Here is a 56085-nt window from a genome sequence, read left to right on the forward strand (position 1 = left end):
TGGGGGGTATTGGTTACTTTTCGGGCTGCCTGGGTCGGGTTATTTCGTCGTGGGGGGGTCTTAAAGCCGTGGACTTTCACGTGTTTGGAGGGGGGCGGCGCTACCGATCGGTAGCGCCGCCCACGTCGTTTTCGTCGCCAGGATCAGGGGAATCGCTTCGCGATCGCGGTTGCGATCTCGTCCGGTGCGTGTTCCTGGATGAACTGCTGGGCGCGGGGCAGTTCGACCACCTCCAGGTCGGTGAATATCGCTCGCATGCGGGGGATGTGGCCCTTCGGGCGATAGACCATGTCTCGCATGCCCCACACCAGCAGGGTCGGCTTGTCCGCGAGGATGGCGGGGACGTCGCGGGAAAGCTGCTCCAGGAGCGGGCGGGCGTCGCGAATCTGTTTGGCTATCACGCCGAGTCCGCGTCGGGCTTCGGTCCCGGGCTGCACCGAGCGGTAGTGATCGATCTCCGCGGGGGTGAGCTTCCGGCCCAGCTCTCCGAGGAGGACACGCTCGACCAGGAAGTTCTTTTCGAGGACTTGGCGCTGCATCATCGGGGTGCGGATGAGCCTGCTGAAAATCTGGTTCGCCGTGGCTTCGGGTGGCCAGAAGGTGGTGTTGCCCAGCACGATGCCGCGCAGTCGATCCGCGCGGGTGGTGACGGCGCCCAGCCCGATGGGTCCGCCCCAGTCGTGTCCCATCACGATGAAGTCGTCGAGCTCGAGGTGATCGATCAGCTCGCCGAGGATCGCGGTGTGTTCGGCGACCGTGTAGCCGAAATCGTCCGGGCGCTCGGACAATCCGAAGCCCAGGTAGTCGATGACGACGCAGCGGTACCGGCTCCGCAGTTCCTTCACGACGTGGCGGTAGAGGAAGCTCCACGTCGGAACGCCATGGCAGAACAGGATTGTCGGTCCGGAGCCCTCGTCGATGTAGTGCACCCGGCCGGCGGACGAGTCGAACCAGCGGGACTCGAAGGGGTACAGATTCTTGTCGGGAACGAAGTCGATCAGCATTGCAACCTCTCTGCGTGACGAGACACTGTCTGATATACCCCGCCCGCGGGTAATCACGTGAATGCCCACGGTTTTGGTTGTACAAAAGCCTGTGCAACTGACGAAGGCAGCGGTTGAACACCCTTGGGCTACACCGGATTTCGTTGTAGGCTCGCAGCACTGGAATCGCGATACGCCGTATAAGATCGATGGGGTGTGCTATTTCGATACCGACACTTGACGAATTTCTGGGCAAGCCGGCAGAAGAGAGACTCGATTGGGTAAATGAGTCCGAGGGGCTGACGGCAGGAATTCGAGCACGGCTCGAACTGTTTCTTTCATTCGCCCGCCCGCGCACCTGCTTGCCGGGAATGCTGGCGTTCTGCCTTTCTTGCAAAATGCTGGGCTTGTCGATCGACGTGGACGTTCTGATCGGCTTCGTAATCACCTTCCTGTACAGCGCGGTCGCCAATCTGTTCAACGGCTACTCGGACGTCGCGGAAGACAACGAGAACCTTCCGGCCCGCCTGTACCTGCTCGGTCTCTACGGCCGTCGGCGGCTGCTGCGCAGCGCCTATGCCGTATGCCTGATCATGCTGGCCCTGGCGGCGCTGGTGAGCCCGATTTTCGTTGTGCTGACCGCGATGTGCGTGGTCATCGCACACCAGTACTCCTTGCGGCCGTTCCGGGTGAAGGCGCGGCCGGTGTCGTCGATCGCTCTGTTCGCGCTGGATGTCGCCTTGCCGTTCTTGATGGCTCCCGCGGTGGCGAAGCATGGCCCGGCGGTGCTCGGGAATTGGCCGTTCATCCTCATGGCCGCGTATCTGTTCCTCTGGTTCGCGGCCAAGGGATTGGTGAAGAACCTGCCCGACTACTACGGCGACAAGAGCGCCGGACTGAAGACCTCGGCGACACTCAGTCCAACGCGGAAGCAGGCGGCGATCGTGGCCGCGGCAGGCACGATCGCCGTCTACGTGGGCCCGGTATTCCTGGTGGCCGGTGGACAATTCGCGGCGAAATACCTGCTGACCCTGGTGTGGCTCCCGATTGTCTGCGTTCAATGCGCGCGGATGATCCTGCGCGATGACGCCCACTCGGCGAACAACATGCTGCGTGCCGACATGGTGGTATCAACGGGATATCTGTCGACCTGGATTCTGCTGGTGGACCCGTCCATTTCCTCGATCAGCATCGTGCTGGGCTCGCTGATCATCATTTTCCTGATGGATGCGCTGAAGCTCGATACCCGCAGAAAGAAGGATGTTGTCTGATGTGGAGCGAGTATCGCTCGAACGAAGAGACCGAGTATTCTGCTGTCGCCCTGGACCTTTCGAACAATGCACTGCCTTTCGCTCCATTGCCGAGCGTCCGCAAGGCAATTGAGGCCGAAGTGGATCGCGCGGCCGACTACCCTGCGGCCGCCTACGGATCGCTGCGGAATGCCATCGCCGACTTCGCGGGCTTCGGCCCCGACCAGGTCATCGTCGGCCCGGGCAGTGTGGGCGTGCTCGGATACATCCTGCGACGGGTCGCCGGTGCTGGCGGCCGGGTTGTCTTCGCGGTTCCGGCCTTCGATGCCTACGAGCGCGTTGTGGTGGACGCCGGTGGAACGGCAGTTCCGGTGCGGGGCACCGAGAGCCGGTGGCAGCCGGTCGAAGCGATGGTGGCGGCGGCCGGGGACGATGCGGCCGCGATCCTGATCTGCTCGCCCCACAACCCGACGGGTGAGCGAGTGTCGCTCGACGAGATCGGGATGGTCCTGAGCGCGGTTCCGCGGCACACGGTCGTCGTGGTGGATGAGGCCTATATCGACTTCGATCGCACCGTCGATGCCTCGGCGACCTTCCGGCTGACTTCCGCACACCCGAATCTTGTTGTTCTGCGTACCTTCTCGAAGGCGTACGGTCTGGCGGGTCTGCGCGTGGGATACGCGGTCGGAGACGCGGGATTGATCGGCGCCTGCCGAACCGTCGCCATGCCTTTCGGGGTGAATCGACTGGCGGTGGCGGCGGCCATCGCCTCCCTGGATGTCGGTGATGAGCTGGCCGATCAGGTCGATCGGGTCGTTCATTGCCGATCACAATTCAGCGAATCGGTTCGCGCGCACGGACTTTCCGTCCCCGAATCGCACGGCAATTTCCTGTGGGTGCCGATGCGGCATCCGGCCCCGCTCGTCGACTGCTTCTCCCGCTCAGGGATCGCGGTACGTGAATATCCGGACCTCGGCGTCCGAATCACCGTGCCCGCACCGGAACACATGGATCACGTTGTCGAAGTCCTCGCGGATGGATACAGCCGAATGGAGGCAAGCGCATGCCACAGATGAATCCGCACCTCGGGGCCGACCTCATGGGCCGGCCACGGTTCGCCGACGCACTGGTGGATCGATTGGTCCGAAACGATGTGCGCTACATCTTCGGAATGCCCGCGGAATCGGTGAATTGCCTTGTCGACGCGGTTGGTCGGCGAGAGGAGATCGGGCTGATCGCGGTTCGTCATGAGAGCGCGGCCTCGTGGATGGCCGTCGGCTACGCCCGCCGGTCGGGCACCGTCGGGGTGTGCTTCGGCACGGCCGGTCCCGGTGCGACGCATCTGCTGCCCGGCGTCTATGACGGGCGCTACGACCGCGTGCCGGTGCTGGCGATCTCCGGACAGGTGCACCTGGGTGATATCGGGACGCAGTCGTTCCAGGAGATCGATTCCTCGCGACTGTTCGCGGACGGGACGTGGCGATCGGCGGACATCATGTCGGCCGACCAGATCGGCGTCTTCGACCAGATCATGCTCGGTATCCGGCTCGAGCAGACCTCCGCGCACGTCGCCATCCCCTCGGACCTGCTGATCGCACCGGTCGGCGAGCGGGAACAGCCGAGCCCGTATCGGCTGGACCGGCGCAGCCCGACGAGGGTCGACAAGAAGCGCATCGACGACCTCGCCGACCACCTCTGCGCGAACCCGACGCCGATCGTCTTGGGTTCCGGCAGCGGGAAATCCGTCGAGCAGGCCCGGTTGCTCGCACAGGCACTGGATGTTCCGCTGCGGGCGCTGCCCGAATCCGGAATCCCGGAGGCGCTGGTATCTCCCGTCGACGATGAGCGAACCGGGGCAGCAGACGACAGCGTTGTGCTGATCGGCCGGCCGACCGTCGGTGTGGAGCGCTACTACCCCTCGGCGCAGATCCTGATCGAAATCACCGATCTCGCGACGTCCGGGTTCGACACCGGATGCCGGAGGATCGGCATCGCCGGCGATATTCCGGCGATTCTGGAGTCCCTGACCGAGGCGGTATCGAGCCGCAGGGGAGCACCGGCAGCATCGGAGCGGCCGTCGGGAATCCCGCAGAACGCGGATGCGCCCGCGGGATGGGCAGTGCTCGCGCGACTGCTGGCGGGAGCGGCTGTCGCCGTCGATCCCGGTCCGATACAACGACTTTCGCGCCGATACCTGAGTGAGCACGCGGACATCCACAGTGCGTGGAATCTGGCAGCCGAGGGTTCGGCGCTGCCGATGTCGATGGGCCTGGCGCTGGCGGTCGGCGATCGCGCCTACGCGCTGACCGAACTCGCGTCGCTGGACCAGTACATCGCGGAGCTGTCCACCGCCGCGCGATACACGGTTCCCGTCACGGTGATCTGCGCCGCGGAATCCGGCGCGACGATCAGCGATCTGGCGCGAGCCTTCGGAATCCCGGTGTCCTGGGCGGGCAACCCGAGCGAGCTGGCGTCGCGATTGGCAGCGGCCGGGCAGGCCGAGGGACCCGCGGTGATCCTCACCTCGGCGCTGGACATGGAAGCGGCGCTCACCGATACGACGCCCCGCACCGACGCCGTCGAGTTCGCGAGCGATCTGCTCGGCGCGATAGCCGACCGCGGCATCGACTCGGTGTATCTGACGCGAACCAGCTGCGCGCGACTCGGTCTGACGAGTGCCGCGCGTCCGGACCTGGACCTGCGGACCGTCGCCGACACGCAGGCGGCGGCCATGCGGGCGACCGCCGCGTTCAAGGCCGCCGGCACGACAGCCTGCGCCCTGGTGACCTCTCCCGCGGAACTGCTCGCGCAACTGAACGGGCTCTACGACGCCTCGTTCGACAGCGCCTCGGTGCTGCTGATCTCCTTCGAGATCGACCGCTGGTTCCTGGATCCGGTCGACGTGCTGGGGGAGATCTCGGCGATATCGGTGGTGCTGGACGGCACCGAGCAGGATTCGACGCGCCTTCGAGACGCGTTGCTGACCGTCGCCGGTGGCGGCAAGGGCGTGACGCATATTCACGTTTCCCATGCGGCGCTGTCGGCAGGCAACAGTGCGGCGCTCGTGAACAGCGCCGGCGCACTGAGCATTCCGACGTCATTGATCGGACTTCCCGGCAGCACGATGGCCGCACCCGAAGAGATCGCCCGAGCGGCGGAACTTCTCGCGGCGGCCGAGAACGTCTCGATCATCGTCGGCCGCGGTGCGGCGGGCGCACGACGTGAACTCCTCGAATTGGCCGCCCGCACCCGAGCCCCGCTCTACTGCACGATGGGCGCGCTGGCCGCGGATGTCGTCGGGGATCATTGCGACGGACTGGTCGGCACGTCCGGCCACGACGTGGCAATGCAGAACATTCGTCAGAGCCAGGTCGTGATTCTGGTGGGTGTGTCCTGGCGAGGCTCCGCCTTCGAGCTCGCCGGAGACGGCCCGGTGATCTCCATCAATGCCGACGCGCTGACCTTCCTCCGCCTCCCGCCGGAATCGATCGGCTTGCTCGGCGACGCGCGCGAGGTGCTGGAGGCGTTGATCGGGACCGCGAATGATCCTGTCGACGTGGACACTGTCGTCCGTATCGGCAAGCCCCCATCGAAGGGGCCGCGGGAGAGTTCGCGTCAGCTGCTCGCGGTGACAGCGTCCCAGATCATCGATCATGAGCTCGCGCAAGCGGATCGGGCTTCCACCCTGAGCGTCGATGTCGGCATCAACACCCTGTGGGCGTACCGCCACATCCGGTCGGCGACCAGATATCTGTGGACCGCGTCGTTCGCCACCATGGGCTTCGCGGTGCCGGCGGCGGTGGATGTCGCGGTGCGCAATCCGAAGGACATCTCGGTGGCGATCGTCGGCGACGGCGGGATCGGCATCACGCTGGCCGAGCTCCGCAATGTCGCGAAGGCCGAATCGACCACGGTCATCGTCGTTTTCAATAACGGCGCGCTCGCGGCCATCAAGTTCGAGAGCTGGATCATGGGCTGGCCGGACACCTCCTCGGAGTTCGCGCCCTTCGATTTCGCGAGCTTCGCGCGGCATTGTGGGCTCACCGGGGTGACGGCGCGGACGTCCGAGGAATTCGGGGCCTCGTTCCGAGCCGCGCTGCGCGCCGACGGCCCGACGCTCATCGACGCGCGCATCCCCGCGGTGGAGGCCCCCGCGCTGGCCGGGCGCATCCATGTTCGTCAGGTCGTGGGTCTGCTGTCGGGCTGGATCCGGGACGGCAAATCCGCGAGATCCGGGGCCTGGTCGATGGTGAAGGCCGTCGGCGCCGACGCGGCTGTTCAAGCCATGCGCCGGGTCGGGCGAAGCGAATGAAGTGCCCAGTCGATCGGAGAGGAGGGACTTGAATGGTTGGGACACGTCCTGCCACGCCTCAGGCAATGTTCACGAAAATAGCCCCGCGCTATGACCTGGTCAACTCATTGATGACATTGGGTGGCGACAAGAGGCTGCGCCGCGCGGCGGTCCGCATGCTCGGGCTCGAGGCTGGTGCGAGGGTGCTCGATGTCGCCGCGGGGACGGCCGAGATCGCGTCCGCGCTGGTCGCGGAGTATCGATTCCCGATCTCCTACAGCGCTGTCGATCTCAATGAGCAGATGCTGGAGGTCGCCGAACGCAAGCTGGCGCGGCTGCGGCGGGAGCACCCCCGCAGCGAGTTCGACCAGATGTGCGGCAGCGCGGAGGCTTTGAGCTTCGAGTCGTCGACCTTCGACGCCGTCGTCATGTGCTTCGCACTCGACGATATGGATGACCCGGCGGCCGCGCTCGCGGAGACGACCCGGGTGCTCCGCGCCGGCGGACGCTTTCTCCTGATCGAGCTCGCACTGCCGGACAACAAGCTGCTGCTCGAGCTCATGAAGCTGCGCTTGCTCGTGATCCGCAGGGTCGCAGGACTATTCGGTCTGGATCCCGTCGCCCACATGACCGAGGAAGTGGAATCGGATCGCGGCGCGGAGTACACGATCTCCCGCTGCGAGAGCGCCGGGCTGACGTTGGACAACCGAGCGCGGTACCACGGCGGCCTGGTCCGTGCGTACGTCTTCCGCAAGTAGAAGGATTCTCCATGGCCAATCAATGCCCGCATGTCGAGGCACCGAAGGTGCACTCCGTCACCAGCATCACCAGCCGTCGTCTCTCGAATGGGCATCTGCCTGGCCCGCCGGGCCACCGCATCATGGGCTCGTACCCGGAGTTCTCGAAGGATCGCAACAAGTTCCTGCGCGAGGCGGTCCGGCAGTACGGCGACGTCGTCCGGATCAAGCTCCCACTGCGCGACCTCGTCGTACTTGGCAATCCGGAAGACGTGCACAAGGCGATGGACGACACGTCCGGCGACTACAGCAAGTTCGGAAATTATCATCCGGCGCTGGCGAAGCGGCAGAACGGGCTGTCGTTCATCGAGGGCGAGATCTTCCGAGAGCGTCGCCGCATCGTCAGTCCGCTGGTCACGCGGGACGGCCTGAAGAATACGTTTCAGGCCAACGTCGATGCCTATCTGCAGACCCTGGATGCGAATATCGCCGCGGCGACCGACGCCCAAGGCGTCACCGATCTGCAAGAAGTGATCTTTCAGACGCTGCTGCGAGGTGTGCTCGCGCAGACGTATACCGAGCCCTTCACCCCCAAGGAGATGAAGGAGCTGCACGAGGGCATGGCGACCTTCACCAAGTTCCTCGGATCGACGCTGAAGATCGCCGATCCGCCGAATCTGGTGCGGCCGTGGGGCCCGTACAAGATCCGGCCGTGGACGGTGTACTCCGCGGCGATGATCGTCAAGAATCGCGTTGTCGAGCGCCAGAATTCACCGGCCCTGGGTACCTATGGCGATGTCCTGGACGGCATGATCCTCGGGTACAAGAAGCTGAAGACCCCCATGACGTTCTGGGACCTCTGCTTCGACGTGGCGACCATGACCAGCGCCTCGTATGGCACCACCGCCGGTGCGATCACCCAAACGGTTGTGCGCACCCTCCTCGACCCCGAGGCGACCGATCGCCTGGTAGAGGAGTGCGGCACGGTCGATCTGTCACAAGCGACCATCGAGTCGGTGCGCAGCCTGCGTTGGGCGAAAGCCTGTTTCGAGGAATCGATCCGGATGCAGGGGTTTCCGCTCCTGCTGCGCTTCACCGCCACCGGGGCGAATTTCCAAGGGCTCGATATCGCGCCGAACACGATGCTGGGAGCCCCCATCTCGACGATCCACCGGGATCCGCGCTGGTGGACCGATCCCGACACTTTCGATCCCAATCGGTTCTACGACCACAGCAAACGGGTCGATCAACCACGTCTGCTGCACTTCCTCGCGTGGGGCGCGGGCCCGCACCGATGCACCGGCGCCCAACTCGGATACCTGATCGCGCCCTACCTCGTCGCCCTGATCCTGAGCCAATACAAGGTCGATATCCCGCCGAACTTCGTGATGCGCGAGGACACCGGTCTGGCACCGACATTCAAGGGCGGCTTCCGCGTTCGATTGACGCGACGTTAAAAGCCTTCAGCTGGAAAGAATCTGAGAGAGGACTAGATCAAAGTGGCAGAGCGGTACGATATTGCGGCGCCCATCTACGACCGGACCGCGTGGGTCCTGTCGCTCGGCGGCATCGACAAGCTGCACCCGGCCCTGGTCGCCGGACTGGACCTGTCCGGTAAGACGGTGGCCGATCTCGGATGCGGTACCGGACTTGCCTTCCCGGCGCTGATCGAGGCGATCGGCCCGTCGGGCCGGGTCGTCGGGCTGGACAACAACGCGGCCATTCTCGCCAAGGCGGAGAAGCGAGTCGTGGCGAACGGGTGGAACAACGTCAAGCTCGTGGTCGACGACATCGCGACCACGCCGCTGCTGCGTGACGTCGATGTGGTCTTCAGCTGCATCGCGATGAGCTGTGTGCCGGACCCGTCGCAGAAGCTGGCGGAACTGCTCGCGAACCTGAAGCCGGGCACCACTGTTCGCATCATCGACGCGCTGCCGCGGACCGGTGGATTCGGGTACCCCGCCATCAATGGCTACAACTTCCTGAAGTCCTTCATCGTGGGCTCGCACTACAAGAAGCTCGAGCCGTTCGAGCGAGTCTTCCGTGACGGGCTCAGCGACGTCGTCGTCGACAGCGTGCACGGCGGCATGTATACGCGGCTCACCGGCGTGAAACGTGCCTGAAGTCCGGGAACTGACCGTCGAACACGGAACGAAGAAGTTCGGCGACCATCTCGTGCTGGACAGCGTGGACATCGAGGTCGAGCGCGGTGAGTTTCTCGCCGTGCTCGGCCCGAGCGGCAGCGGAAAGTCCACGCTCCTGCGGGTTGTGGCAGGGCTGGAGAGTTTGACCTCGGGGTCTGTGAGCTGGAGCGCGGACGGCGGTCGTCCGCGCACCGGGGTGGTGTTTCAGCAATCCCTGTTGCTGCCGTGGCTCACCGTCATCGAGAACATCTCGCTGGCAAAAAGATTCACCGCTCATCGCGACGAGTTCGACGATGCGTATCCGATGACGCTGCTGCGGCGATTCGGGTTGGACGGCCTGGCCGGCCGCCATCCGGACGAGTTGTCGGGCGGCCAGGCGCAGCGCGTGGCGGTGCTGCGGGCGGCCGCGACCCGGCCGCGGCTGCTCCTGCTCGACGAGCCGTTCAGCGCCCTGGACCCGGCGACTCGAATCGATCTGCAGCAGTGGCTTTCCGAGCTCGTCGCCGAACTCGCGGCCACGGTCGTGCTCATCACGCACGACGTGGAGGAGGCGATCGCGCTGTCGGATCGGATCGTGCTGCTCGATCACGGCCGGATCCGCCGGGAATGGCGGGACGTGCGGACCGGCGGCGATACTCCGGCGCTGCGTGACGACATCCTCCAGCAGTACCACCCGGACGAGGTTGCGGTTCCTTGACAGATATTTCGAGACGGTACCTGCTGGCCGGGGCGACGGGACTCACCGTCGCCGCCGGGCTGTTCGGTACGGCGGACCTCGCCCGCAGCGCGGCGACCGCGGGGCGGCGGCACGAGGATGCGCTGCGCATCGGTTATCTGCCGATCACCGATGCGGCACCCCTACTGATCGCGCACTCGGCGGGCCTCTACTCCTCCGGGGTGAGCGGTGGTAAGCCCGTGTTGTTCCGAAGCTGGGCCGGGCTGGCGGAGGCGTTCGTCTCCCGACAGATCGACGTCGCCCATCTGCTGATGCCGATGGCCCTGCAACTCCAGCGCGTGCTGGGGGCCGGGGTGCGAGTGCTGGGCTGGAATCACACCAACGGCTCGGCACTCACTGTCGCACCGGACATCACGGATCTCGAACAGCTGGTGGGAAGCCAGGTCGCGATCCCGTTCTGGTGGTCGATTCACAATATCGTCCTCCAGCAACTGCTGCGGGCGCACGACATCACGCCGGTGGTCCGGCGCAGTGCCTCGCGAGCCGAACGCACCGTCGAACTCATCGTCATGAGTCCGTCGGACATGGTTCCCGCCCTGGCGAACCGGTCGATCGCGGGATACGCGGTGGCCGACCCGTTCAACGCTATCGCGCAGATCAAGAAGATCGGGCGAATCCACACCTTCCTGGGCGACGTGTGGCGTGACCACGCCTGCTGTGTCCTGGTCACCAGGGACGACGTGATCGCCGAGCGGCGGGCCGCGGTGCAGGCGGTGACGGATGCGGTGGTTTCCGCGCAAGCGCAGATCAGTGCGGACCGGAATCGGGCTGCCGGAGCGTTGACCTCCGGCGGCTACCTTCCCCAGCCCCTACCGGCGGTGCGCACCGCGCTCACCTACCCCGCGCCGCCCTACCCATTGCGGCATCCCGACTGGTCACCGCACCTGGTGGGATTCCAGCCGTACCCCTATCCCAGCTTCACCCGGAAGCTCGTCGAGGCCATGCACGACACGGTGGTCGACGGGGACCGCCGCTTTCTGGACGATCTGGATCCGAACACGGTGCACCGGGCGCTGGTGGACGACACCTTCGTGCTGAATTCGATTGCCGCGCACGGAGGAACACAGGCCTTGGGGCTGCCCGCCGACCTCGTGAGAGCTGAACAGGTGCAACTGCTGTGACTTCGACCCTCGTTCCCTCGACTACCACCGTCCGCGTGGCATCCCGATCGGCCCTCGCCAAGGCGTGGCCCGCGGTGGCGGCGATCATCGTCACGGTCTTGCTCTGGTGGCTGGCGACATCGGTGCTGTCGGCGGAGCATTCGCTGCTGCGTCAGACGGCCCCGCAACGGGTGTTGCCTGCGATCGTCGATCTGTATCGGCGCGGCGTGCTGGTATCGGATGCGGCAATCAGCCTGTGGCGCTTGATCATCGGGTTGGCCATCGCCACGGTGATCGGCGTGCCGATGGGTCTGCTGATCGGACTGAACACCCGGATCGAACAGGCGTCCACGCCGGTGGTGCAGTTCTTGCGCATGATCTCTCCGCTGTCGTGGACGCCGATCGCGGTGGCGCTGTTCGGGATCGGCAATCAGCCGGTCTACTTCCTGGTCGCGGCCGCGGCCGTGTGGCCCATCCTGCTGAACACCGTGTCCGGGGTGCACGCGATCGATCGCGGCTTCCTGGACGTGGCTCGGTCCTTTCACGCGACGCGCGTGGAGCAACTGCGCGTCGTGATCATTCCGGCCGTGCGCGATCACGTCCGCACCGGCCTGCGCCTGGGGCTCGGCACCGCCTGGATCGTGCTGGTTCCCGCGGAGATGCTGGGTGTGCGGTCGGGGCTGGGCTACCAGATCCTCAATGCCCGAGATCAGCTGGCCTACAACCAGGTTGTGGCCATCATTCTCGTGATCGGCGTGCTCGGGTCCGCGGTGGATCTCGTGGCGAGCCGCCTGCCCGGGCGGACCTTCAACAATCGCGCAGTCGCATGAAACCGATGAGTAAAGGGTGATGATGTCCGAAGTACGTGCGGCGTCCGATCGTCGCTGGTGGGCGTTGCTGGTGTTGTCCATCGCGCAATTGCTCGTCGTCCTGGACGCGACGATCGTGACGATCTCGCTGCCCTACGCGCAGGCCGACCTCGGCATCCGGGACGCCGACAAGCAGTGGGTGTTCACTGCCTACACGCTGATGTTCGGTGGCCTGCTGCTGCTGGGCGGTCGCCTGGCGGACTATGTCGGACGCCGGCGAATCTTCCTGATCGGCCTGGTCGGATTCGCGGCGGCCTCGGTGCTGGCCGGTGCGGCGATGAGTCCCGGCATGCTGTTCGCCGGACGGGCGCTGCAGGGTCTGTTCGCGGCCTTGCTGGCGCCCTCGGCGCTGTCGCTGGTGTCGGTGACATTCACCGCGGCACAGGAGCGGGCCAAGGCTTTCGCGGTGTTCGGCGGCGTATCCGGAGCGGGATTCGCGGTCGGGCTCATCGGTGGTGGAGCGTTGACGCAGTACGCGTCCTGGCGCTGGTGCCTGCTGGTGAACATTCCCATCGCACTGGCCACCGCGGCGGCGGCCGCGCTGGTCGTCGTCCGGGACGTGCCCGTGCGGCGGGCGGGCGGTTACGACCTGCCCGGCGTGGTCGTCGTGACCGCGGGACTGGCGAGCGTCGTGTACGGGTTCAACCGTGCGGCGCAAGCCGGTTGGGGCGCGGCCGGCACCGTCGCACTGCTGGTGGTCGGTGTGCTCCTGCTCCTGGCCTTCGTCGCCATCGAGGCCAGGGTCACCAATCCACTACTGCCCCTCCGTATTCCGGGTGAAGCCAACCGGGGCGGGTCATTTCTGGTCGCGCTCCTGGTTCCGGTCGCCATGTACGCGGTCTTCCTGTTCCTGAGCTACTACTTCCAACAGACGCTGGGCTATTCGCCGCTGAAGGCGGGAATCGCGTTCCTGCCCTTCCCGTTCGGCATCGTCCTCTCCGCCGGAGTCGCCAGCAAGCTGCTACCCAAGGTCGGACCCCGGGTCCTGATGCTCGCCGGCGCCCAACTCGGCGCGGGCGGCCTGATCTACCTGGCCCAGCTGCGCGCCGGCCAACCCTACTGGGCGGCGGTGCTTCCCGCCGAGATCATCATCGCGCTCGGCATGGCCCAGATCTTCGTGGCCATGCAGGCCACCGCGCTCTACGCGATCGACGACAGCGACGCCGGCGTGGCCAGCGGCCTGTTGAACGCGGTCCAGCAAATCGGCGCCTCGATCGGAACCGCCCTGCTCACCACGATCGCGGTACAGGTCTCGACCCGCTACGCCCAGAGCCACCCCTTCACCCCGGACCTGCCGGCCCGCGCGGCGATCCACAGCTACGACGTCGGATTCTATTGGGGCGCAGGCTTCTTCGTGATCGCGGCCATCGTGGTTGCGCTGACGATCCGAGTCCGAAAGCTGGACCCGGTCACCGACCCGGACCGGGCGGCGACCATGCCGGCGTAGCTGGTCCACCACCGATGAACCCGGGCGACTTCCCCGACGATGAATTCGGGGGAGTCGCCCGGTCCTGACGCCATCCCCTCGAAGCCCCCGAATCCGCCACCCGCTGACTCCGATTCCGGCAATATTCGCTGGATCTCGCGCGTTGTACCCCCTACCGTGTTCGAGTCCACGGATCAGCACCATTGGGGGGAACCCATGAAGACCGCACCGCCGGGTAAGCCCGCACCGGCCGATGCCGCCGAGCGGGCCGAGCGCCCGGATCTCACTGCCTGGCGGCAGCGCCACGAGCTTCGCAGATCCAATGCGTCCCAGCCGATTCCGAGCGGCCGCCGGTACCGGCGCACCACCAAGCATCGCGATCGTTCCCGTGACGATTAGCTGATCATTTGACGCCGCCGCTCGAGCATGCCGAGAGCGTGCTGCTGCCCGACTGACAGGCGAAGCGCCGCACGGCGTCCTGGTTGCGCCGGATGAACGCCTCGGGCGAGTTGTTGTCGATGATGGGGATGGTGACGGTGTGGGTTCGGCTGCCCTGCGTGACGGTGACCGTGTTCGAGCCCGCCGTATCGGGAATCCACTGGTAGACCAGAAAGCCGAGCCCCGGGGTCCCCCCGCTCGGCGCGGGTAGGGCGGTCACCATGGTCTTGCCGTTGATGACGATCGAGACGGGCGTCGTCACGTCGTTCACCTCGACGTCGATTTCGCATTTCAGTGTGGTCGCCTGGCAGGCGAGCGGGTCGGCGCCGGCGCCGAACCAGATCGGGATGGTGTCCGCGGCCGCCGTGGCCGACCCGGCGGAAAGCTGCACCGCCGCGGCCGCGAGCGCGGCCCCCAGTGCGGCGCGGTGACCGATCTTCGTGATGTTCATGGGCGAGAAGTATTTTTGAATAACCCTTGTTTCACAAGGATTTTCAGGGACCCAGGTTTTCGGGGGATCGCTCATCCGCCCGCGGTGTGATGCCGGGTGTAGTGTCCGCTGCAGCCCGGATGACACACCAGGGGGAGCCATGCGGATACAGACCGATCATCCGATCGTCGATGCCGTGCTCGACCGGCACCGCGACCAGCTCGGCGCGTCGTTCCCCGCCTACCGCAATCACGTGCTGCGCAGCCTGAACTATCAGCGGCTGCTGCTGGGGGAGCCGGTCCCCGATGTCGCCGCCCTGGCGTGGGCCGTGCACGATCTCGGCGTCTGGACCGCGGGGACCTGGGACTATCTCGCGCCGTCGGCCGACCTGGCCGAGGCGCACGCCGCCGAATTCGGCGTCACCGATATCGCCGCGGCGCGCCGGCTGGTGCTCGACCATCACCGGCTCCGCGCTGTCGACGACCGTCTGGTCGAGACCTTCCGCGTCGCCGACCGCATCGACGCCAGCCGGGGTCTGGTCCGTCGTCCGCTGACCCGCGCCGACATCGAATCCGTTGTGGCCCAGCTCCCTTACGAGGGCTTCCACGCCTACCTGGCCCGCCGAGGGGTCGCGTACGCCATCGCCCATCCGCTGCGCCCGTTGCCCATGGTGCGCTGGTAGCCCGCTCAGCAGATGGTGCCGCGGCTGGCGGCCGTCGCCTCCAGGATGGTTCGCAGCAGGTCGAAGTCGACGGCCTCGGGTTTGCGGAAACGCAGGCAGCCTTTGCCCATGTCCTTGGTGTCGAGATGCTCGGCGAACGTCTCGCGCAGATCGCTGCGCATCAGATAGAAGGAGATGTACTGCTTCTGGCTGGCGAAGGCGATCTCCGCGGTGCCGTCGCGCTCGTAGACGGGCATGCCGTAAGCCATGGCCTCCCGGAATCCGGTGAGGGTGTCCCGGCACAGCTCGCGTAGCTGGGTCACGACAGGTCGTCGGTCCTCCGGTAGCTCACCGAGATAGTCGTCGACGGTGCTCGCAGTACTCCGTGGCATGCGCCCAGCGTATGCCGACGGATAGCTGAAGCCGGTTACCGGTACGCGTCCGGCACCGGGAAATCGAACTTCGCGGCCAGGGCCCGGACGTCGTGGAGGTCCTTGGCGGCCGGGGGATAGGCGGTCTTGAACGTGAACATCCACCGTGGGGCGATGCAGTCGACCCGCTCGCCGTCGATAGTGCCGGTGCCGGTGAGGGATTCGGCGGGATAGGCGATGCCGTAGATCACCGCGCCGTCGGCGTCGTGTTCGAAGACGTGTACGTCGACCGAGGTGTCCGGGCCCTTCGTCATGACATGGTTCCACGGGGTGTCGTCGGGTCCGGGGGATGCGAGATAGCCCAGATCCGTGAGGATTTCGTGGACTCGCTCGGCATCGCGGCGGTGGACCGCGATGTCGAGATCATGGTGCGGGCGGGTCTGCTCGCCCAGGAGGGCGTCCACGCACCAGCCGCCGTCGATCCAGACGGTGAGCCCGGATCGAGAGCAGGCGCGGTGCAGGGCCAGGACATCGGCGGCGCGCATGGGATGCAGCGTAAGGGGCGGCGGCTCAGTTGTAGTCGGTGACGAAGCCGAAGGTGAAGTGGTGTCCCTTCGAGGTGCAGGAGATCGCGGCGCGGAAGCCGCTGCCGCTGCAGGTCGCGCCACCGTAGGAGAGGGTGGCGTCGGGGCCGTAGGGGGAATTCGAGCCGGGGGTGGGGCCGCCGCCGGAGAGGGCGGGGCTGCCGGAACGGCCGTGCACGCCGATGGGGCCGATCGCGGGGTGGGCGGGCAGGAAGGCGGCGTCGATGGAGAGGTTGGTGACCGGCAGGCCGTACCAGCGCAGATCGTAACCGGTGGCGTCGCAGCCGACGTCCCCGTTGGGCTTGATGGCGCAACTGGCGAGGTTGCCGTAGCTGAAGTACACCGTGTCGCCCACGAGGTAGGCGTTCGGATCGGCCACCACGGCCTCGGCGGACGCGACCGCGGATCCCGAGATCGACACGGCGGCCGCGGTCAGGGCGGCCCCGGCGAGGGCGGTTCCGATGCGCACGGATGCGGACATGGCACTCCTTCGATAGTGATCTTGGTTGTTCATTCCACTATCGCGCGCAGCGCTTTTCGGGTTACCCCCGCCGCCGCCACCAGAAATGGGGGCCTCAGGCCGGCGGGCGGAAGGCCGCGAACTCGTCGGTCACCCGGATCTCGGAGTCGGTGAAGCGGTAGACCGCGGCCGGACGGCCGCCGGTCCGGCCGGGGGAGGCGGTCTCGCCGGTGGGCGTGATCACCTTGCGGCGGGTCAGAACGCGCTGCAGATTAGTGGTGTCCACATCATATCCCAATGCCGCGCAATAGATTTCGCGCAGCGTGGACATGGTGAAGGTGGCGGGCGCCAGCGCGAAGGCGATATTGGTGTAGGAGAGCTTGGCGGCCAGCCGGTTTCGCGCGTGCCGCACGACCGTGCCGTGGTCGAAGGACATGGTCGGCAGGTTCGAGACCGGATGCCAGCGGGTGTCGGGCGGCAGCACCGGTTCGGCGGTCAGCGGCACCAGCCCCAGGTATGCCGAGGCGATGCGCCGGTCGCCGGGCACCCGGTCGGGATCGCTGAACACCCACACCTGTTCCAGATGGGTCAGCTCGCGCACGTCGACCTTCTCGGCGAGCTGGCGCGCGGCCGAGGCGTCGAGGTCCTCGCCGTCGCGCAAACGGCCGCCGGGAAGTGACCAGGTGTCCTTGGCGGGGTCGAGGGCGCGCTCCCACAACAGCACCGCGAGTTCGGTGCGCTGGCCGGGCGGGCACCGATCCGTGACCGCGCTGCGCCGGTCCCTAGCGCTCTCACCTGCACTGATGGTTTCCGGGAAGCGACGAACCTGGAACACGGCGGTGAGCGTTTCGTGGATGGTGCTACGATGGGCCACGTTTTCGATTCTAAGTCGAAAACCGTGTGGATGCGAATCGGCGAAGTTGCCGGGCGCATGAGAGAAGGAGCCATGCCATGGCTGCAGCAGTGGGCACGCTGACCGAGCGCATCGCCGACGGGCCGTCGGGGTACACCGGTGTGGACGCCACCCCCGACTGGGCGGCGGAGATCAAGCGGCTGGCGCGCGAGCGCAATGCCACCATCCTGGCGCACAACTACCAGCTGCCGGAGATCCAGGACATCGCCGACCATGTGGGCGACTCCCTGGCCCTGTCCCGCATCGCCGCGGAGGCGCCCGAGGACACCATCGTCTTCTGCGGTGTGCACTTCATGGCCGAGACCGCCAAGATCCTCAGCCCGGAGAAGACGGTCCTCATCCCGGACGAGCGGGCTGGCTGCTCGCTGGCCGACTCCATCACCGCCGACGAACTGCGCGCCTGGAAGGCCGAGTACCCGGACGCACTGGTGGTCTCCTACGTGAACACCACCGCCGCGGTGAAGGCCCTGACCGACATCTGCTGCACCTCCTCCAACGCCGTCGACGTGGTCGCCTCCATCGACCCCGACCGCGAGGTGCTGTTCCTGCCGGACCAGTTCCTGGGCGCGCACGTCAAGCGCGTGACCGGCCGCGAGAACATGCACATCTGGATGGGCGAGTGCCACGTGCACGCGGGCATCAACGGCGACGAGCTCAACGAGCAGGCGCGCACCCACCCCGACGCCGAGCTGTTCGTGCACCCCGAATGCGGTTGCGCCACTTCGGCTCTCTATCTGGCGGGCGCGGGTGAGTTCCCGGCCGACCGCGTGCACATCCTGTCCACCGGCGGCATGATCGACGCCGCCAAGGCCGCCAAGTCCAGCCAGGTGCTGGTCGCCACCGAGGTCGGCATGCTGCACCAGCTGCGCAAGGCCGCCCCCGGCATCGACTTCCAGGCCGTCAACGACCGCGCGTCCTGCAAGTACATGAAGATGATCACCCCCGCCGCCCTGCTCCGCTGCCTGGTGGAGAACCGCGACGAGGTCCACGTCGATCCCGAAACCGCCGCCCTGGCCCGCAATTCGGTGCAGCGCATGATCGAGATCGGCAACCCGGGCGGCGGCGAGTAGCCACGCCCGCCCCGTCGGGGGAGGGATGAGCAATGGTGAACACATCGATTTCGGTCACCTGGGAAGCCGAGGCCGACCTCGTGGTGGTGGGTGGTGGCGTGGCCGGGCTGACCGCCGCGCGCACCGCCTCCCGGCACGGGCTGCGGGTACTGACCCTGAGCAAGGGCGGACCCACCGACACCTCGACCCAGTACGCGCAGGGCGGGATCGCGGTGGTCGCGCCGCACGGGGATTCGGTGGAATCCCATGTGCACGACACCGTGGTCGCCGGGGCCGGACTGTGTGACGTCGAGGCGGTGCGGTCCATCGTCGAGGGCGGTCAGCAGGCGGTCGACGCGCTGACCGACCTGGGCGCGGTCTTCGACCTGGGCCGCGACGGCGAGGTGTCGCGCACCCGCGAGGGCGGGCACAGCACACGCCGCATCATCCACGCCGGCGGCGACGCCACCGGCGCGGAGGTGCAGCGGGCCCTGAACGCCGCCGGACTGCCGGTGATCTTCGGGGCCGCCGTCCTCGACATCGTCACCGGACCCGCGGGCGTGCGCGGCGTGATCGCGCTGTCGGACGAGGGCTTCGGCATCGTGCACACACCCGCGGTCCTGCTCGCCACCGGCGGCCTCGGCCAGCTCTACGCGTGCAGCACCAACCCCGCGGGCGCGACCGCCGACGGCATCGCGCTGGCGCTGCGGGCCGGAGCGCTGGTCTCGGATCTGGAGTTCCTGCAGTTCCATCCGACCGTGCTGTTCACCCCCGGCGGTCTCGGCCGCCGCCCGCTGATCAGCGAGGCGGTGCGCGGCGAGGGCGCGATCCTGGTCGATTCCCGGGGCGATTCGGTGACCGCGGGCGTGCACCCGCTCGGCGACCTGGCCCCGCGCGATGTGGTGGCCAAGGCCATCGCGGCCCGCATGCACGAGCTCGGCGACGACCACGTCTACCTCGACGCCCGCGCGCTCGAGGGCTTCCCGCAACGCTTTCCGACCATCACGGCCTCGTGCCGGGCGGCGGGCATCGACCCGACCACCGACCTGATCCCGGTCGCGCCGGCCGCCCACTACCAGTGCGGCGGCATCCTCACCGACACCTCCGGCCGCACCACGGTGCCCGGCCTGTACGCCGCCGGTGAGGTGGCCCGCACCGGGCTGCACGGCGCGAATCGCCTGGCCTCCAATAGCCTGCTCGAGGGCCTGGTGGTCGGCGAGCGCGCGGGTACGGCCGCCGCGGAACGGCAGGGCATGTCGGCCCCGATCTCCGAGGTCGGCCCGCTGCGGTTCCCGCGCGCGGACCGGAAACTGTTGCAGGAGCTGATGACCGAACGCGCCGGGGTGGTTCGCGACGGCGACGGGCTGCGCGCCGCCATCCTCCGTCTGGTCGGCCTCATCGCCGACAATGACGCCCCCGAGTTCACCGTCGGGTGGGCACTGAACCGCCCCACGCCCGCCTCCGCCGACGCAACGGCCGAGTTCATTAGCGAACTCGAGGATTCGGCGCTCACCTTGACGGCGCGGGCCCTGCTCGTCGCGGCGGCGGCACGCACCGAGAGCCGCGGCTGCCACACCCGCTCGGACCATCCTGAACCGCGGGAGGAGTTGCGGCGCAGCACCTCCGTGCGGCTCGGCTCGGACGGGCGGCCGAAGCTGTTCACCGACGGCGCGCCGACCCCGTCGTGGGGTGAGGTCGCCGTCCCGGCCGCGTCATGAACGACACCGCCTGGCCTGCCGTCCCGGGTGACCCTGCCGCCGTGACCACCACTACCACCGCCCCGGGCGACATCGCCCGGGGCGCAGGACAACTCATCGACAAGGAGTGCAGTAATGGCTCTCGACGCCGGACTCGACCGCCACGAAGTGGTCGCGCTCATCCGCACCGCCCTCGATGAGGATCTGCGGTACGGGCCAGACATCACCACGCTCGCCACGGTGCCAGCGGACGCGGTCGCCAAGGCGGGCATGGCTTCCCGGCAGCCGGGGACGGTGGCCGGGCTGGACGTCGGACTGCTGGTGCTCGACGAGGTGCTCGGCGCGGGCAACTACGAGGTGACCGGGCGGGTGCCGGACGGTACCCAGGTGCAGCCCGGCGATACCGTGCTCAGCTTGGTCGCGCCCACCCGCGGACTGCTCACCGCGGAGCGCACGCTGCTGAATCTGGTCTGCCACCTGTCCGGCATCGCCACCGCGACCGCCCAGTGGGTCGACGCCGTCGAGGGCACCGGATGCCGGATTCGCGACAGCCGCAAGACGCTTCCGGGCCTGCGCGCGCTGCAGAAGTACGCGGTGCGGGTCGGCGGCGGCGTGAACCACCGCATGGGTCTCGGCGATGCCGCGCTGATCAAGGACAACCACGTGGTGGCCGCGGGCTCGGTCGTCACCGCGCTGCGCGCCGTGCGGGAGCTGAATCCGGACATTGAGTGCGAGGTCGAGGTGGACAGCCTCGAACAGCTCGACGAGGTGCTCGACGAGGACGTGGAACTGGTGTTGCTGGACAACTTCCCGCTGTGGGCCACGCAGGCGGCGGTGCAGCGCCGCAATACCCGTTCGCCGCGGACCAAACTTGAGTCCTCAGGCGGGCTTTCGCTGGACATGGCCGCCGACTACGCGCGCACCGGTGTCGACTACCTGGCCGTGGGCGCGCTCACCCACTCGGTCCGGGTGCTCGATCTCGGACTGGACATTTGACGTCCACTTCGACCTGAATGAAGGCCGAAGATTCCTGCCAGCGCCCGGGCAGGCGCTCTGGGTGGGTTCCTGTTTCGCCGGGACTTGCTTTCCGTCAGGCGGAAAGACTGACGGTCCCTCCGCAAGCGTTTAGCCTCTCCGCCCGTCCGGCGGCGAGGATGTTACGGGCTGCGTTCAGATCGCGGTCGTGGACGGTGCCGCAGGTACATGTCCAGGCGCGGACGTGCAGGGGCTTGGGGTCCCCGACCACCCCGCACACCGAACACATACGGGTCGACGGAAACCAGCGGTCCACCTTCGAGAAGTGCCGCCCGCACCGGGCGGCTTTCTCCTCCAACATGCGGGTGAACATGCCCCACCCCGCATCGTGCACACTCTTCGCCAGCCGGGTACAGGCGAGACCCTTCACACACAAGTCCTCCACGAACACCGCTTGATTGTCGCGGATGATCATCGTGGACTGCTTGTGCGCCCAATCCCGGCGCGTATCCGACACTTTCGCGTGGGCACGAGCGACCTTGACACGGGCTTTGGCCCGATTCTTCGAGCCTTTCTCCTTGCGGGACAACGCTTTGTGCGCCTTCCGCAACCGGCGCTCGGCCTGTCGCAGAAAACGCGGGGACTCGATTCGTGTCCCGTCCGACAGGACAGCGAAAGTCGACAAGCCCAGGTCGATACCCACCTCGGCGTCCAGGTCCGGGAGCGGCCGGTCGTCGGTCTGCACGACGAACGACGCGAAGTACCGTCCTGCCGCGTCCTTGATGATCGTCACCGATGACGGCTGCGACGGCAGCTTCCGCGACCACGCCACTTTCACGGCGCCGATCTTCGGCAACCGCAGCTTGCCGCCCGGTGTCACGGCGAATCGGGAGTTCTTGGTGAACCGGATGGATTGCCGGTTGTCCTTGCGGGACCGGAACTGGGGCGGACCTACCCGTGTGCCGCGCCGTTTGCCGGTGATCGAGGCGAAGAAGTTGTGGTAGGCGGTGTTCAGATCGGCCAACCCCTGCTGCAACACCACCGACGACACCTCGCGCAGCCATGCCCGTTGCGGGGATTTCTTGGCTTCGGTCAACGCTTTCGACAGTTCCGCATCCGTGATGTACGGCTGCCCGGCGCGGCGTGCGGTCTCCCGTGCCGCCAACGCGTCGTTGTACACCACTCGTGCGCACCCGAACGCCCGCGCCAGCGAAATCCGCTGGCCCGGTGTCGGATAGACGCGGAAGTTGTACCGAAGCTGCACAAGACCGAGGGTAGGTTATGGCGGAGATGAGCGAGGTTAGAAAACGCACTCTCCACACTGGTCAACAGCCTCAACGGCGTGTCGCCTTACCGGATGCGCCAACAGCTCCCCGAGCCGGTGCGGCACCGCCAGCGGGCGCAAAGCTTGTCATTGGGCTCCTACTCTGCTGGATCGGTCGGTGGCGCACCGATCTCGGTACTCCCCATTACATCGAACAGCAAAATCGCCCGGTTCAAGGCATGCTCGGGCCTTGACGGCCCTCCCGCTATCTGCTTTCACCACCGCCCTGAAGGGCGGTGCACCAGCGGACATTCTGGTAGCCCGGGAACCGTTGTGCCGGCGTGGCCCGGGCGCGTCATCCGCCCGGGGCCACGCCGCTGTCCGGAGCCGGTTCAGGCCCGGGGAAGGGGCGGGTCGACGAGCCAGCCGATGCCCCCGCAACCGGTGCACAGGATGGCCGAGCCCGCTTCGGAACAGCCTGCGGCCCCGGTGCCTTCGCACCACGCGCAGTACCGCCAGCCTCGATTCGGGTGGACGGTGTCGAGCAGGATATTGAGAAACCCTTGGATCGCCATGCAGAGTGGATCCCCTCGCTGGGCAGCAAACGCCCCAAGAATGCGGGACGGCTCCGGGCAATGTCCAGCAAAAGCCAGGGGGGCTTTACAGACCGAATTCGCGGGGGTCCATCCGCAGCACCTGACATGCCTCGCGAATCACCGTGGCGGCGTGTGCTCCGAGTTCGCCGTCGGTTCGCCCCACCGTCAATCCGATGCGCAGCACGGCGGCGGCCTGGTCGGGATACTCGGTGGCCTTGGCGATCTGGGCCATCACGTAGGCGTGGCCGAACGCCGGATCCATGATGAGCCGGGCGCAGTTGTCCTCGAAACGGTTTCGCAGGTCCTCGGCGGGCCGGCGGCCGAGAACCTCGTGCTCCCCGGTCATCTGCGCGACGCGCATCCGGGCCGCCGGATCGATGCGGCCGTCGGTCGCGGACAACACCGCGCACATGCCCAGCGCCGCATCGCGGAAGGCATCGCCCCACTCCTCGTCGCGCCCTCCCGGCAGCCCGGTGAGATGCGGTGCGAGCCGTGCGTCCGGGGATCCGGCGGGCGCGGCGGCGGCCGGATCGGTGCGCGGGGCAGCCGGGGAGACCAGCCGATTCGAGAACGCCATGACACACACTCCGAAGAAATGGCCGAACCCGTGGACCTCCCGCGTTCGCGGAGTGAACCGAAGGTTCAGCCGGGCCCGGATCGTGCGAACAACACCGTCGACAGTAACAGTCCACCGCGGCAGCGCCCGCAGAAATTCTCCGAATACTCGCGCACAGCAACCGCGTTCGGCGCGCCTGTGATCATCGGGCGCGCCGCGCGCGGGGGCCGGACGGTCAGGCGGACAGTTCGCGTTCGAGCGGAGTGCGGAAGCGGGGGATCGGGCGGACCTCGCCGTACCAGCCGCGCAGCCGGTCCGCCTCGGCGGCGATGGCGCGCTCAGTGTCGGCGCCGACATCCTCGAGCAGCCGCCAGGCGATGTCGCCGTCCGGTCGCTGCGCCCAGCCGCCGACGATGCGGCCGTCCCACCACACCGACGGGCCGATATTGCCGTTGCGGTCGAACAGGGCGGGCTGATGCGGTCCCAGATACCAGTCGCGCGATTGCCAGCCCATCGGCGTGGGATCCAGCGCGGGCAGCAGGGCCGCCCACGGTTCCGGGGCGGGCGTGGGCTCCAGATCGTCGGCCAGTACCAGGCCGGTCTCACCGCCCAGGTCCACCTCGACGGTGTCCACCGGCGCCAGTGCCTTGCGCACCTCGCCCAGCGTCCAGCCGGTCCACCATTTGAGATCGCTCACCGGCGCGGGACCGAAGGCGCGCAACCACTTCCGGACCAGCTCGGCGCGAGCCTCCTCGACCGGCATGGCCGTGATCCCGTCGGGCAGCCAGGATTCGATGGGCGCCCAGGTGTACTGGCTGCTGGACCAGCTTCCATTGGGCCGCCCGCGCACGATCCGGCCCTCACAGCCGAGTGTGACCAGCACCCAGGTGGTGATATTGGTGGGCTTGGAATACGGCTTGCCCGGCGCGGTGTCCACCTGGGTCCGCAGCTCGGGCACCTCCTTGCTCAACTGCGCCCCGGTCGCCGCGCCGCGGCTCAGCAAGGCGTCGTGCGTCTTCGACTCGACCGCGTTCCACCACTTCACGACATTGCCGGGCACCGCGCCGGACTGTTCGACATAGCGCCCGTAGGTCTTGCGCTGCTTGTGCGCCAGCGCGTCGGCGACCGCGGCCTGCAGCACCGGCACCAGCTCGATGGGCGCGACGAACATGGTGCGCCGCATGGCCAGCATGCGCAGCAGGGTCCGGTCGTCGTAGAGCGCCTTCTCCACGTGGCCGGTCTCCAGGTCCGCCGAGCGCGCCGCGACGGACAGGTACACGGTGGCCGGGTCGGTCGCGTGCAAGACGACCAGGGACCGCACGATCGACTCGACCGTGTCGCCGCGCTCCGCCGACGCCAGCCGGTGCCGCACCCCGAGTCGAGCCCGCCGCTCCGCGGCATCCATCGAACGCATGGTCGAATCCTAGCCGCCGGCAGTCTGATTCGGGCACACCCCGCGACATCCGTGCCGGCGCGCCGACCGGCCCGGCGTGGGTTCCCGACCGGACCGACCGGACGTGCGACGATGCCGGACGTGCGTGCTCATCGGCGAGGGTTGCGGGTAATCGGTGCGGTCGTGGGCGTGGTGGCGGCGGTGATGGTCGGGCTACCGGGAATCGCGGGCGCGGCCGACGGCGGCGTGTCCATGCGGCCGATCAGCCTCACCGTCGACGGCGAGACCGCCACCGGCCGCGTCTACGAACCCGAGGGCGGGGCCCGGGCGCTCATCGTGGCGGTGCACGGCCACGACGGCAGCGCGAGCGACTTCCCCGACTACATGGCCTCGATCGTCGAGAACACCGGCGCCGCCCTGGTCACCATGGACCAGCGCTCCGGCAACAGCACGTGGCGCACGGGCGAGTGGAACGTGTGGGCGGGCTGGCATGACACCGTCGCCGCCACCCAGTGGTATCGCGGCGAACACCCCGGCCTCGGCCCCACCGTGCTGTGGGGCTGGAGTCAGGGCGGCATCACCAGCGGGCTGGCCGCCGCCTACGCCCCGCCCGGCACCTACGACTACTGGGTCGACACCTTCGGCCACGCCGGGGATCTCACCGCCTGGCTGGAAGCCGGCCTGGCCGGCAAGCGACTGCGGCCGGAGATCGAACGCGATGCGGGCGGCTGTATTCCGCTGACCTGCCCGCAGGCCTACATCGATCGCTCCCCGGTACTCATGCCCGGCCGCATCGACGTCCAGCGGGCGGTCCTGGTGCACGGCACCGCGGATACGGTGGTGCCCTACACCAGTTCGGTGGAGATGCGCGCCGCGCTGATGCTCGCGGGCAAGCGGGTGTCCATGTACACCGTCGTCAGCGGCCGCGATCTCGACGGCCGCGTCGTGCCCGGCGAACACGGCATCAATCCGGTGTTCTTCGAATCCGGTTGCGCCGTCATGCGACTGCTGCAGGGCACCGAACCTCTCGGCGGCGATCACGACTACACGATCGACGTCGGCGCGGGAGTCAACACCGCTCCGCCGGCCCCGGCGAACGCCAAATGCGCCGCCTGACAGCCAGTCCCGCGCGCGACCGGTCGCCGTACCCGCCGCCGCGCCCCGCGCGGGCCGACCGCCGTGCCACACGATCGCGCGCCGAACACTAGGCTCGGGCCCGGCATCGGCAGGGCGAGACGGGATGAAGCGCAATGAAAGTCGTGGTGGCGGGAGCGACAGGGGCGATCGGGCGGCCATTGGTGACGGCGCTGCGCGCCCGCGGACACCAGGTGTACGCGCTCACCCGCGACGGCCGCGGCGCGGAGGTCGCGCGGGCCCTGGGGGCCACCCCGCTGGTCGCCAATGTGATGGATCGCTCGGAGCTGTTGCGCGCCACCGAGCGGCTCACCGCCGACGCGGTCATCCACGAGCTCACCGCCTACCGGAACTCGCCGCCCACCCACTACCACTCGCCGGGCCTGCTGCGCACCAACGCCTTACGCGAGACCGGCGGCAAACACCTGGTGGAACTGGCCCAGCGCGCGGGCGCGCGCCGGTACCTGACGCAATCGGTGATCTTCGGCTACGGCATGCGCGACCACGGCCCGCGGCCGGTGACCGAGCAGGACCCCTTCGGCCGCATCCCCGGCGACGTCAACGACGGGCTCATCGGCGCGCTGCACGAGGCCGAATGCCACGCCTGGCGGGCGCCCGGCATCGACGGAATCGCGCTGCGCTACGGCGTCTTCTACGGACCCGGCGCGTCCGCGTCCTTCACCCGCGCCCTGCGGCGGCGATTGTTCCCGCTGCCCAGCACGACCACCGGGCACACCGGCTTCGTGCACGTCGAGGACGCCGCCGCCGCGACCGTGGCCGCCCTCGAACGCGGCGTTCCCGGCCAGGCGTACAACATCGTGGACGACGAGCCCGCCACCTGGGAGGCCATGTTCGCCGCCGCCGCCGAGGCCGTCGGCGCGCGCCCGCCACTGCGGGTGCCCCCGCGCCTGATGCGCATCACCTCCCCGCTGACGGCGGCCCAGATGCTGGACTTCTCCCTCCGCCCGTCCAATGCCAAGGCCCGGGCGGAACTGCGCTGGGCGCCGCGCTATCCGAGTTACCGCGAGGGTCTGCGCACCCTCGCGCGCGTCCACGCCTGACCCGGCGGTCCGATCGCGTCGGAACACAGCCGCGCCCACTACCGTTGATCACCTCGGAAGACGGATGATCCACGCGAATCGGGCGCGAAGGAAGGCAGTGATGAACACACCGGCGGACCCCACCTACACCTGGCTGGGCGCGGAGCTCGACCTCGACGCCTACCTGGACCGGATCGGGTTCACCGGTGCGCGCACGCCCACCCTGGAGACCCTGCGCGCCCTGGTGCGCGCCCACACCACCACGATCCCGTTCGAGAACCTCGAGATCATTCTCGGCCGCGGCATCCCCCTGGACTCGGAAGCGCTGCAGGACAAGCTGATCCGGCGGCGGCGCGGCGGCTACTGCTACGAGAACGTCGGTCTGTTCGCGGCCGCGCTGGAACGGCTCGGCTTCGAATTCACCGCCATGTCCGGCCGGGTCACCCTGGGCGCGACCGGCCTGCGCCCGGCCACCCACGCGCTGCTGCGGGTCGAGGCCGCCGACGACGACCGGCTGTGGCTGTGTGACGTCGGTTTCGGCTGGGGTCCCCTGGAACCGATCGAACTGGCCCCCGGCCGCGGTGAATTCGGTGCGGGCGCATGGCGTTTCCGGCTGGAGCGGAGCACCGACGCCGTCGGCGGCGAGCTGTGGACGCTGTACCAGTTCGGGAAGGACGGCTGGGTGGACCGGCACACCTTCGCCATCACCCCCCAGTACCGCGTCGATTTCGCGGTCGGGAACCACTACGTGTCCACCGCGGCGCGTTCACCGTTCACCATGCGGCCCTTCGTGCAGCGCTTCCTGCCCGATGTGCACCACCAGCTCGACGGCACCACCTGGACCACGCACCATCCCGATGGTTCGGAGGAGGTGCGCGAGCTCGAGGTCGCCGAGCTGCCCAAGGTGCTCGCGGAGGTCTTCGATATCGAGCTCGATGCCGCCGACACCGCCCGGTTGGTTCGCGCGCAGTGGCCCGCGGCGGTGAAAAGTAGCTGAACTCGGTCGGTGTGCGGGAGCAAACACACACCAAACCGATCGGTATATGTCTGGTCATGCATGGGCTGCGACCAGCGCATACGTCAGCGCGGTCACGGGCCGGTCGCTGACGGGCGGCGCAGATCTCATCGAGATCTCCGCCATATCTCACGCTGACGTCGGCGATCCGCGCGTCGCCCGCTACACTCGTGCGGGGAAACGCGCGGGCAACCGCATTGTCACAGTCATCTCGAAGAACCTCGGAGTAGTGCCATCGAAACCGGCCAAGTGATCGCAGGGCATTACCGCCTGGTCGAACGGATTGGTAGCGGCGGCACAGGTGTCGTCTGGCGAGCCGTCGACCAGCGGCTGGAACGATCCGTCGCGATCAAGCAGATCCTGACCCAGCCGAGCCTGTCGGATGCCGACAAGGACATCGTCCGGCAGCGTGCGGCGCGCGAGGCGCGCAACGCGGCCCGCTTCCAGCATCCGAACGCCATCGTCGTCTTCGACATCACCGAGCACGAGGGCGACCCGTGCTTGATCATGGAGTACCTGCCCTCGCAGAGCCTCGCCGTGGTGCTGTCCGCGCAGGGCACGCTGCCGCTGCCGCAGTGCGCGCGCATCGGCGAACAGGTGGCTTCCGCGCTGATCGCCGCGCACCGCGCCGGCATCGTGCACCGTGACGTCAAGCCCGGCAACATCCTGCTCGGCGACAACGGCGCGGTGAAGATCACCGACTTCGGCATCGCCAAGTCCAAGGGCGACGTCACCCTCACCGCCACCGGGCTCATCTCCGGCACCGCCGCCTACCTCGCCCCCGAGGTCGCCCGCGGCGCGGAACCGACCCCGGCCGCCGACGTCTTCGCCTTGGGCGCCACGCTCTTCCACGCGCTGGAAGGTGAACCGCCCTACGGCACCAACCCGAATCCGCTGGCACTGCTCTACGCCGCGGCCAACGGCCAGATCAGCGAGCCGCGCAATGCCGGGCCGCTGTCGGACCTGCTGCTCAGCCTGCTCAGCTTCGAGCCGGAGGACCGGCCGAGCATGCTCGACGTGCGCGACATCATGGCGGAATTCGCCGAGGTCGGCCCGGACGCCGAGGCCGCCCGGGTGTTCGCCGGCCGCCGCTCCGGCCCGGTCACCCCGCAGGGCGGCACCGCGCCGCGCCAGCAGACCCGGCAGATGGAACGCCGTTCGTCGGCCAACGCCGACATCCCGACCGGCGCCATGAGCCAGGCCCAGCTGCTCGAGACCCCGCCGCCGCGGCCGGTGCCCCACGGCGGCCCGCCGACCCGCAATCACCCCGCGCCGGAACCGGATTCGGAGCCGGGCGGCAAGAAGAAGCTGGTGTGGATCCTGCTGGCCGCGGTCGTCGTGGTGGCCGGCGGCATCGTCTACGGCATGATGGGCGACTCCGGCTCGGGCGACTCGCCCGGCGCGGGCGGGACCACCACCTCGGTGAAGGCCTCGACCTCGGCCAGCTCCACCAAGGGCACGCCCTCGGGCCTGGGCCAGACCAAGAGCGCCTCGACCGTGAGCGTGGGCAACGGCGCGGACGCCGTGGACAAGTTCTACGACGCCCTCACCTCCCAGCGGTACCAGGAGGCGTGGACCCGGCTCACCCCGGCCGCGCAGCAGGTGTACGGCAGTGCGTCGGCGTTCCAGACCTACTGGACGAACAACCCGGTCAGCCGCTACTCGACCATCGAGGGCGCGCGCGGGACCGACAGCAACAATCCCGATGGCTCCGTGGACATCTCGCTGGCCAGCCTGAGCACCAAGAACAGCGGCAGCAAGTCGGTGACGCTGCGGGTCGTCGACAGCGGCGGCTCCCTGCTGATCGACAGCGACACCAAGTAGGCCGATCGCTCGAACCACCTGCGCCGCACCGGATCACCGGTGCGGCGCAGTGCTTTTCCGGCTCGTGCCCGGGTCGGCTAGTGACGGGTGGCCGGATCCGCGGCGAGCGAAGCCAGCAGGCGCAGGGCGTCGGCGCTGGGGGAACCCGGCTCGACGTGATGGGCGACCAGGGCCTGATCGGGATCGTCGGGCAGGCGCAGGGTTTCGTAGCCCAGATCGAGGCGGCCCACGATCGGATGCCGATAGATGTGGCGGCCGTGCGTCTTGTCCTTGAGCTCGTGGCGCTCCCACAGGGCGGCGAATTCCGGGCTCGCGGAGTTCATTTCGTCGATCAGCGCGGTGATGCGGGGGTCGCCGGGATTGCGGGCGGCGTCCACCCGCAGATACGCCACCGTATCGGCGGCCTTGTCGTCCCAGTCCTCGTAGAGCTCCTTCGCGCCCTCGTCCAGGAACACCAGGTGCAGGAAATCGCGCTGCTCGGGGGCGATCGCGCCGAAATCGCCGATCAGGGCCGCCGCCAGGCGATTCCACGCCAGCACGCTCACCCCGCGGCCCACGATGTAGGCGGGCACGTCGTGCGCGGCGTCCAGCAGCCGCCGCAGACCCGGGCGCACCCGCTGCGCGGCGGGCGGGTCCTCACCCGACCACGGGCGGGCCAGCAGGTAGAGGTGATCACGCTCGACCTGATTCAAGCGCAGCGCCCGCGCCACCGCGTCCAGCACCGACTCCGAGAACTGCAGACTGCGTCCCTGTTCCAGGCGCACATAATGATCCACGCTGACCCCGGCCAGCAGCGCCAGCTCCTCGCGCCGCAGTCCCGGCACCCGGCGGCGGGCCCCGTGCGAGACCAGGCCCACCTCCTCCGGGCTCAGCCGGGCGCGGCGGGAGCGCAGGAATTCACCGAGTTCGGCGCGACGGTCCAGGGTCATGGAACCAGGTAACCACGCGGACCCCGGGTTTCATCCTGGTCATGCGATGCCCAGGCAGACGCCGCACTGTCTACCCCTCGCGGATCGGACGACTGTAGTGCTCAGCGCCGCACACCACGGCGGACACCGACTCCCGAGGAGCACAGCATGACCTCCCTTCCCACCCGTCAGCTCGGGACCACCGACATGCGCATCAGCCGGATCGGCTTCGGCGCGTGGGCACTCGGCGGCGCGGGCTGGCGCTACACCTGGGGCGCACAGGACGACGCCGGATCGATCGCCACCCTGCACCGCGCCCTCGACGCGGGCGTGAACTGGATCGACACCGCCGCCGTCTACGGGCTCGGCCACTCCGAGGAAGTGGTCGGCAAGGCGATCGGTCAACTGCCCGAAGCCGACCGGCCCTTCGTCTTCACCAAGGCGGGACTGGTCTGGGACGACGACGACCGCGCCGCCGCGCCCCGGCGGATCATGGCCGCGGCCAGCGTGCGTCGCGAGATCGAGGACTCGCTGCGGCGACTGGACGTCGAACGCATCGACCTCTACCAGGTGCACTGGCCCGACACCGGTGCCTCCCTGGACTTCTCGGACCCGGACGGCGTGGCCGACGCCGTGGTCACCCCGCTGCACGAGTACTGGCAGACCATGGCCGACCTGGTCACCGAGGGCAAGGTCCGCGCCATCGGCCTGTCCAACCACGACGTCGGACAGCTCGAAGTCGCCGAATCCATCGCCCACGTCGACGCCATCCAGCCCCAGTTCTCCCTGATCAAACGCGCCGCCGCGGGCGAATTGGCCTGGGCCGCAGCCCATCACACCGGCGGCATCGTCTACCAGCCGCAGCACTCCGGCCTGCTGACCGGCGCCTTCTCCGCCGAACGCGTCGCCGCCCTGCCCGACGACGACTGGCGCAAGGGCTTCCCCGAATTCACCACCGACCTCGACCGCAACCTCGCCCTGGTCGAGGCGCTGCGCCCGATCGCCGCCGCCCACCACACCACCGTCGGCGCCCTCGCCATCGCCTGGACCCTCACCTGGTCCGGCGTCACCGGCGCGATCGTCGGCGCCCGCACCCCCGACCAGGTCGACGGCTGGATCGACGCCGCCACACTGGAACTGACCCCCGCGGACCTGGACGCCATCGCCGCCGCCCTGCGCGCCACCGGCGCGGGCGAAGGCCCGATCACCCACTGACACACCCCACACCGAACCCGAGGAGCACACCATGACCCTGCACGTCGTCGCCGAACTGCGCGTCACCGCCGGAAACGAGGACCGCCTGCGCACCGCCCTGGAAGCCATGATCGAACCGTCCCTGGCCGAACCCGGCTGCCTGTCCTACCAGCCCTTCACCAACCCCAACGACCCCGCCCACATGGTCGTGGTCGAGGAATGGCAGGACGCCGACGCCCTCGAGAAGCACTTCACCACCGAACACTTCCAGCATGTGGCCGGAGTCCTCGAGGGCATCCTCGCCGAGCCCATGATCATCCGCCGCCTCATCGCCGAATAGCGGTTGCCACTGCCGTGTCCCTGTGCTCCCCATCGTCCCGATGTGGTCATCCCCTGCGAAACCGCTGCGGGCCCGGAACACGCGTACACCCTCAGAGGTTGACGTGAACTTCCAGAAGACGATCACGCCCTGAAGTACCGATGCCGGATGGGCACCTCATACCGGACTCGGAGCACCCGAGGCCGAGGTTCTGCCATGTGCCAACCGACAGCCACCCGCCACTTCAGCTTCCCATCCAACAAAGGCACCGCACCACCGCCACGCCACCTGGATTCCGGGCAGTGGGATCCGGATTCACAGTCGAGCACGGCCCACATGGCTGCGGTGCCAGCGGTCGATGGCCTCGGCCACGAGCTGCGGGTTGTCGGCCATCGGAAAGTGCAGCCCCCAGGGGACAGTGACCCTGGTCAGGTACGGGAACAGACGCCGCCAATGGCGGACGAAGAAGAAGTAGTCGCCGAGTCGGCCGAATACCGTCATCATCGGTCGGCCGGCCAGCGCGGTGACCGTGCTTGCTGCGCGTGTGGCGGTGGCGCGGTCGCGGGTCGCGTCGCGAAACATTCGGTGCAAGAACCGGCGACGGTCGCGGTCGCGCAGACCACGTCGCCACGCGGTCTTACGGGTGCGGTTCCATCGTCTGCCGACACCGAACCTTGTCGCACTCACCCAGGCGAGCAACCCGAGCCATGCGTCGACCTCCCGCATCAGCTCCGAGCCGAAGAATCGCAGTGCGAGCCACAGCATGCCGCGGGGCTGCCAGCCGAAGGTGTTCATGGCCACCAGTGCGGCCACGCGGTCGACTCGATCGTGGAGAGCGGCGAGTGCGGCCAGGCCCCCGAGGTCGTGTACGACCAGTGTCACGGCGTCGAGGTCGAGATGGTCGATGAATGATGTGATCGTGTGGGCGGCCGATGCCACCGTGGCCTCGCCGGGATCGGAGAGGCCCGTTCCAGGCAGATCGAGGGTCACGCACCGGTACCGGTCCTCGAGGTGGCTGATCAGATCAGCCCACAGCAGCGACCAGAGTCCGGCGTGGACCATGAGCAGGACCGGACGGTCACCGCCGGTATCGGTGTAGACGACGCGGCGCCCGTCGAAGTCGAACGCGTACAGCGGGTGGGGCCAATCCTGCGTAGTAAGCCAGTCAGGCCGAGCGGGTTTGGTAGTAAGGGTCATATCTCTAAGGACGTGTCGGCGGGGTCGTGTGTGACGGTCACACTTCACCGGGCTCATTCGTCGGAGGTATGTATGAGCGACATCATCGAGCAGGCTTGGCACCTGCACCGGCGGCGGGTGCTCGACGTCTCCTACCGCATGCTCGGTACCCTCGTCGACGCCGAAGACGCCGTGCAAGAGACTTTCGCCAGACTCACCCGGCACGGCTGCGAGGGCATCGACGATGTCGAGGGCTGGCTGGTCACTGTTGCGGGCCGAGTCTGCCTCGACCGGCTGCGCGCCGACCGCACCCGGGCCCGCTACGTCGGGCCGTGGCTGCCCGAACCGCTCGTCGAGCCGGCCGGCGCCGATCTCGACCCGGCAGATCAGGTCACCCTCGACGACAGCGTGCGGCTGGCGCTTTTGGCGGCGCTGCACGCGCTCAGCCCCGCCGAACGCGTCGCGTTCGTGCTCCACGATGTCTTCGGAGTGAGCTTCGAGGAGATCGCCGCGGTGGTCGGCCGGTCACCGGCCGCGGCCCGGAAGCTGGCCAGTCGTGCTCGAGCCGCGCTGCGCGACAACCCTGAGCCTCGGTTCGAGGTCTCACCAGTACAGGCGCGCGCGGTCGCCGAGAGATTTGCGCACGCCTGCACCACCGGCGACCTGGCGGCACTGATGGAGGTACTCGCTCACGACGTGGTCGGCGAATTCGACTCCGGCGGGCGAGTCGCCGGCGCCCCCCTCGGACCACTGGTCGGCGCCGAGCTGGTCGGCGTCACGCTAGCCAGAACACTGTTCGGAGCGGGCGCCGACTTCCGGGTCGTGGCGGTGAACGGCGAGCCAGGGGTGGTCGTGTCACTCGTGGGCCAGGTCATGGTCGTGATCGCGTTGGAGTCCCATGACAACCACGTGGTCGCGATCCGCGCCATCGGCAATCCCGACAAGCTCGCACGTCTCAACGCTCGCTGAAACCAGACATGAGCGTCTCGAATGCTGCTGACCCTTTCCCGCCCGCCCGGTCCCTCCGATGCGGCAGACAACATCTGCACATGCCGCATACCGCGCTGACCGAACCGGCCGGCGCGGGGCGATCGACGGAGGGGCCGGCTACGGGGCAGGCGCATTCGCTCGTGTCGAGTTCCGCGCATTGGGCGATTCATCGTTCCGGAGACGGCCAGGTCGGGAATGGGGCGCCCGCGGTGCGAAACACAGGGTGCCGCGGGGGAGGAACGCGGGTACTGTCGGGCGCATGATCACGCGGATTCGGACGGCGGCGTTGCTGGTGTGCGCGCTCGTGGTCTCCGCGTGGGCGGTGCTGTATCTGGGTGCCGCACATCCTGATTCGCTGATCGTGCTCGGCGCGGTCGCGCTGGTCGCGGTGACCGCGGCGGTGTTGTCCGCGCGCGGGCCGCTGCGGGCGGCCGGGGTGAGTGCCGGACCGGCGGAATCGGCGGGGAAGCGGCGGCGGGGAGCGTTTCTGCGGCAGAGCAATCCGGATGCGCCGGGTCGGCCGCGGCCGCGGGCGCCGGGGGTTCTCGCGGCCTGACCCGCGTACGGCCGTGCGGTCGTAGCCGGGGGTCGGGTGCTTCGCGATCCCGAATTCCCTTCGCCCGCACGTGTGTGCGGGTGCCGCGCAGCGAGGTTCTCCCGTGCTCGATTTCATCTATTACCCCGTGTCCGCCGTCCTGTGGCTGTGGCACACCGCCTTCGCGTCCGTGCTGGGCGCGACCAGTGGGCTGGCCTGGGTGCTGGCCATCGTGTTCCTGGTGCTCACCCTGCGAGCACTGCTCATCAAGCCGTTCGTGGCGCAACTGCGGTTCTCGCGGAAGCTGGCCGAGATGCAGCCCCAGATCCAGGAGATCAAGCGCAAGCACGCGGGCGACCGCGAGCAGCAGGCGCTGGCCATGCAGGAGTTGCAGAAGGAGTCCGGGGTCAATGTGCTGACCGGGTTCCTGCCGATCATCGGCCAGGCGCTGGTGTTCATCGGGCTCTACCACGTGCTGCGGTCCTTCCAGCCCGGTCACACCCAGAATTACGTGTTCGGCGCCGGGCAGGTCCAGTCGTTCCTGGACGCGAAACTGTTCGGCGCGCCGCTGGCGGCCACGCTGTCCGGGGCGGGTTCGGACTTCGGAACCATTGCCGCGGTCGCCATTCCGCTCATGGTGATCGCCGCCATCGCCACCCACTTCACCGCCCGCGCCGCCATCGCCCGCCAGCCCGCCCCGGCCGACGGCCCCGCGGCCTCGACCGCGCGCATCATGAACACCCTGTCGCAGTGGGTGTTCCCGGCGGGCGCGCTGGTGGTCGGACCGGTCATGCCGATCGCGATCCTGCTGTACTTCGTCACCCAGAATGCCTGGACATTCGCCCAGCAACACGTGGTGGCGACCCGCTTCGGCGACGACCGCGCCGAGCGGGGCGGACGCGGCGAAAGCACCGGGTCGGCGGCGGTCGCCCACGAATAGCGGGCGCTCGGGTGATGCGCGGATAAAGCGGTGGCGGTGACCGGATAGGCTGGTAGCTGGTCGCAAGCGGTTTCGGCTGCGTCGCGAACCCCCTCGAATCAGCACAGACAAGGACTGCACAGCGCTATGACCAGCCGCATCGAGCTCGCCCGCGTCGACCTGCGCGGACGTACTCCCACTGCTGCCGAACTGCGCGCGGCTCTGCCGCGCGGGGGCGTCGACGTGGACTCGGTGCTGCATCATGTGCGGCCCGTCGTGGAGGCGATCCGCGATCGGGGCGTCGAGGCCGCGCAGGAATTCAGCGAGAAGTTCGACGGCGTGCGCCCCGCCTCGGTGCGGGTGCCGGCCGCCGAACTCGAGCGTGCTCTCGCCGAGCTGGATACCGCCGTGCGCGCGGCCCTCGAGGTCGCCATCGAACGCACCCGCAAGGTCCACGACGACCAGCGCCGTACCGACAAGACCACCCAGGTGGTGCCCGGCGGCACCGTCACCGAGCGGTGGGTGCCGGTCGAACGGGTCGGCCTGTACGTGCCCGGCGGCAATGCCGTCTACCCGTCCTCGGTCGTCATGAACGTCGTCCCCGCGCAGGCCGCGGGCGTGGAGTCGCTGGTCGTGGCCTCCCCGCCGCAGGCCCGGTTCGGCGGTCTGCCGCACCCGACCATCCTGGCCGCCGCGCAGCTGCTGGGCGTCACCGAGGTGTGGGCGGTCGGCGGCGCGCAGGCCGTGGCGCTGCTGTCCTACGGCGGCATCGACACCGACAGCGCGCAGCTGGAACCGGTCGACCTGATCACCGGCCCCGGCAATATCTACGTGACCGCCGCCAAGCGGCTGTGCCGCGGCCTGGTCGGCATCGACGCCGAGGCCGGGCCCACCGAGATCGCCATCCTCGCCGACGCCACCGCCGACCCGGCGCACGTGGCCGCCGACCTCATCTCCCAGGCCGAGCACGACGTGCTCGCCGCCAGCGTCCTGGTCACCGACAGCGTCGAACTCGCCGACGCCGTGGACGCGGCGCTCACCGCGCAGATGGCCGTCGTCAAACACCACGACCGGGTCGCGGAAGCGCTGTCGGGCAAGCAGTCCGGCACCGTGCTCGTCGACGACATCGAGCAGGGCCTGCGCGTGGTCAACGCCTACGCCGCCGAGCACCTCGAGATCCAGACCGTCGACGCCGCGGGCGTGGCCGCCCGGGTGCGTTCGGCCGGAGCGGTTTTCGTCGGCGCCTGGTCCCCGGTGTCGCTGGGCGACTACTGCGCCGGCTCCAACCACGTGCTGCCCACCGCCGGATGCGCCCGGCACTCTTCGGGATTGAGCGTGCAGACCTTCCTGCGCGGCATCCACGTCGTCGAGTACACCGAGGCCGCGTTGAAGGACGTCTCCGGACACGTGGTCGCACTGGCCGATGCCGAGGACCTGCCCGCGCACGGCCAGGCCGTGCAGGCGCGATTCGGAGAGCTGCGGTGAGCGCCCAGGCCGGCCTGGAGGAAGGCGCCGTGACCGTTCCCGGCTCGACCATCTCGCTCGACGACCTGCCGCTGCGCGACAACCTGCGCGGCAAGAGCCCGTACGGCGCACCGCAATTGACGGTGCCCGTCCAGCTCAACACCAACGAGAACCCGCACCCGCCGAGCCAGGACCTGGTCGACGACGTCGCCGAGTCCGTGCGCGCGGCCGCCGCCGACCTGCACCGGTACCCGGACCGCGACGCGGTCGGCCTGCGCACCGACCTGGCCGCCTACCTGACCCGGCAGACCGGCGTCGCGGTGGACGTGGCCAATGTGTGGGCGGCCAACGGCTCCAACGAGATCCTGCAGCAGCTGCTGCAGGCGTTCGGTGGACCCGGCCGCAGCGCACTGGGTTTCGTGCCCTCGTACTCGATGCACCCGATCATCTCCGAGGGCATCGACACCGAGTGGATCGAGGCCAAGCGCAACGGCGACTTCTCCCTCGACATCGACTACGCGGTGCTCACGGTGGGGGAGAAGAACCCCGACGTGGTCTTCGTGACCAGCCCCAACAATCCGACCGGGCACAGCATCCCGATCCCGGACCTGGAGCGCATCCTCGACGCCGCCCCCGGCATCGTGGTGGTCGACGAGGCGTACGGCGAGTTTTCCTCCGCGCCCAGCGCCATCAGCCTGATCGACAAGTACCCGACCAAGCTGGTGGTCAGCCGCACCATGTCCAAGGCGTTCGCCTTCGCGGGCGGCCGGCTGGGCTACCTGGTGGCCGCGCCCGCGGTCATCGACGCCATGCTGCTGGTGCGCCTGCCCTACCACCTGTCCGTGGTCACCCAGGCCGCGGCGCGGGCGGCGCTGCGGCACGCGGACGAAACCCTCGGCAGCGTCCACGAATTGGCCGCGCAGCGCGACCGCGTGATGGCGGCGCTGACCGGGCTGGGCTACGACGTGATCCCGTCCGACGCCAATTTCGTGCTGTTCGGCCGCTTCGCCGACGCGGCGCGCGCCTGGCAGCACTACCTCGACGAGGGCGTGCTCATCCGCGATGTCGGCATCCCCGGCTACCTGCGCACCACCATCGGCCTGGCCGCCGAGAACGACGAATTCCTGCGCGTCAGCGCGAAACTGGCGTCCGAGGAGCTGATCGCCCGATGACCATCGAACGTCCCGCCGACCGCATCGCCCGGGTCGAGCGCACCACCCGCGAGTCCAGCATCGTGGTGGAGCTCAACCTGGACGGCTCCGGCAAGACCGACATCTCCACCGGCGTCCCGTTCTACGACCACATGCTGACCGCCTTCGGCCAGCACGGCAGCTTCGACCTCACCGTCCAGGCCAAGGGCGACATCGAGATCGAGGCCCACCACACGGTCGAGGACACCGCCATCGTCATCGGCCAGGCCCTGGGCCAGGCGCTCGGCGACAAGAAGGGCATCCGCCGCTTCGGCGACTGCTTCATCCCGATGGACGAGACCCTCGCCCACGCCGTCGTCGACGTGTCCGGCCGGCCGTACTGCGTGCACACCGGCGAGCCGGATCACATGCTGCACACCATCATTCCGAGCGTCGCCCCGACCGCGTCGTACTCGACGGTGATCAACCGTCACGTGTTCGAGTCGATCGCCCTCAACGCTCGCATCGCCCTGCACGTGCGCGTCCTCTACGGCCGCGACCAGCACCACATCACCGAAGCCGAGTACAAGGCCGTCGCCCGTGCCCTGCGCGCCGCGGTCGAATACGACCCGCGCGTGTCCGGGGTCCCGTCCACCAAGGGTTCGCTGTGACCAAGAAGATCGCCCTGCTCGACTACGGCTCCGGCAATCTGCACTCCGCCGGCCGCGCCCTCGCCCGCACCGGCGCCGAGGTCATCATCACCGCCGACCCCGAAACCGCCTTGAACGCAGACGGTCTCGTGGTCCCCGGCGTCGGCGCCTACGCCGCCTGCATGTCCGGCCTGCTCGCCGTCCGCGGCGACCGCATCATCGGCAAACGCCTCTCCGGCGGCCGCCCCGTCCTGGGCATCTGCGTCGGCATGCAGATCCTGTTCGAGCGCGGTGTCGAGTTCGGCGTCGAGACCGACGGCTGCGCCGAATGGCCCGGAACTGTCGAGCGTTTGAACGCGCCGATCCTGCCGCACATGGGCTGGAACACGGTCAAGGCTCCTGCGGACAGCGTCCTGTTCGCGGGCATGGACGCCGACACCCGCTTCTACTTCGTCCACTCCTACGCGGCTCAACACTGGGGCTGGACCGACGACGGCGGCGGCCAGATCGCCCCGGCCAAACTCACCTGGGCCGAACACGGCGTCCCCTTCCTCGCCGCCGTCGAGAACGGCCCCCTCTCCGCGACGCAGTTCCACCCCGAGAAATCCGGCGACGCCGGAGCCCATCTCCTCCGCAACTGGGTCGACTCGATCTGATCGACCGCGCTCGCCCAACCCCCGGGTTCCGCGGCGAATCGGTCAGAGCGCCCGCTTCAGCCCGACGTGACTGTTGTCGTACCCGAGCCGCGCGTAAAAGGCGTGAGCCCGGGTGCGGACCCGGTCCGTGGTGACCTGCGCGAGCGTCGCACCTCGGTGCCTGCCGTGGTCGTGCGCCCACTCGAGCATCGCGGTCCCGATGCCGCGAGAGCGTTCCGAGGCGGCGACCCGAACTCCCTCGATCTGGAGGCGGGTGGCGCCGCCGCGGGACAGGCCCGGAATGATGGTGAGCTGCATGGTGCCGACGATCCTGTCGCCCTCGTCCCGGACCACGGCCAGATAGTGCGAGGGATCCCTGGTGATGGCGTCGTACGCCTCCTCGTAGCGGGCAATGTCGGAACCTTCGCGGGCACGGCCGATCTCGTCATCGGAGAGCAGCGCGACCAGCGCCGGAACGTCGGCACGCGCCGCCCGCTGCACACGATAGATCCGGTCGCCGAGTCGGAGCCGGCCGCCGACCGAAGCCCGTGCCCGTGCCTGCAGCCGGGCGATCAGCGTGTCCAGCCAGGCGCCGACGTGTTGCCGGGCCTCATGAGTGTCCGGGTACCGGCAGCGCAGGTGCAGCCCGGTCTCGTCGAGGACGAACCAGAGCATCACGCCGTCGGTCCGAATCGTCGCGCCGACGTATTGCGCCTCCAATCCGGTCGCGTCGACTCGCACCGGCAGCCGGCGCAGGTCCAGCCACGAAATCGCGAACATCCCCGGCGCCTCGGGCATCCCGCCCCACGGACGCAGGATGTCCTCCAGTGGCCAGGACCCCATCCGGACGGCCTCCTTCACCGCCTCGGCACTGGCGCGGGGATCGGAGTCGGCCGACTCGAGCACCGAGTTGGTGATGAACCACCCCACCGAGTCGTGCCAGGTGGTGTCGTACCGACTGTGCACCGGAAACACCGCTCGCAGTGCGGTGCCGGCCAGCTCGCGAGTCACCTCGGTCATCGCCCCCACCACCAGCGCCAGCGTCGAGACGCCGTCGTCGCGGGCCTGCGCCGAGAAGGCGGCGCTGTCGTCGACGTCGAGGACATCGCGCACCTCCACGCGCTCCTGCTGCAATGTCGCCTCACCCAGCGACAGCGGGAACCGTGGCATCACATCGCCACTGCCCGCCAGCACCTCTGCCCAGCGGCGGTGCACCTCGGCGGGCGCCGGCGGGCGGTCCCGCAGCGCGCGGGTGTGCTCCGCGAAGGCGGGTACGGGCGGCAACGACGGTGAACGACCCTGCTGCACCGCGGCCAGCGCGGCGAGCAGGTCACGCGCGATCACCAGCATCGACCACATGTCGACGTGCGAGTGGTCGGCGGCGACCACCACGGTCGGCCCGACCGCGGTCTCGAGCACACAGAGCCGATGCGACGGACGACTGTACGGTGAGCAAGCACGGTCGAGCACGGCGCGGAGCGCATCGTTGACCGCCTGCCCCGGAGCGATCACATGCTCGACCCAGCCGCCGGGGAGGATATCGACCTCGTACAGCTGAGGCTCGCCGTCCGGGCCCGGCACGAAGACCGACCGCAGCGTGCCGTGCCGCTCGATCACCGCCAGCCAGGCGGCCGCGAGCTCGTCGGGCGGTACCGGCGCGGAGAGCTTGAAGGACAACGCCATCCAGGATCCCGCTCGGTCGCCGGCACCGACATGGCGTCGCTGGTCGAAGGACACGGGAAGGGATCGGCCCACCCGCCCCACGGTGACGTCGAAGCCCAGTAGGCGGCCGAACGGCAGGCGCAGGTGCGCGACGTTGGTCAGCCGCATGACGGTATCCTAGGCTCCTTCTCGAGCGATCGCCGTCTCACCAGCACACTGGAGCCACCGTGCCGACCTTCCGCGTTTCCGGCGCCGACATCGACGTGGAATTGAGCGACGAGGGTGGCCACCCGGTCGTCCAACTCCACGGCCTCACCTCCAGCCGTCACCGCGACCGTCTGATGGACCTCGATCTCGGCCGCGGACTCAGCGGAACCCGATTGCTGCGGTACGACGCGCGCGGCCACGGCCACTCGACGGGTCGTGCCGTCCCCGAGGACTATCGGTGGCCGGTTCTGGCCGATGACCTGCTGAACCTGCTCGACCACTGGTTCCCCGGTGAACAGGTGCACGGTGTCGGTCCGTCGATGGGTACCGGGACACTGCTGCATGCCGCTGTCCGCGATCCCGGCCGATTCGCCGGCCTCACCCTGCTCGTGCCCGCGACCGCTTGGCGCACCCGAGCCGCGAAGGCCGACATCTACCGCAAGAATGCCCGCTTGATCGAAGAGCAGGGACTCGCCGCCTTCCTCGGCGCCGATCTCACCGCGCCTCGCCCGCCGGCCACCGTCGGAACGCCGGAAACCGTGCCGGATGTCGCCGAGCACCTACTGCCCGCACTGTTCCGCGGGGCAGCGATGAGCGACCTGCCCGCCCCCGAGGCGATCGCCGCGATCGACGTGCCGACCACCGTGTTGGCCTGGACAGACGACCCCGCCCATCCGGTGTCGACCGCCGAGGCGCTGGTGGACCTGCTGCCGAAGGCCACTCTGGAGGTGGCGCACACACCGGCCGATCTCGCTCGCTGGCCGAGCATCCTGTGCGACGACGTGGCACGACACGGGTAGGCACGACGGCAGCGCTACTCGGGAGTCCGGCTCCACAGCTCGACGAGTGGTGCGTCGTGGTCGCGGCGTCCCCATTGCTCGGTGAGGCGGTGGAGGCGACCGGGGGCGCCGATGCCGTGCAGGGCGGCGATCTTGTCGTCGCGCAGTTCCAGGATCGTGACGCTGAGGATTCGGTCGGCGAGGGTGATGAGCATGGCTGGGCAGCCGTTGAGGATGGCGGCGTGAATTGTGGGGGAGCCGTTGAACTGGCGGAGTTTGGCGGGTGTGGGGGTGAAGCCGGCTCGGACCGCGATGGCTACGCGTTCGGGGGTGAGGAAGTGGATCAGCTTGGGCGCCGAGCCGCCCGCGCCGTCGGACGTGGCGGTCGCGTCGGCGGTGAGCAGGGATACGAGGTGGTCGGTGCGGCCCGAGGTGGCGGCCTCGACGAAAGCCTGGACGATGCTGCGGGCGGCGGCGGGGTCGCTGCCGGTGTTGTCGGCGGAGACGGTGATTCGGCGGCGGGCTCGGTGGGCGTGCTGCTGACTGGCGGATTCGGTGATGGCGAGGATGTCGGCGATTTCGGCGTGGGTGTAGGAAAAGGCCTCGCGCAGAACGTAAACGGCTCGTTCGAGCGGGCTCAGGCGCTCCATCAGCAGCAGGACCGCCACGGTCACCGATTCGCGTTGTTCGGCGGTTTCGGCGGGGCCCAGCATCGGGTCGCCGTCGAGCAAGGGTTCGGGCATCCAGGCGCCGACCGCGCGTTCGCGGCGGACCCGCGCCGAGCGGAGACGGTCGAGCGCCAGATTGGTGACGATTTTCGTCAGCCACGCCTCGGGGACCTCGATGTAGTCCCGGTCGGCCGCCTGCCACCGCAGGAACGCGTCCTGCACCGTGTCCTCGGCGTCGGCGGCCGAGCCGAGCAGACGGTAGGCGAGGGAGGCCAGCCGGTTGCGACTGGCCTCGAAACACGCCACGGTGGCGGCATCCATGAGCTTCACCCTATGTGGTGACCACATCGACCGGGTGCGGGCGGGCCGGCGCCAAGCGGCGTGTGCGGCTTGGCATTCCGAAGGTCGGGTGGCTGATGCTCCAGCCGCTGCCTGCCACGATCGCCGCCTTGACCAGCGCCGCCGGTCGGCCGCACAGTGCCCCGGGCTTGGCCTGCCCGGCACCGTCGACCAGCTGGAAGATCGCATCCTCACGGCCGAGACTGATGTGGTTGCCGACGTAACTCAGGGTGGTCGCCTTGACGGTGCGCCCGGTCCGGTCGCCGAGGATCGCGGCCGCCGCCTGCATGCCGGTGAATCCCGCCGACGCGCACGACATCGGCAGTGGACGACCGTTCTCGCCGATGACGAAGACGCAGTCACCCGCGGCGTACACCTCCGGGTGCGAGACCGACCGCATCTGCCGGTCGACCGTGATCTGCCCGTTGGCTTCCACCGCCAGGCCACTGTCGGCGGGGATCGGATGGACGGCGAAGCCCGCGGTCCACACGATCGCATCCGAGGCGAAGACGGTCCCATCGTCGGCGACGGCCCGCCGCGCCTCGACCCGCGCGATGGCGGTGTGCTCGTGGATCCCGATACCGAATCGATCGAACGCGCGCAGCAGATGACGGCGGGCCTTCGGGCCCAGCCAGCCGCCCAGTTCACCGCTGGTGGCCAGCTGGACCCGCAGTCCTGGTCGGGCTTCGGCGATCTCGGTGGCGGTCTCGATCGCGGTCAGATTGCCACCGACCACGAGCACCGTGCCGTGCTCGCCGAGCTCGTCCAGACGGGCGCGCAGAGCCAGCGCGGACGGCCGTCCGGCGACGTCGAACGCGTGCTCCGCGGCACCCGGAACGTCGTGCACGGCGGCGGTACTGCCGAGCGCGTAGAGCAGAGTGTCGTATTCGATGCGGTGTGTGCCGTCGGCGTCGGCGATGGTGACGCTGCGGTGGTCGGCGTCGACACCGATCACCCGCGCCACCCGTAGCCGGATGCCGGTGCCCGCGAACACCTCCGCCAGCGGCCGGTGCGGCAGCGCATGTCCGGCCGCGAGCTGATGCAGCCGCAGTCGTTCGACGAAATCGGGTTCGGCGTTGACCACGGTGATCTCGAAGTCGCGGGAATGGAGGGTGCGGGCCAGGTATCCGGCGGTGAAGGCGCCGGCGTAGCCGGCCCCCAGGACGACGATGCGGTGCTGCATGATTTCGCTCCTGTCTGGTTCGCGTGCCCTCTGAACGAGACAGCGCGCGGATTCCTGACAGCACCGCCGGTGAGGTGGGTCACTCCCGCGTCGGGCGGGCGCCGACGGACCAGACGGGGGAGGAGGCGACGCCGGCGAACTGCCAGCCGTCGGGGGTGCGGGCGGCCTCGAAGCGGTAGACCTCGCCGAGGGTGAGGCGGGGTTGGGAGCCGAGGGTGGGGTCGTGGGCGGGGCCCCAGGCGAAGACGGCGAGGAGGTTGGCACGCACGCGGGCGGTGTCACCGTCCAGGTCGACGATGATTCCGGTGATGATGTGCTGAATGTGCTTGTCGGGGGAGTGGTTTCGGCTGGCCTGGGTGACCAGGGCGGTGCGGCCGACGGCCCGGCCGCCCGGGGTCTGGGCGGTGGCGTCGGGGGTGTAGAGCGTGGCGAGTTCGGCCCAGTCGCCCTCGTCGAGGGCGCGGCCGAGGCGGTGGACGAGCTCGGTGATCTCGAATTTGTCGGCCAGGTCCTGGATTCGGCTGGTGCTGATGTCGATCGCGTTCATGGTGAGAGTCTTTCGACGAGATTGTTGGTCAATCCAACGTTGGTGAAACCAATGTAACTGATCGTGGGTGCTCCCAACAAGTGTTGGTAGATTCGCTGTCATGGACACCGCGCCCGAAGGAGCCTCCGGCCGGTTGCGCGCCCTGCCCACCCGCCTCCTGGGCCAGGCCGCGATCATCGCCAACCGCTGCACCGAGAAGGCCCTGGAACCCACCGGTTCCCGTCGCTACCACTACGCCCTGCTCGCCACCCTCGACGAGCACGGCCCGCTCAGTCAGGCCGAAGCCGGACGCCGTACCGGCATCGACCGCAGTGACGTCGTCGCCGCGGTCAACGACCTCGCCGACCGCGGGCTGGTCACCCGCACCCCCGACCCCGCCGATCGCCGCCGCAACACCCTCACGCTCACCCGCGCCGGCCGAGCCCACCTCACCGAGCTCGACGAACGTTTGGAAGCGGCACAGCAGGAACTCCTGCCCGGGTTCACCGCCGCCGAACGCGCGAACTTCGTCCTGACCCTCAATCGCATCCTCGAATCGCACGCCGGAGGCAGCTGAACAACCGCTCGGTGGGATGGTGGAAGCCGAGGCAAGCGCGACAACGGAAGGAGCGGACATGAAGATTGTCGTCATCGGCGGCACCGGCCTGATCGGGTCGAATGTCGTCAACCGTTTGGGCGAGAGTGGACACCAGGCAGTTCCGGCCTCGCCGAGCAAGGGCGTCGACACGGTGACCGGTGTCGGCGTGAAAGAGGCGCTGCGGGGCGCGGACGTCGTCGTCGACGTCTCCAATTCGCCGTCGTTCGCCGACGACGATGTCATGGCGTTCTTCCGCATCTCGACCGCCAACCTGCTCGGCGCCGCGCAGAGCGCGGGCGTCGGCCACTACGTCGCGTTGTCGGTGGTCGGCTCGGGCGACCTGCCGGAATCCGGGTACCTGAAAGCGAAGGCGGCGCAGGAGGAACTGATCCGGAGTTCCGGCCTCCCGTACACGATCGTGCGCGCCACGCAATTCTTCGAATTCGCCGGTGGCATAGCCGATTCCGCCACCGTTGACGGCGTGGTGCGGCTGTCCGACGGCGGCGTCCAGCCGATGGCCGCCGACGATGTCGCCGCCGCGACCGCGCGGGCCGCGCTGGACTCGCCTCGCAATGGCGCGCTCGAGGTCGGCGGACCCGAGAAATTCGGCCTCGACCAGTGGATTCGCACCGTGCTGACCGCCCGATCCGACCCCCGCGAGGTGGTCACCGACCCGCAGGCCCGATACTTCGGCACCCTCCTGGGTCCCGACAGCCTGGTTCCGGGCCCCGGCGCGGAGCTCGCCCCGACCCGGCTCGCGGACTGGCTCGCCCGGCGGTGAAATCGCGACGGAGGGCGGCCGAGCGCGGTGGCCGCCCCGCCGCGACTCGGTTCACCCTGCGAACGGTGTGACACCGGGCAACCACTAGGCTTACCCCGTGAGTCTTGTGCTGCTACCTGCCGTCGATGTCGCCAATGGTGAAGCTGTACGCCTGGTTCAGGGAGAGGCGGGCAGCGAAACCAGTTACGGTTCGCCGCGCGACGCCGCTCTGGCCTGGCAGCAGGCGGGGGCGGAGTGGGTGCATCTGGTCGACCTGGACGCCGCGTTCGGCAAGGGGTCCAATCGCGACATCATCGCCGGGGTCATCGGCGAACTCGACGTGAAGGTCGAGCTGTCCGGCGGCATCCGTGACGACGAGTCGCTGAAGGCGGCGCTGGCCACCGGCTGCGCGCGCGTCAATATCGGCACCGCGGCCATCGAGAACCCGGAGTGGTGCGCCCGCGCCATCGGCGAGTACGGCGACAAGGTCGCCGTCGGCCTGGACGTGAAGCTCATCGACGGCGAGTGGCGGCTGCGCGGCCGCGGCTGGGTCACCGACGGCGGCGACCTGTGGGAGGTGCTCGAGCGGCTCGAGCGCGACGGCTGCTCGCGCTACGTGGTCACCGACGTGTCCAAGGACGGCACCCTGACCGGGCCGAACCTGGATCTGCTCAGCCAGGTCGCGAACGCGGCCGAGGCGCCGGTCATCGCCTCGGGCGGCATCTCGGTGCTCGAGGACCTGACCGCCATCGCCACCCTGGTGGACGAGGGCGTCGAGGGCGCGATCATCGGTAAGGCCCTGTACGCGGGCCGGTTCACCTTGCCCGAAGCCCTGGCCGCGGTTCGATAACCGCCGATGCCCGCCGAACTCGCCGAACTGCTCGGCATCGCCAGCGCGGTGCTCGACTCCGCCGCACCGCGTTTCGTCGAGGGCATCGGGGCGCCGAGCGCGGTCGAGAAGGGGCGCAACGACTTCGCCACCGAACTCGACCTGGAACTCGAGCGCACCATCTCGCAGCGACTGGCCGAGCGCACCGGAATCCCGGTGCACGGCGAGGAATTCGGCGGCCCGCAGTTGACCTCCGGCACCGCGTGGGTGCTCGACCCGATCGACGGCACCTTCAACTACTCGGCGGGCAGCCCCATGTGCGGGATGCTGCTGTCGCTGGTGCGTGACGGCGTCCCCGTCATCGGCCTGACCTGGCTGCCGATCCTGGGCCAGCGCTACGCGGCCGTCGACGGCGGGCCGCTGCTGCTCAACGGCACCCCGCTGCCGAGCCTGGCCCCGGCCAAACTGGCCACCGCCATGATCGGGTTCGGCAGTTTCAATATCGATGGGGCGGGCCGGATTCCGGGCATCTTCCGCTTCAATCTGCTGGGCGCGCTGAGCCGGCTCTCGGGCCGGCAGCGCATGTACGGCTCGACCGGCATCGACCTGGCCTACACCGCGTCCGGAATTCTGGGCGGGGCCGTGGTGTTCGGACATCACCCGTGGGACAACGCGGCCGGCGTGGCGCTGGTCCGCGCCGCGGGCGGCGTGGTCACCGACCTGCTGGGGCAGCCGTGGACCATCGAATCCGGTTCGGTGCTGGCCGCCGCGCCCGGCGTGCACGAGGAACTACTGGAACTGATCGCCGACACCGCCGATCGGGTCCGAGGAGAGGCAGAACAATGACATTCGAGGCGGAGAAATGACACTCGCGGTACGCGTGATCCCGTGCCTGGACGTCGACGCCGGGCGCGTGGTCAAGGGCGTCAACTTCGAGAACCTCAGGGACGCGGGCGATCCCGTGGAACTCGCCGCCACCTACGACGCCCAGGGCGCGGACGAGCTGACCTTCCTCGACGTCACCGCCTCCACCGGCGACCGCGGCACCATGATCGATGTGGTCACCCGCACCGCCGAGCAGATCTTCATCCCGCTCACCGTCGGCGGCGGCGTGCGCACCGTCGAGGACGTGGACCGGCTGCTGCGCGCGGGCGCGGACAAGGTGTCGGTGAACACCGCCGCCATCGCCCGCCCCGAGGTGCTGCGCGAGATGTCGGAGCGGTTCGGCTCGCAGTGCATCGTGCTGTCGGTCGACGCCCGCACCGTGCCCGCTGGCCAGGACCCCACCCCGTCCGGCTGGGAGGTCACCACCCACGGCGGCAAGCGCGGCACCGGCATCGACGCCGTGGAATGGGCCGTGCGCGGCGCCGAACTGGGCGTCGGGGAGATCCTGCTGAACTCGATGGACGCCGACGGCACCAAGGCCGGTTTCGACCTGACCATGATCCGCGCGGTGCGCGCCGCGGTGTCGGTGCCGGTCATCGCCTCCGGCGGCGCGGGCAAGGTCGCCGACTTCGCCCCGGCCGTGCAGGCGGGCGCGGACGCGGTGCTGGCCGCCAGCGTCTTCCACTTCGGCGATCTCACCATCGGCGAGGTCAAGGACGCCATGCGCACGGAAGGAATCACGGTTCGATGAGCGGCCTGGATCCGGCGATCGCCGCGCGCCTCAAGCGCAATGCCGACGGCCTGTTCGCCGCCATCGCCCAGGAGAAGAGCACGGGCGACGTGCTCATGATGGCGTGGATGGACGACGAGGCGCTGGCCCGCACCCTCGACACCCGCAAGGGCACCTACTACTCGCGCTCGCGGCAGCAGTACTGGGTCAAGGGCGAGACCTCCGGCCACACCCAGTACGTGCACGAGGTGCGGCTGGACTGCGACGGCGACACCGTGCTGCTCATCGTCGACCAGGAGGGCGCGGCCTGTCACACGGGCACCCACACCTGCTTCGACACCGATGTGTTGCTGTCGCAGGGCGATCGGCTGCTGTCCGACGAGGGCTGAGCCTCAGTCGGATTCGGTCGGATCCAACGCCAGATGCGAGCTGGGCCGCCCCGAGCGGCCTAGCCCGCGGGTCATGCCCTTGTCGAGCTGCGCCACCAGGGTTTCACCGAGTGTCAGCAGCTGTTCGGTCTGATCGGCGTCGAGGCCGTCGAACACCAGGCCGCGCACGCACTCCAGATAGCCGGGACCGGCTGCGCTGACCTTGCGATATCCCGCGTCGGTGAGCACGGCCTGGGCTCCGCGACGGCCGGTCAGCGGCATGCGTTGCGCCCAGCCGAGTCGTTCGAGTTTGGAGACCACGTGCGAGAGCCGTGATAGCGACGCGTTTGCCTTTTGCGCGAGGTCGCTCAGCTGCAAGCGGTGATCGGGTTCTTCGGAGAGCAGCGCCATAACGAAGTATTCGAAATGGGTAATCCCGGACTCGCGTTGCAGCTGGGTATCCAAAGCGGCGGGGAGCCGGGTGGTGAGCGCGATCAAGGTTCGCCAAGCTCGCTGTTCTTGGGGATTCATCGACTTGGTCACCGTGCGCGCCGCCCTCTCGTACCGGCCGAGTGACGGTTGGTCCCCGACCGTTCGAGAGCCCGTGTCGCGGCATCGAACAAGTCACTCGCACGTCAAAGTTTGCCACGACTTCGCTCGTCAGTCACGGTGTTGCTGATTGACGTGACATCGATCACCCGTGTTGGCGCGGAATTAGTTCGTGCCGACTTCGGGAGGATTTGCCGGAGTTTCCGGCGACACGCTCGGCTTTTCCGGTTCGTTTCGCTGCTTGTCGGCGCGGTGCCGGCGGAATCGCCTGCGCACCAACAGAAATGCGACCAGCAGGAACAGCAGGGCGGCGATGATCGCGCCCGCCAAACAGGCGCCGCGGAATCCCGGGGCGTCGACGTCGAGAATGCGTTCCCCGGCGTGCGCGGCATTGGAGTTGCCCCACACGATGGTCAGCGTCATCAAATTCGGGATGGCGAGGACCAGCGCCAGCACGGCGGCCCCGCCCGCAACGAACTTTCCGGCCCGTTTACGCCAGGACAGGCCCGCCGCCAGGAACAGGAACAGTGGCGCCGCCGTGCATATCAGGCCCATCAACAGGCCATACCAGATGCCCTTGGCGAAACTCGAACCGACCATTTCCCCCAGGCGCTGCGCCCACCACCGCGGAATGAACGCGGCCAGGATCAGATAGGACAGCCACAGCACCGCCAGGGTCACGACCGCGGCGATGATGCGATTGCGCCACGTGACGAAGGTTGAAGACTTTCGCTCCTGCTCGGTGCCGGCCGTAGTCATGCGCTCAGCGTATGTCCGAATTGTCGACGGGCGAAGCACCGACGCGACGGGGTCGCGCCGCCGGGACCGAGCGGGAGCGGTCCGTCAGCGTTCGCGCAGGAACTTCAGGGCCTCGTCGGCGTGCACGTTGGCGCGCATCTCGCTGTTGATCACCTTGGCCACGGTCCGATCCGGGTCGATCACGAAGGTGGTCCGCTTGACCGGCACGATCGCGCCCAGTAGGCCGCGCTTCACGCCGAACTCCGCGGCGATCTTCGCGCCCGGGTCCGAGAGCACCGGGTATCCCAGTCCCTGCTTCTCGGCGAATCCCGACTGCACCTCGACCGAATCCGCGCTGATGCCCACGCAGCTGGCCCCGGCGGCCTTGAATTCCGTTGCCAGATCCCGGAAGTGGCACGCCTCGGCGGTGCACACCGGCGTGTTCGCCGCGGGATAGAAGAACAGCACCACCGGGCCGTCCGCGAGCAGTGACTCGAGCGAACGCGGGGTGCCGGACTGATCCGATAGTTCGAAATTGGGTGCGAGCTGACCGACCTTCATGCCCGTACCCTACCCCCAATTCATCGTGCACGAGCTATCCGGGGACACGGTCACCGTCCGGCCGGAATCCCTTGCCGGGCACGGGGCTTGGCGGGTGACTGGCGCCGGCCGGTCGGAGCCTTCCCCGCCCGGGGGTCTGGGAGTCGGCCCCCCGGAGCCCCAACCACCCCCGACACGCGGTGTCGGTGCGGCGTCACGCCCCGATCAGGGCGGCGACCTCCGGGTTCTTGATGTGCATGACGTCGAGGATGCCGTGGGCGCGCAGGAACGGCTTCAGCTCCTTGATGCGGTCGGTGTGCTCGGCGTACTCATCGGGGAAGTTGCCCGGATCCAGCGATTCCAGCGCCTTCACGTATGTGACGAACGAGGAGATGGCGGAGTACTTGCCGCCGGGGTTCATATGCATCATCCGAGGCGGCTGGCCGGGCATGAGGCCCGGGGCCATCTGCGGAGCTGCGTGCCGTGGACCCTCCGGAGCCACCGGTTGCGAGGGGTACATCTGTGTTGATCTCCTCTCGAAAATGGGGGATACCGCGTGCTACCGCCGCGAGCGCGGTGAGACCGCTTCAGGTATTCGCCGCAGCGGCCCGGTCGGCTGGGCGGGGAGAGCGATTTAGATCCCGCCCGGTGGGCCTGGAATGATGGGGCAATGCACGGCGCCCACGGTTTGCCAATCGACACCACCACCTCCCGGGAGCAGTTCCGGTCGCTCGCGGCCGATCACCGCGTGGTCCCGGTGATCCGAAAGGTGCTGGCGGACTCCGAGACTCCGCTGTCCGCCTACCGCAAACTGGCCGCTGACCGGCCCGGCACCTTCCTGCTGGAGTCGGCGGAGAACGGCCGCTCGTGGTCGCGATGGTCGTTCATCGGCGCGGGCAGTCCCAGCGCGCTCACCGTGGTCGACGACCAGGCGGCATGGCTGGGGCAGACCCCGGCCGACGCACCGGTCGGCGGCGACCCGCTGGAAGCGCTGCGCGAGTCGCTGCGGGTGCTGCGCACCGAGCGCCTGCCCGGCCTGCCGCCGCTGACCGGCGGCCTGGTCGGCTACCTCGGCTACGACACCGTGCGCCGGCTCGAGCGCCTGCCCAGCCTGGCCACCGACGACCTCCAGGTCCCCGAGATGGTCCTGATGCTGGCCACCGACCTGGCCGCCTTCGATCACCACGAGGGCGCGATCACCCTGATCGCCAACGCGGTGAACTGGAACGGCACCGACGAGCGCGTCGACGAGGCCTACGACGACGCGGTCGCCCGCCTGGACCGCATGACCGAGGCCCTGGCCGCGCCCGCCGAGTCGACGGTCTCGGTCTTCGACAGGCCCGAGCCCGACTACCGCCGCCAGCGCACCTCCGAGGAGTTCGGCGCGGGCGTGCGCCGCCTGGTCAAGGAGATCGAGGCGGGCGAGGCGTTCCAGGTGGTTCTCTCGCAGCGCTTCGAGATGGACTACCACGGCACCCCGCTGGACCTCTACCGCATGCTGCGCGCCTCCAACCCGAGCCCGTACATGTACCTCATGCACATCCCGGACGGCTCCGGCGGCACCGCGTTCTCCATCGTCGGCTCCAGCCCCGAATCGCTGGTCACGGTGAAGGACGGCGTCGCCACCACGCACCCGATCGCGGGCACCCGCTGGCGCGGGTCCACCGAGGAGGACGACCTCCTGCTGGAGAAGGGCCTGCTCGAGGACGCGAAGGAGAACGCCGAGCACCTCATGCTCGTCGACCTGGGCCGCAACGACCTGGGCCGGGTCTGCGAGCCGGGCACCGTGCGGGTCACCGAGTACCGGCACGTCGAGCGGTACTCGCACGTCATGCACCTGGTGTCCACGGTGTCGGGCCGGTTGCGGGCGGGCAAGGTCGCGCTCGACGCGGTCCAGGCCTGCTTCCCGGCCGGGACGCTCTCCGGCGCGCCCAAGGTCCGGGCCATGGAGTTGATCGAGGAACTCGAGCCCACCCGCCGCGGCGTGTACGCGGGCGTGGTCGGCTACCTCGACTTCGCCGGTGACGCCGACACCGCGATCGCCATCCGCACCGCGCTGCTCAAGGGCGGCACCGCCTACGTGCAGGCCGGCGCGGGCATCGTCGCCGACTCCGACGCCGAGTACGAGGACGTCGAATCGCGCAACAAGGCCATGGCGGTGCTCAAGGCCGTCGCCGCCGCGGAGACGGTCCGCGCCTACCGGCCGAACGGCGCCGGGCAATGACCGACCCGGACCCCGATCGGCCGTCGAAAACCCCCGCCGTGCCGCCGGGAGGCGACGCGATCGCCGGGAAACCGGTTGCGCCACAAGCTGATCAACGGTCCGGCGGAGCGGGCGCGGCAGACCGGGCAGAGGCCGCCGCGGACGCCGCGCAGGCGGTGGCCGATGCGCGAGCGGCCGAAGCGGACGCGCGGGCAGCCGAGGCCGATGCCCACGTCGCGGTCGCCGAGGGCGCGCGTAAGCGGCCCCGGCCGTTCGCGGCTGTCGCCCTGCTGGCGGTGGCCGCCGCCCTGCTGTGGGCGGCATCGCGGATGACGTGGGTGACCCTCGAGGTGACCAGCGAGCTCGGCCCGCCGCGCACCGCCCACCTCAACGGCAGCACCTGGTTCGGAGCGCTGACCCCGCTGGCCCTGGTCCTGCTGGCCACCATCGCGGCCGTGTTCGCCACCCACGGCTGGTGGCGGCGCGGCGTGGGCGTGGTGGTGGCGGTGCTCGCCGCGGTGGCCGCGGTGCCCGCCTACGCCCTGCTGATCCATCAGGGCAGGACCGGTGACCGGGCCGCCCGGCTGGCCGAGCTGCGGGCCTGGGAGCACCCCGGAACCGTCACCACCGCGTCGCTGCCCGCCGTGCTGACGCTGGTCGGGGCGGTGGCCGCGTTCGTGGCCGGCCTGCTGCTGGTGCGCATGCCCCGCGAGACGGCCCGCATGTCGGGCAAGTACGACAGCCCGGCCGTGCGGAAGTCCGCGGCGGCCGAACAGGTTGCCCAGCGTCACGCCGACCGGGGACCCGCGGAATCCGGGTCACAGCCGACGTCCCAGGAGCAATTGTCGGGCCGCGTGCTGTGGGACGCGCTCGACGAGGGCCTGGATCCGACCGACGACGACGCCGATCACTCTGCCGCGCAGGACGATCCGGGTTCCGGGGGTACCCGCGGGGAACGCCACTGAGCTGGGCCGGACAGCGGCAGCGTCGCCGCTTCCAGCCCCGCCGTCAAGACCGGGAACATAGCCATTTACTCTTTATCAGCAGCGGTGAGACAGCGCCTGGGGGGATTCTCAGGCAGCAAGTCCGTCTCCCCAGAAAGGATTCGAGCCAGATGACGGTACTCGACTCGATTCTCGACGGGGTCCGTGCGGACGTGGCCGCGCGGGAAGCCCTTCTGGATTTCCAGGCCGTGAAAGCGGCCGCCGCGGCGGCGCGCTCCCCGCGTGACGCCAAGGCCGCCCTGCACGCCGAGGGCATCGGCGTCATCGCCGAGGTGAAGCGGGCCAGCCCCTCCAAGGGTGCGCTCGCCGACATCCCCAACCCCGCCGACCTGGCCCGCGCCTACGAGGACGGCGGCGCCCGCATCATCAGCGTGCTCACCGAGCAGCGTCGCTTCGGCGGTTCGCTGGCCGACCTGGACGCGGTCCGCGCCGCGGTCGACATCCCGGTCCTGCGCAAGGACTTCATCGTCGGCCCGTACCAGATCCACGAGGCCCGCGCGCACGGCGCGGACGTGATCCTGCTGATCGTGGCCGCGCTGGAGCAGGACGTGCTGTCCGCGCTCATCGACCGCACCGAATCGCTGGGCATGACCGCGCTGGTCGAGGTGCACACCGAGGAAGAGGCCGACCGGGCGCTCGAGGCCGGGGCCAGCGTGATCGGCGTGAACGCCCGCAATCTGAAGACCCTCGAGGTGGACCGGGATGTGTTCGCGCGCATCGCCCCCGGCCTGCCCAGTGAAGTGATCCGCGTGGCCGAGTCCGGCATTCGCGGCACCGCCGACCTGCTGGCCTACGCCGGGGCGGGCGCGGACGCCGTGCTCGTCGGCGAGGGCCTGGTGACCAGCGGCGACCCGCGCGCCGCGGTGGCCGAGCTGGTGACCGCCGGAACCCACCCGTCCTGCCCGAAACCGGTTCGCCGGGGACGGTGAAAGAAGCGATGACTCAGACCGAAAAGCTGTCCGGCAAGAACACTCTCGGCCTGCCCCAGGCCAGCGACGGTGTCGCGCACAAGAGTCACGAACCCGACGTGGGCGGCCACTTCGGCGTGTACGGCGGCCGCCACGTGCCCGAGGCGCTGATGGCCGTGATCGAAGAGGTCACCGCCGAATACGACAAGTGCCGGGTGGACCCGAACTTCCTCGACGAGCTGGACCGGCTGCAGCGCGACTACACCGGGCGCCCCTCGCCGGTGTTCGAATGCAAGAACCTGGCCCGGCACGCGGGCGGCGCGCGCATCTTCCTGAAGCGGGAAGACCTGAACCACACCGGTTCTCACAAAATCAACAATGTGCTCGGCCAGGTGCTGCTGGCCAAGCGCATGAACAAGACCCGCGTCATCGCCGAGACCGGCGCGGGCCAGCACGGTGTCGCCACGGCCACCGCGTGCGCGCTGCTGGGCATCGAGTGCGTCATCTACATGGGTGCGGTCGACACCGTGCGCCAGCAGCTGAACGTGGCCCGCATGCGCCTGCTCGGCGCCGAAGTCATCAGTGTGACAACGGGTTCGCAGACGCTGAAGGACGCCATCAACGAGGCGCTGCGTGACTGGGTCACCAATGCCGAGCAGACCTACTACTGCTTCGGCACCGCCGCGGGCCCGCACCCGTTCCCGCTCATGGTGCGCGACTTCCAGCGCATCATCGGCATCGAGGCGCGCCAGC

The 56085-nt window shown here is 68.9% G+C and carries 58 protein-coding genes (1 of these 58 only partly in view); 39 read left to right on the top strand and 19 right to left on the bottom strand.

Annotated elements, in window-relative coordinates:
- Positions 1-143 precede the first annotated feature (143 nt).
- Positions 144-1004, bottom strand: coding sequence for a haloalkane dehalogenase (locus ABZ412_RS27840; protein WP_357285690.1), 861 nt, complete (start codon positions 1002-1004; stop codon positions 144-146).
- Between the two features lie 386 nt (positions 1005-1390).
- On the opposite strand from ABZ412_RS27840, the gene ABZ412_RS27845 reads away from it, so the two are divergent.
- The 11 genes from ABZ412_RS27845 (at position 1391) to ABZ412_RS27895 (ending at position 13935) form a co-directional block, all read left to right on the top strand.
- On the top strand, positions 1391-2254 hold the full coding sequence (locus ABZ412_RS27845; RefSeq protein ID WP_357285693.1) for a UbiA family prenyltransferase: 864 nt from the start codon (positions 1391-1393) through the stop codon (positions 2252-2254).
- Positions 2254-3309: an aminotransferase class I/II-fold pyridoxal phosphate-dependent enzyme gene (locus tag ABZ412_RS27850; RefSeq protein ID WP_357285696.1), complete on the top strand. Its 1056-nt coding sequence runs from the start codon at positions 2254-2256 to the stop codon at positions 3307-3309. Before ABZ412_RS27845 ends, ABZ412_RS27850 begins: the two co-directional genes overlap by 1 nt.
- The gene (locus tag ABZ412_RS27855; protein WP_357285699.1) at positions 3297-6545 is read left to right on the top strand and encodes a thiamine pyrophosphate-binding protein; all 3249 of its coding nucleotides are present in this window, start codon (positions 3297-3299) and stop codon (positions 6543-6545) included. Before ABZ412_RS27850 ends, ABZ412_RS27855 begins: the two co-directional genes overlap by 13 nt.
- A 65-nt stretch (positions 6546-6610) precedes the next feature.
- Complete coding sequence (locus ABZ412_RS27860) at positions 6611-7282, top strand: class I SAM-dependent methyltransferase (protein WP_357285702.1); 672 nt, start codon at positions 6611-6613, stop codon at positions 7280-7282.
- Between the two features lie 11 nt (positions 7283-7293).
- Positions 7294-8718, top strand: a complete 1425-nt coding sequence (locus tag ABZ412_RS27865) for a cytochrome P450 (protein ID WP_357285704.1) — start codon at positions 7294-7296, stop codon at positions 8716-8718.
- A gap of 42 nt (positions 8719-8760) precedes the next feature.
- The gene (locus tag ABZ412_RS27870) at positions 8761-9384 is read left to right on the top strand and encodes a methyltransferase domain-containing protein (RefSeq protein WP_357285707.1); all 624 of its coding nucleotides are present in this window, start codon (positions 8761-8763) and stop codon (positions 9382-9384) included.
- Between the two features lie 52 nt (positions 9385-9436).
- The gene (locus tag ABZ412_RS27875; protein WP_357286002.1) at positions 9437-10102 is read left to right on the top strand and encodes an ATP-binding cassette domain-containing protein; all 666 of its coding nucleotides are present in this window, start codon (positions 9437-9439) and stop codon (positions 10100-10102) included.
- Complete coding sequence (locus ABZ412_RS27880) at positions 10099-11262, top strand: ABC transporter substrate-binding protein (protein ID WP_357285710.1); 1164 nt, start codon at positions 10099-10101, stop codon at positions 11260-11262. The genes ABZ412_RS27875 and ABZ412_RS27880 overlap by 4 nt, the downstream gene beginning before the upstream one ends.
- 35 nt (positions 11263-11297) lie before the next feature.
- On the top strand, positions 11298-12071 hold the full coding sequence (locus tag ABZ412_RS27885; RefSeq protein WP_357285713.1) for an ABC transporter permease: 774 nt from the start codon (positions 11298-11300) through the stop codon (positions 12069-12071).
- Between the two features lie 22 nt (positions 12072-12093).
- Positions 12094-13557: an MFS transporter gene (locus ABZ412_RS27890; RefSeq protein WP_357285715.1), complete on the top strand. Its 1464-nt coding sequence runs from the start codon at positions 12094-12096 to the stop codon at positions 13555-13557.
- 195 nt (positions 13558-13752) lie between these two features.
- A complete protein-coding gene (locus ABZ412_RS27895) occupies positions 13753-13935 on the top strand; it encodes a hypothetical protein (RefSeq protein ID WP_357285718.1) in 183 nt (60 codons plus the stop codon).
- A 4-nt stretch (positions 13936-13939) separates the two neighbouring features.
- On the opposite strand, the gene ABZ412_RS27900 is transcribed toward ABZ412_RS27895, so the two are convergent.
- On the bottom strand, positions 13940-14425 hold the full coding sequence (locus ABZ412_RS27900; RefSeq protein WP_357285721.1) for a hypothetical protein: 486 nt from the start codon (positions 14423-14425) through the stop codon (positions 13940-13942).
- Between the two features lie 139 nt (positions 14426-14564).
- Between ABZ412_RS27900 and ABZ412_RS27905 the strand changes: the two genes are divergently transcribed.
- Complete coding sequence (locus tag ABZ412_RS27905; protein WP_357285723.1) at positions 14565-15086, top strand: hypothetical protein; 522 nt, start codon at positions 14565-14567, stop codon at positions 15084-15086.
- Between the two features lie 5 nt (positions 15087-15091).
- Here ABZ412_RS27905 and ABZ412_RS27910 read toward each other — a convergent pair whose 3' ends face one another.
- From ABZ412_RS27910 to ABZ412_RS27925, 4 genes are all read right to left on the bottom strand, one after another.
- Entirely contained in the window at positions 15092-15457 is a 366-nt protein-coding gene (locus ABZ412_RS27910; RefSeq protein WP_357285726.1) for a DUF1801 domain-containing protein, read from the bottom strand.
- A gap of 35 nt (positions 15458-15492) precedes the next feature.
- On the bottom strand, positions 15493-15981 hold the full coding sequence (locus tag ABZ412_RS27915; protein WP_357285730.1) for an aminoglycoside nucleotidyltransferase: 489 nt from the start codon (positions 15979-15981) through the stop codon (positions 15493-15495).
- Between the two features lie 25 nt (positions 15982-16006).
- On the bottom strand, positions 16007-16501 hold the full coding sequence (locus ABZ412_RS27920) for a hypothetical protein (RefSeq protein WP_357285733.1): 495 nt from the start codon (positions 16499-16501) through the stop codon (positions 16007-16009).
- 94 nt (positions 16502-16595) lie between these two features.
- The gene (locus ABZ412_RS27925) at positions 16596-17354 is read right to left on the bottom strand and encodes an NUDIX domain-containing protein (RefSeq protein WP_357285736.1); all 759 of its coding nucleotides are present in this window, start codon (positions 17352-17354) and stop codon (positions 16596-16598) included.
- A 77-nt stretch (positions 17355-17431) separates the two neighbouring features.
- On the opposite strand from ABZ412_RS27925, the gene nadA reads away from it, so the two are divergent.
- From nadA to nadC, 3 genes are all read left to right on the top strand, one after another.
- Positions 17432-18463, top strand: coding sequence for a quinolinate synthase NadA (nadA, locus tag ABZ412_RS27930; RefSeq protein ID WP_357285739.1), 1032 nt, complete (start codon positions 17432-17434; stop codon positions 18461-18463).
- Between the two features lie 32 nt (positions 18464-18495).
- Entirely contained in the window at positions 18496-20160 is a 1665-nt protein-coding gene (locus ABZ412_RS27935; protein ID WP_357285742.1) for an L-aspartate oxidase, read from the top strand.
- 114 nt (positions 20161-20274) lie between these two features.
- Positions 20275-21135 carry a carboxylating nicotinate-nucleotide diphosphorylase gene (gene nadC, locus ABZ412_RS27940; RefSeq protein ID WP_357285744.1) on the top strand — a complete coding sequence of 287 codons (861 nt, stop codon included), beginning with the start codon at positions 20275-20277 and terminating at the stop codon, positions 21133-21135.
- Positions 21136-21229: 94 nt separating this feature from the next.
- On the opposite strand, the gene ABZ412_RS27945 is transcribed toward nadC, so the two are convergent.
- The 3 genes from ABZ412_RS27945 to ABZ412_RS27955 all read right to left on the bottom strand — a co-directional run bounded on the left by ABZ412_RS27945 (position 21230) and on the right by ABZ412_RS27955 (position 24944).
- Complete coding sequence (locus ABZ412_RS27945) at positions 21230-22378, bottom strand: transposase (protein ID WP_357285747.1); 1149 nt, start codon at positions 22376-22378, stop codon at positions 21230-21232.
- Between the two features lie 660 nt (positions 22379-23038).
- Positions 23039-23551 carry a TerB family tellurite resistance protein gene (locus tag ABZ412_RS27950; protein WP_357285749.1) on the bottom strand — a complete coding sequence of 171 codons (513 nt, stop codon included), beginning with the start codon at positions 23549-23551 and terminating at the stop codon, positions 23039-23041.
- 214 nt (positions 23552-23765) lie between these two features.
- Positions 23766-24944: a winged helix DNA-binding domain-containing protein gene (locus ABZ412_RS27955; RefSeq protein WP_357285752.1), complete on the bottom strand. Its 1179-nt coding sequence runs from the start codon at positions 24942-24944 to the stop codon at positions 23766-23768.
- Positions 24945-25064: 120 nt separating this feature from the next.
- On the opposite strand from ABZ412_RS27955, the gene ABZ412_RS27960 reads away from it, so the two are divergent.
- The 4 genes from ABZ412_RS27960 to ABZ412_RS27975 all read left to right on the top strand — a co-directional run bounded on the left by ABZ412_RS27960 (position 25065) and on the right by ABZ412_RS27975 (position 29936).
- Complete coding sequence (locus ABZ412_RS27960; protein ID WP_357285755.1) at positions 25065-26039, top strand: prolyl oligopeptidase family serine peptidase; 975 nt, start codon at positions 25065-25067, stop codon at positions 26037-26039.
- A 134-nt stretch (positions 26040-26173) separates the two neighbouring features.
- The gene (locus ABZ412_RS27965) at positions 26174-27118 is read left to right on the top strand and encodes an NAD(P)-dependent oxidoreductase (RefSeq protein ID WP_357285757.1); all 945 of its coding nucleotides are present in this window, start codon (positions 26174-26176) and stop codon (positions 27116-27118) included.
- Positions 27119-27218: 100 nt separating this feature from the next.
- Positions 27219-28094, top strand: coding sequence for an arylamine N-acetyltransferase (locus tag ABZ412_RS27970; protein ID WP_357285759.1), 876 nt, complete (start codon positions 27219-27221; stop codon positions 28092-28094).
- A gap of 267 nt (positions 28095-28361) precedes the next feature.
- Positions 28362-29936: a protein kinase gene (locus ABZ412_RS27975; protein ID WP_357285762.1), complete on the top strand. Its 1575-nt coding sequence runs from the start codon at positions 28362-28364 to the stop codon at positions 29934-29936.
- Positions 29937-30013: 77 nt separating this feature from the next.
- On the opposite strand, the gene ABZ412_RS27980 is transcribed toward ABZ412_RS27975, so the two are convergent.
- Positions 30014-30865: a helix-turn-helix transcriptional regulator gene (locus tag ABZ412_RS27980; RefSeq protein ID WP_357285765.1), complete on the bottom strand. Its 852-nt coding sequence runs from the start codon at positions 30863-30865 to the stop codon at positions 30014-30016.
- Positions 30866-31012: 147 nt separating this feature from the next.
- Here ABZ412_RS27980 and ABZ412_RS27985 point away from each other — a divergent pair, with 147 nt between their 5' ends.
- Together ABZ412_RS27985 and ABZ412_RS27990 are read left to right on the top strand one after the other, a co-directional pair.
- Positions 31013-32059 carry an aldo/keto reductase gene (locus ABZ412_RS27985; RefSeq protein ID WP_357285768.1) on the top strand — a complete coding sequence of 349 codons (1047 nt, stop codon included), beginning with the start codon at positions 31013-31015 and terminating at the stop codon, positions 32057-32059.
- A 31-nt stretch (positions 32060-32090) separates the two neighbouring features.
- Positions 32091-32378, top strand: a complete 288-nt coding sequence (locus tag ABZ412_RS27990; protein ID WP_357285772.1) for a putative quinol monooxygenase — start codon at positions 32091-32093, stop codon at positions 32376-32378.
- Positions 32379-32672: 294 nt separating this feature from the next.
- Here the strand turns inward: ABZ412_RS27990 and ABZ412_RS27995 are convergent, their stop codons facing one another.
- On the bottom strand, positions 32673-33554 hold the full coding sequence (locus tag ABZ412_RS27995; protein WP_357285775.1) for an alpha/beta hydrolase: 882 nt from the start codon (positions 33552-33554) through the stop codon (positions 32673-32675).
- A gap of 72 nt (positions 33555-33626) precedes the next feature.
- Between ABZ412_RS27995 and sigJ the strand changes: the two genes are divergently transcribed.
- From sigJ to hisH, 7 genes are all read left to right on the top strand, one after another.
- Positions 33627-34502 carry an RNA polymerase sigma factor SigJ gene (gene sigJ / locus ABZ412_RS28000; RefSeq protein WP_357285778.1) on the top strand — a complete coding sequence of 292 codons (876 nt, stop codon included), beginning with the start codon at positions 33627-33629 and terminating at the stop codon, positions 34500-34502.
- 280 nt (positions 34503-34782) lie between these two features.
- Positions 34783-35079, top strand: a complete 297-nt coding sequence (locus ABZ412_RS28005; RefSeq protein WP_357285781.1) for a DUF6412 domain-containing protein — start codon at positions 34783-34785, stop codon at positions 35077-35079.
- A 103-nt stretch (positions 35080-35182) separates the two neighbouring features.
- Positions 35183-35998 (top strand): membrane protein insertase YidC, encoded by an 816-nt coding sequence (gene yidC, locus ABZ412_RS28010; RefSeq protein WP_357285784.1) that lies wholly within the window; start codon positions 35183-35185, stop codon positions 35996-35998.
- A 126-nt stretch (positions 35999-36124) separates the two neighbouring features.
- Positions 36125-37462, top strand: coding sequence for a histidinol dehydrogenase (hisD, locus tag ABZ412_RS28015; protein WP_357285787.1), 1338 nt, complete (start codon positions 36125-36127; stop codon positions 37460-37462).
- Positions 37459-38613 (top strand): histidinol-phosphate transaminase, encoded by a 1155-nt coding sequence (locus tag ABZ412_RS28020; RefSeq protein WP_357285789.1) that lies wholly within the window; start codon positions 37459-37461, stop codon positions 38611-38613. Before hisD ends, ABZ412_RS28020 begins: the two co-directional genes overlap by 4 nt.
- A gap of 2 nt (positions 38614-38615) precedes the next feature.
- A complete protein-coding gene (gene hisB / locus ABZ412_RS28025; protein WP_357286005.1) occupies positions 38616-39242 on the top strand; it encodes an imidazoleglycerol-phosphate dehydratase HisB in 627 nt (208 codons plus the stop codon).
- Positions 39239-39877, top strand: a complete 639-nt coding sequence (gene hisH / locus ABZ412_RS28030; RefSeq protein WP_357285792.1) for an imidazole glycerol phosphate synthase subunit HisH — start codon at positions 39239-39241, stop codon at positions 39875-39877. Before hisB ends, hisH begins: the two co-directional genes overlap by 4 nt.
- A gap of 42 nt (positions 39878-39919) precedes the next feature.
- Here the strand turns inward: hisH and ABZ412_RS28035 are convergent, their stop codons facing one another.
- On the bottom strand, positions 39920-41686 hold the full coding sequence (locus ABZ412_RS28035; protein ID WP_357285794.1) for a GNAT family N-acetyltransferase: 1767 nt from the start codon (positions 41684-41686) through the stop codon (positions 39920-39922).
- 59 nt (positions 41687-41745) lie between these two features.
- Between ABZ412_RS28035 and ABZ412_RS28040 the strand changes: the two genes are divergently transcribed.
- A complete protein-coding gene (locus tag ABZ412_RS28040) occupies positions 41746-42525 on the top strand; it encodes an alpha/beta hydrolase (RefSeq protein WP_357285797.1) in 780 nt (259 codons plus the stop codon).
- Between the two features lie 14 nt (positions 42526-42539).
- Here ABZ412_RS28040 and ABZ412_RS28045 read toward each other — a convergent pair whose 3' ends face one another.
- The 3 genes from ABZ412_RS28045 to ABZ412_RS28055 form a co-directional block, all read right to left on the bottom strand.
- Positions 42540-43493, bottom strand: a complete 954-nt coding sequence (locus tag ABZ412_RS28045; RefSeq protein ID WP_357285799.1) for a sigma-70 family RNA polymerase sigma factor — start codon at positions 43491-43493, stop codon at positions 42540-42542.
- 10 nt (positions 43494-43503) lie between these two features.
- Entirely contained in the window at positions 43504-44694 is a 1191-nt protein-coding gene (locus ABZ412_RS28050) for an FAD-dependent oxidoreductase (protein ID WP_357285803.1), read from the bottom strand.
- Between the two features lie 79 nt (positions 44695-44773).
- On the bottom strand, positions 44774-45241 hold the full coding sequence (locus ABZ412_RS28055; RefSeq protein WP_357285806.1) for a nuclear transport factor 2 family protein: 468 nt from the start codon (positions 45239-45241) through the stop codon (positions 44774-44776).
- A gap of 100 nt (positions 45242-45341) precedes the next feature.
- On the opposite strand from ABZ412_RS28055, the gene ABZ412_RS28060 reads away from it, so the two are divergent.
- The 6 genes from ABZ412_RS28060 (at position 45342) to hisI (ending at position 49411) form a co-directional block, all read left to right on the top strand.
- Positions 45342-45797, top strand: a complete 456-nt coding sequence (locus ABZ412_RS28060) for a MarR family transcriptional regulator (RefSeq protein ID WP_357285808.1) — start codon at positions 45342-45344, stop codon at positions 45795-45797.
- A gap of 58 nt (positions 45798-45855) precedes the next feature.
- Positions 45856-46599, top strand: a complete 744-nt coding sequence (locus ABZ412_RS28065) for an NAD(P)H-binding protein (RefSeq protein WP_357285810.1) — start codon at positions 45856-45858, stop codon at positions 46597-46599.
- A 97-nt stretch (positions 46600-46696) separates the two neighbouring features.
- Positions 46697-47428 (top strand): bifunctional 1-(5-phosphoribosyl)-5-((5-phosphoribosylamino)methylideneamino)imidazole-4-carboxamide isomerase/phosphoribosylanthranilate isomerase PriA, encoded by a 732-nt coding sequence (gene priA / locus ABZ412_RS28070; RefSeq protein WP_357097970.1) that lies wholly within the window; start codon positions 46697-46699, stop codon positions 47426-47428.
- Between the two features lie 6 nt (positions 47429-47434).
- Positions 47435-48253 carry an inositol monophosphatase gene (locus ABZ412_RS28075; RefSeq protein ID WP_357285812.1) on the top strand — a complete coding sequence of 273 codons (819 nt, stop codon included), beginning with the start codon at positions 47435-47437 and terminating at the stop codon, positions 48251-48253.
- Positions 48254-48269: 16 nt separating this feature from the next.
- Positions 48270-49043 carry an imidazole glycerol phosphate synthase subunit HisF gene (gene hisF, locus ABZ412_RS28080; RefSeq protein ID WP_357097965.1) on the top strand — a complete coding sequence of 258 codons (774 nt, stop codon included), beginning with the start codon at positions 48270-48272 and terminating at the stop codon, positions 49041-49043.
- Positions 49040-49411 (top strand): phosphoribosyl-AMP cyclohydrolase, encoded by a 372-nt coding sequence (gene hisI / locus ABZ412_RS28085; RefSeq protein WP_357285815.1) that lies wholly within the window; start codon positions 49040-49042, stop codon positions 49409-49411. Before hisF ends, hisI begins: the two co-directional genes overlap by 4 nt.
- A 3-nt stretch (positions 49412-49414) precedes the next feature.
- Here the strand turns inward: hisI and ABZ412_RS28090 are convergent, their stop codons facing one another.
- The 4 genes from ABZ412_RS28090 to ABZ412_RS28105 form a co-directional block, all read right to left on the bottom strand.
- Positions 49415-49921, bottom strand: coding sequence for a MarR family transcriptional regulator (locus ABZ412_RS28090; RefSeq protein ID WP_357285817.1), 507 nt, complete (start codon positions 49919-49921; stop codon positions 49415-49417).
- Positions 49922-50104: 183 nt separating this feature from the next.
- Positions 50105-50698: a permease gene (locus tag ABZ412_RS28095; protein WP_357285819.1), complete on the bottom strand. Its 594-nt coding sequence runs from the start codon at positions 50696-50698 to the stop codon at positions 50105-50107.
- Between the two features lie 84 nt (positions 50699-50782).
- The gene (locus ABZ412_RS28100) at positions 50783-51238 is read right to left on the bottom strand and encodes a peroxiredoxin (protein WP_357285822.1); all 456 of its coding nucleotides are present in this window, start codon (positions 51236-51238) and stop codon (positions 50783-50785) included.
- A 193-nt stretch (positions 51239-51431) separates the two neighbouring features.
- On the bottom strand, positions 51432-51644 hold the full coding sequence (locus tag ABZ412_RS28105) for a hypothetical protein (protein WP_357285824.1): 213 nt from the start codon (positions 51642-51644) through the stop codon (positions 51432-51434).
- A gap of 261 nt (positions 51645-51905) precedes the next feature.
- Here ABZ412_RS28105 and ABZ412_RS28110 point away from each other — a divergent pair, with 261 nt between their 5' ends.
- From ABZ412_RS28110 to trpB, 4 genes are all read left to right on the top strand, one after another.
- Positions 51906-53441: an anthranilate synthase component I gene (locus tag ABZ412_RS28110; protein ID WP_357285827.1), complete on the top strand. Its 1536-nt coding sequence runs from the start codon at positions 51906-51908 to the stop codon at positions 53439-53441.
- A complete protein-coding gene (locus ABZ412_RS28115; protein ID WP_357285830.1) occupies positions 53438-54385 on the top strand; it encodes a TIGR02234 family membrane protein in 948 nt (315 codons plus the stop codon). Before ABZ412_RS28110 ends, ABZ412_RS28115 begins: the two co-directional genes overlap by 4 nt.
- Positions 54386-54534: 149 nt before the next feature.
- On the top strand, positions 54535-55353 hold the full coding sequence (gene trpC, locus ABZ412_RS28120; RefSeq protein ID WP_213560553.1) for an indole-3-glycerol phosphate synthase TrpC: 819 nt from the start codon (positions 54535-54537) through the stop codon (positions 55351-55353).
- Between the two features lie 8 nt (positions 55354-55361).
- On the top strand, positions 55362-56085 hold the 5' portion of the coding sequence (gene trpB / locus ABZ412_RS28125; protein WP_357285832.1) for a tryptophan synthase subunit beta. It continues 563 nt past the right edge of the window; the window shows 724 of its 1287 coding nt (coding positions 1-724); it begins with the start codon at positions 55362-55364; its stop codon lies beyond the right edge, outside the window.

This window comes from Nocardia sp. NPDC005746, from assembly GCF_040630785.1.
Classification (GTDB): domain Bacteria; phylum Actinomycetota; class Actinomycetes; order Mycobacteriales; family Mycobacteriaceae; genus Nocardia.

Coding starts and splice junctions, on each gene's coding strand:
- ABZ412_RS27840 (WP_357285690.1), bottom strand. CDS start 1,004: ATGCTGATCGACTTCGTTCCCGACAAGAATCTGTACCCCTTCGAGTCC.
- ABZ412_RS27850 (WP_357285696.1), top strand. CDS start 2,254: ATGTGGAGCGAGTATCGCTCGAACGAAGAGACCGAGTATTCTGCTGTC.
- ABZ412_RS27855 (WP_357285699.1), top strand. CDS start 3,297: ATGCCACAGATGAATCCGCACCTCGGGGCCGACCTCATGGGCCGGCCA.
- ABZ412_RS27860 (WP_357285702.1), top strand. CDS start 6,611: ATGTTCACGAAAATAGCCCCGCGCTATGACCTGGTCAACTCATTGATG.
- ABZ412_RS27865 (WP_357285704.1), top strand. CDS start 7,294: ATGGCCAATCAATGCCCGCATGTCGAGGCACCGAAGGTGCACTCCGTC.
- ABZ412_RS27890 (WP_357285715.1), top strand. CDS start 12,094: ATGTCCGAAGTACGTGCGGCGTCCGATCGTCGCTGGTGGGCGTTGCTG.
- ABZ412_RS27895 (WP_357285718.1), top strand. CDS start 13,753: ATGAAGACCGCACCGCCGGGTAAGCCCGCACCGGCCGATGCCGCCGAG.
- ABZ412_RS27900 (WP_357285721.1), bottom strand. CDS start 14,425: ATGAACATCACGAAGATCGGTCACCGCGCCGCACTGGGGGCCGCGCTC.
- ABZ412_RS27905 (WP_357285723.1), top strand. CDS start 14,565: ATGCGGATACAGACCGATCATCCGATCGTCGATGCCGTGCTCGACCGG.
- ABZ412_RS27910 (WP_357285726.1), bottom strand. CDS start 15,457: ATGCCACGGAGTACTGCGAGCACCGTCGACGACTATCTCGGTGAGCTA.
- ABZ412_RS27915 (WP_357285730.1), bottom strand. CDS start 15,981: ATGCGCGCCGCCGATGTCCTGGCCCTGCACCGCGCCTGCTCTCGATCC.
- ABZ412_RS27920 (WP_357285733.1), bottom strand. CDS start 16,501: ATGTCCGCATCCGTGCGCATCGGAACCGCCCTCGCCGGGGCCGCCCTG.
- nadA (WP_357285739.1), top strand. CDS start 17,432: ATGGCTGCAGCAGTGGGCACGCTGACCGAGCGCATCGCCGACGGGCCG.
- ABZ412_RS27935 (WP_357285742.1), top strand. CDS start 18,496: ATGGTGAACACATCGATTTCGGTCACCTGGGAAGCCGAGGCCGACCTC.
- nadC (WP_357285744.1), top strand. CDS start 20,275: ATGGCTCTCGACGCCGGACTCGACCGCCACGAAGTGGTCGCGCTCATC.
- ABZ412_RS27950 (WP_357285749.1), bottom strand. CDS start 23,551: ATGGCGTTCTCGAATCGGCTGGTCTCCCCGGCTGCCCCGCGCACCGAT.
- ABZ412_RS27955 (WP_357285752.1), bottom strand. CDS start 24,944: ATGCGTTCGATGGATGCCGCGGAGCGGCGGGCTCGACTCGGGGTGCGG.
- ABZ412_RS27965 (WP_357285757.1), top strand. CDS start 26,174: ATGAAAGTCGTGGTGGCGGGAGCGACAGGGGCGATCGGGCGGCCATTG.
- ABZ412_RS27970 (WP_357285759.1), top strand. CDS start 27,219: ATGAACACACCGGCGGACCCCACCTACACCTGGCTGGGCGCGGAGCTC.
- ABZ412_RS27980 (WP_357285765.1), bottom strand. CDS start 30,865: ATGACCCTGGACCGTCGCGCCGAACTCGGTGAATTCCTGCGCTCCCGC.
- ABZ412_RS27985 (WP_357285768.1), top strand. CDS start 31,013: ATGACCTCCCTTCCCACCCGTCAGCTCGGGACCACCGACATGCGCATC.
- ABZ412_RS27990 (WP_357285772.1), top strand. CDS start 32,091: ATGACCCTGCACGTCGTCGCCGAACTGCGCGTCACCGCCGGAAACGAG.
- ABZ412_RS27995 (WP_357285775.1), bottom strand. CDS start 33,554: ATGACCCTTACTACCAAACCCGCTCGGCCTGACTGGCTTACTACGCAG.
- sigJ (WP_357285778.1), top strand. CDS start 33,627: ATGAGCGACATCATCGAGCAGGCTTGGCACCTGCACCGGCGGCGGGTG.
- ABZ412_RS28005 (WP_357285781.1), top strand. CDS start 34,783: ATGATCACGCGGATTCGGACGGCGGCGTTGCTGGTGTGCGCGCTCGTG.
- hisD (WP_357285787.1), top strand. CDS start 36,125: ATGACCAGCCGCATCGAGCTCGCCCGCGTCGACCTGCGCGGACGTACT.
- ABZ412_RS28035 (WP_357285794.1), bottom strand. CDS start 41,686: ATGCGGCTGACCAACGTCGCGCACCTGCGCCTGCCGTTCGGCCGCCTA.
- ABZ412_RS28045 (WP_357285799.1), bottom strand. CDS start 43,493: ATGGATGCCGCCACCGTGGCGTGTTTCGAGGCCAGTCGCAACCGGCTG.
- ABZ412_RS28050 (WP_357285803.1), bottom strand. CDS start 44,694: ATGCAGCACCGCATCGTCGTCCTGGGGGCCGGCTACGCCGGCGCCTTC.
- ABZ412_RS28055 (WP_357285806.1), bottom strand. CDS start 45,241: ATGAACGCGATCGACATCAGCACCAGCCGAATCCAGGACCTGGCCGAC.
- ABZ412_RS28060 (WP_357285808.1), top strand. CDS start 45,342: ATGGACACCGCGCCCGAAGGAGCCTCCGGCCGGTTGCGCGCCCTGCCC.
- ABZ412_RS28065 (WP_357285810.1), top strand. CDS start 45,856: ATGAAGATTGTCGTCATCGGCGGCACCGGCCTGATCGGGTCGAATGTC.
- ABZ412_RS28075 (WP_357285812.1), top strand. CDS start 47,435: ATGCCCGCCGAACTCGCCGAACTGCTCGGCATCGCCAGCGCGGTGCTC.
- hisF (WP_357097965.1), top strand. CDS start 48,270: ATGACACTCGCGGTACGCGTGATCCCGTGCCTGGACGTCGACGCCGGG.
- hisI (WP_357285815.1), top strand. CDS start 49,040: ATGAGCGGCCTGGATCCGGCGATCGCCGCGCGCCTCAAGCGCAATGCC.
- ABZ412_RS28090 (WP_357285817.1), bottom strand. CDS start 49,921: ATGAATCCCCAAGAACAGCGAGCTTGGCGAACCTTGATCGCGCTCACC.
- ABZ412_RS28095 (WP_357285819.1), bottom strand. CDS start 50,698: ATGACTACGGCCGGCACCGAGCAGGAGCGAAAGTCTTCAACCTTCGTC.
- ABZ412_RS28100 (WP_357285822.1), bottom strand. CDS start 51,238: ATGAAGGTCGGTCAGCTCGCACCCAATTTCGAACTATCGGATCAGTCC.
- ABZ412_RS28105 (WP_357285824.1), bottom strand. CDS start 51,644: ATGCATATGAACCCCGGCGGCAAGTACTCCGCCATCTCCTCGTTCGTC.
- ABZ412_RS28115 (WP_357285830.1), top strand. CDS start 53,438: ATGACCGACCCGGACCCCGATCGGCCGTCGAAAACCCCCGCCGTGCCG.
- trpC (WP_213560553.1), top strand. CDS start 54,535: ATGACGGTACTCGACTCGATTCTCGACGGGGTCCGTGCGGACGTGGCC.